Source organism: Empedobacter sp. UBA6745, assembly GCF_002453775.1.
Lineage (GTDB): Bacteria > Bacteroidota > Bacteroidia > Flavobacteriales > Weeksellaceae > Empedobacter > Empedobacter falsenii_C.
Map to the genome: position 1 here is coordinate 57,672 of NZ_DKHL01000007.1, position 57,671 is coordinate 115,342.

General features: G+C 32.6%; 58 protein-coding genes and 1 tRNA gene (2 of these 59 cut by a window edge). 29 read left to right on the top strand and 30 right to left on the bottom strand.

What is annotated here, in order from left to right; genetic code table 11:
* The 5 genes from B4H69_RS02690 to B4H69_RS02710 all read left to right on the top strand — a co-directional run.
* A protein-coding gene (locus B4H69_RS02690; protein WP_038332655.1) for an ABC-F family ATP-binding cassette domain-containing protein crosses the window boundary here: on the top strand, positions 1–571 show its 3' end. It extends 1,052 nt beyond the left edge of the window; 571 of the gene's 1,623 nt are visible here — the last part of the coding sequence; its start codon lies beyond the left edge, outside the window; its stop codon occupies positions 569–571.
* Positions 572–730: 159 nt separating this feature from the next.
* Positions 731–1,426, top strand: a complete 696-nt coding sequence (locus B4H69_RS02695) for a sensor histidine kinase (protein ID WP_280062093.1) — start codon at positions 731–733, stop codon at positions 1,424–1,426.
* 31 nt (positions 1,427–1,457) lie between these two features.
* Positions 1,458–2,117 carry a LytR/AlgR family response regulator transcription factor gene (locus B4H69_RS02700; RefSeq protein ID WP_280049631.1) on the top strand — a complete coding sequence of 220 codons (660 nt, stop codon included), beginning with the start codon at positions 1,458–1,460 and terminating at the stop codon, positions 2,115–2,117.
* Between the two features lie 98 nt (positions 2,118–2,215).
* A complete protein-coding gene (locus tag B4H69_RS02705) occupies positions 2,216–4,492 on the top strand; it encodes a cation:proton antiporter (protein WP_280062095.1) in 2,277 nt (758 codons plus the stop codon).
* 30 nt (positions 4,493–4,522) lie between these two features.
* On the top strand, positions 4,523–4,987 hold the full coding sequence (locus B4H69_RS02710) for a hypothetical protein (RefSeq protein WP_291092636.1): 465 nt from the start codon (positions 4,523–4,525) through the stop codon (positions 4,985–4,987).
* A gap of 202 nt (positions 4,988–5,189) precedes the next feature.
* Here B4H69_RS02710 and gyrB read toward each other — a convergent pair whose 3' ends face one another.
* The 3 genes from gyrB to B4H69_RS02725 all read right to left on the bottom strand — a co-directional run bounded on the left by gyrB (position 5,190) and on the right by B4H69_RS02725 (position 8,401).
* Positions 5,190–7,133, bottom strand: coding sequence for a DNA topoisomerase (ATP-hydrolyzing) subunit B (gene gyrB, locus B4H69_RS02715; RefSeq protein ID WP_038332647.1), 1,944 nt, complete (start codon positions 7,131–7,133; stop codon positions 5,190–5,192).
* 188 nt (positions 7,134–7,321) lie between these two features.
* The gene (gene rsmG, locus B4H69_RS02720; protein WP_280062133.1) at positions 7,322–7,948 is read right to left on the bottom strand and encodes a 16S rRNA (guanine(527)-N(7))-methyltransferase RsmG; all 627 of its coding nucleotides are present in this window, start codon (positions 7,946–7,948) and stop codon (positions 7,322–7,324) included.
* Between the two features lie 6 nt (positions 7,949–7,954).
* Complete coding sequence (locus B4H69_RS02725) at positions 7,955–8,401, bottom strand: GAF domain-containing protein (RefSeq protein WP_038332644.1); 447 nt, start codon at positions 8,399–8,401, stop codon at positions 7,955–7,957.
* A 95-nt stretch (positions 8,402–8,496) separates the two neighbouring features.
* Here B4H69_RS02725 and xrtF point away from each other — a divergent pair, with 95 nt between their 5' ends.
* Both xrtF and B4H69_RS02735 read left to right on the top strand, forming a co-directional pair.
* Positions 8,497–9,039, top strand: coding sequence for an exosortase family protein XrtF (xrtF, locus tag B4H69_RS02730; protein WP_180905205.1), 543 nt, complete (start codon positions 8,497–8,499; stop codon positions 9,037–9,039).
* Entirely contained in the window at positions 9,029–9,475 is a 447-nt protein-coding gene (locus B4H69_RS02735; protein ID WP_180905206.1) for an exosortase F system-associated membrane protein, read from the top strand. Before xrtF ends, B4H69_RS02735 begins: the two co-directional genes overlap by 11 nt.
* A gap of 36 nt (positions 9,476–9,511) precedes the next feature.
* On the opposite strand, the gene B4H69_RS02740 is transcribed toward B4H69_RS02735, so the two are convergent.
* From B4H69_RS02740 to B4H69_RS02750, 3 genes are read right to left on the bottom strand one after another with little or no spacing between them, the layout of a single operon-like run.
* Positions 9,512–9,829: a hypothetical protein gene (locus tag B4H69_RS02740; protein ID WP_038332637.1), complete on the bottom strand. Its 318-nt coding sequence runs from the start codon at positions 9,827–9,829 to the stop codon at positions 9,512–9,514.
* A gap of 12 nt (positions 9,830–9,841) precedes the next feature.
* Positions 9,842–10,591, bottom strand: a complete 750-nt coding sequence (rlmB, locus tag B4H69_RS02745) for a 23S rRNA (guanosine(2251)-2'-O)-methyltransferase RlmB (RefSeq protein WP_038332636.1) — start codon at positions 10,589–10,591, stop codon at positions 9,842–9,844.
* Positions 10,592–10,620: 29 nt separating this feature from the next.
* Complete coding sequence (locus B4H69_RS02750; RefSeq protein WP_038332632.1) at positions 10,621–10,884, bottom strand: hypothetical protein; 264 nt, start codon at positions 10,882–10,884, stop codon at positions 10,621–10,623.
* A 42-nt stretch (positions 10,885–10,926) separates the two neighbouring features.
* On the opposite strand from B4H69_RS02750, the gene B4H69_RS02755 reads away from it, so the two are divergent.
* From B4H69_RS02755 to B4H69_RS02765, 3 genes are all read left to right on the top strand, one after another.
* Positions 10,927–11,721: a thymidylate synthase gene (locus tag B4H69_RS02755; RefSeq protein WP_291092640.1), complete on the top strand. Its 795-nt coding sequence runs from the start codon at positions 10,927–10,929 to the stop codon at positions 11,719–11,721.
* Between the two features lie 88 nt (positions 11,722–11,809).
* A complete protein-coding gene (locus B4H69_RS02760) occupies positions 11,810–14,344 on the top strand; it encodes a M1 family metallopeptidase (RefSeq protein WP_291092642.1) in 2,535 nt (844 codons plus the stop codon).
* A 67-nt stretch (positions 14,345–14,411) separates the two neighbouring features.
* Complete coding sequence (locus B4H69_RS02765) at positions 14,412–14,909, top strand: dihydrofolate reductase (RefSeq protein ID WP_291092645.1); 498 nt, start codon at positions 14,412–14,414, stop codon at positions 14,907–14,909.
* A gap of 67 nt (positions 14,910–14,976) precedes the next feature.
* Here B4H69_RS02765 and B4H69_RS02770 read toward each other — a convergent pair whose 3' ends face one another.
* From B4H69_RS02770 to B4H69_RS02795, 6 genes are all read right to left on the bottom strand, one after another.
* Positions 14,977–16,311: an MFS transporter gene (locus B4H69_RS02770; RefSeq protein WP_038332622.1), complete on the bottom strand. Its 1,335-nt coding sequence runs from the start codon at positions 16,309–16,311 to the stop codon at positions 14,977–14,979.
* 18 nt (positions 16,312–16,329) lie between these two features.
* Positions 16,330–16,962: a bifunctional nuclease family protein gene (locus B4H69_RS02775; protein ID WP_038332620.1), complete on the bottom strand. Its 633-nt coding sequence runs from the start codon at positions 16,960–16,962 to the stop codon at positions 16,330–16,332.
* 108 nt (positions 16,963–17,070) lie between these two features.
* Positions 17,071–18,027, bottom strand: a complete 957-nt coding sequence (locus B4H69_RS02780; protein ID WP_038332619.1) for an electron transfer flavoprotein subunit alpha/FixB family protein — start codon at positions 18,025–18,027, stop codon at positions 17,071–17,073.
* A gap of 26 nt (positions 18,028–18,053) precedes the next feature.
* On the bottom strand, positions 18,054–18,800 hold the full coding sequence (locus B4H69_RS02785; RefSeq protein ID WP_038332616.1) for an electron transfer flavoprotein subunit beta/FixA family protein: 747 nt from the start codon (positions 18,798–18,800) through the stop codon (positions 18,054–18,056).
* A 68-nt stretch (positions 18,801–18,868) separates the two neighbouring features.
* Positions 18,869–19,702: a twin-arginine translocase subunit TatC gene (gene tatC, locus B4H69_RS02790; RefSeq protein WP_280062104.1), complete on the bottom strand. Its 834-nt coding sequence runs from the start codon at positions 19,700–19,702 to the stop codon at positions 18,869–18,871.
* Positions 19,703–19,706: 4 nt separating this feature from the next.
* On the bottom strand, positions 19,707–20,672 hold the full coding sequence (locus B4H69_RS02795) for a KpsF/GutQ family sugar-phosphate isomerase (RefSeq protein ID WP_180905210.1): 966 nt from the start codon (positions 20,670–20,672) through the stop codon (positions 19,707–19,709).
* A 164-nt stretch (positions 20,673–20,836) separates the two neighbouring features.
* On the opposite strand from B4H69_RS02795, the gene recQ reads away from it, so the two are divergent.
* From recQ to B4H69_RS02820, 5 genes are all read left to right on the top strand, one after another.
* Positions 20,837–23,038, top strand: a complete 2,202-nt coding sequence (gene recQ, locus B4H69_RS02800) for a DNA helicase RecQ (protein ID WP_280045219.1) — start codon at positions 20,837–20,839, stop codon at positions 23,036–23,038.
* 66 nt (positions 23,039–23,104) lie between these two features.
* Complete coding sequence (gene gpmI / locus B4H69_RS02805; protein WP_280045218.1) at positions 23,105–24,640, top strand: 2,3-bisphosphoglycerate-independent phosphoglycerate mutase; 1,536 nt, start codon at positions 23,105–23,107, stop codon at positions 24,638–24,640.
* Between the two features lie 28 nt (positions 24,641–24,668).
* The gene (locus B4H69_RS02810) at positions 24,669–25,091 is read left to right on the top strand and encodes a BT0820 family HAD-type phosphatase (protein ID WP_280045217.1); all 423 of its coding nucleotides are present in this window, start codon (positions 24,669–24,671) and stop codon (positions 25,089–25,091) included.
* The gene (gene map / locus B4H69_RS02815; RefSeq protein ID WP_038332603.1) at positions 25,088–25,897 is read left to right on the top strand and encodes a type I methionyl aminopeptidase; all 810 of its coding nucleotides are present in this window, start codon (positions 25,088–25,090) and stop codon (positions 25,895–25,897) included. The genes B4H69_RS02810 and map overlap by 4 nt, the downstream gene beginning before the upstream one ends.
* Positions 25,898–25,906: 9 nt before the next feature.
* Positions 25,907–26,683, top strand: coding sequence for a class I SAM-dependent methyltransferase (locus B4H69_RS02820; protein WP_180905213.1), 777 nt, complete (start codon positions 25,907–25,909; stop codon positions 26,681–26,683).
* Positions 26,684–26,719: 36 nt separating this feature from the next.
* Here B4H69_RS02820 and B4H69_RS02825 read toward each other — a convergent pair whose 3' ends face one another.
* The 5 genes from B4H69_RS02825 to B4H69_RS02845 form a co-directional block, all read right to left on the bottom strand.
* Positions 26,720–27,742, bottom strand: a complete 1,023-nt coding sequence (locus tag B4H69_RS02825) for a hypothetical protein (RefSeq protein ID WP_180905214.1) — start codon at positions 27,740–27,742, stop codon at positions 26,720–26,722.
* 3 nt (positions 27,743–27,745) lie between these two features.
* Positions 27,746–28,558, bottom strand: coding sequence for a carboxypeptidase-like regulatory domain-containing protein (locus B4H69_RS02830; protein WP_180905215.1), 813 nt, complete (start codon positions 28,556–28,558; stop codon positions 27,746–27,748).
* Positions 28,559–28,562: 4 nt separating this feature from the next.
* Positions 28,563–29,669 (bottom strand): TlpA family protein disulfide reductase, encoded by a 1,107-nt coding sequence (locus tag B4H69_RS02835; protein WP_180905216.1) that lies wholly within the window; start codon positions 29,667–29,669, stop codon positions 28,563–28,565.
* 138 nt (positions 29,670–29,807) lie between these two features.
* Positions 29,808–32,645: a DNA polymerase I gene (gene polA, locus B4H69_RS02840; RefSeq protein ID WP_180905217.1), complete on the bottom strand. Its 2,838-nt coding sequence runs from the start codon at positions 32,643–32,645 to the stop codon at positions 29,808–29,810.
* A 75-nt stretch (positions 32,646–32,720) separates the two neighbouring features.
* Entirely contained in the window at positions 32,721–33,053 is a 333-nt protein-coding gene (locus B4H69_RS02845; protein ID WP_180905218.1) for a 2Fe-2S iron-sulfur cluster-binding protein, read from the bottom strand.
* Between the two features lie 142 nt (positions 33,054–33,195).
* Here B4H69_RS02845 and B4H69_RS02850 point away from each other — a divergent pair, with 142 nt between their 5' ends.
* Positions 33,196–33,987 (top strand): TIGR00266 family protein, encoded by a 792-nt coding sequence (locus B4H69_RS02850; RefSeq protein WP_180905219.1) that lies wholly within the window; start codon positions 33,196–33,198, stop codon positions 33,985–33,987.
* 109 nt (positions 33,988–34,096) lie between these two features.
* A complete protein-coding gene (locus tag B4H69_RS02855) occupies positions 34,097–35,542 on the top strand; it encodes a DUF5723 family protein (RefSeq protein WP_180905220.1) in 1,446 nt (481 codons plus the stop codon).
* 60 nt (positions 35,543–35,602) lie between these two features.
* Here B4H69_RS02855 and B4H69_RS02860 read toward each other — a convergent pair whose 3' ends face one another.
* Positions 35,603–36,655 (bottom strand): NAD(P)/FAD-dependent oxidoreductase, encoded by a 1,053-nt coding sequence (locus B4H69_RS02860; protein WP_180905221.1) that lies wholly within the window; start codon positions 36,653–36,655, stop codon positions 35,603–35,605.
* Between the two features lie 159 nt (positions 36,656–36,814).
* On the bottom strand, positions 36,815–37,165 hold the full coding sequence (locus tag B4H69_RS02865) for a winged helix-turn-helix transcriptional regulator (protein WP_180905222.1): 351 nt from the start codon (positions 37,163–37,165) through the stop codon (positions 36,815–36,817).
* Between the two features lie 96 nt (positions 37,166–37,261).
* Between B4H69_RS02865 and B4H69_RS02870 the strand changes: the two genes are divergently transcribed.
* Positions 37,262–37,576, top strand: a complete 315-nt coding sequence (locus tag B4H69_RS02870) for an antibiotic biosynthesis monooxygenase (RefSeq protein ID WP_280045216.1) — start codon at positions 37,262–37,264, stop codon at positions 37,574–37,576.
* A gap of 40 nt (positions 37,577–37,616) precedes the next feature.
* Here the strand turns inward: B4H69_RS02870 and B4H69_RS02875 are convergent.
* Positions 37,617–37,690, bottom strand: a tRNA-Met gene (locus B4H69_RS02875).
* Positions 37,691–37,893: 203 nt separating this feature from the next.
* The gene (locus tag B4H69_RS02880; protein WP_280045215.1) at positions 37,894–39,075 is read right to left on the bottom strand and encodes a pyridoxal phosphate-dependent aminotransferase; all 1,182 of its coding nucleotides are present in this window, start codon (positions 39,073–39,075) and stop codon (positions 37,894–37,896) included.
* Between the two features lie 112 nt (positions 39,076–39,187).
* Between B4H69_RS02880 and tpx the strand changes: the two genes are divergently transcribed.
* Complete coding sequence (gene tpx / locus B4H69_RS02885; protein WP_221854500.1) at positions 39,188–39,688, top strand: thiol peroxidase; 501 nt, start codon at positions 39,188–39,190, stop codon at positions 39,686–39,688.
* 56 nt (positions 39,689–39,744) lie between these two features.
* On the opposite strand, the gene B4H69_RS02890 is transcribed toward tpx, so the two are convergent.
* Positions 39,745–40,635, bottom strand: coding sequence for a 3-hydroxybutyryl-CoA dehydrogenase (locus B4H69_RS02890; RefSeq protein WP_280045212.1), 891 nt, complete (start codon positions 40,633–40,635; stop codon positions 39,745–39,747).
* A gap of 198 nt (positions 40,636–40,833) precedes the next feature.
* On the bottom strand, positions 40,834–41,838 hold the full coding sequence (locus B4H69_RS02895; protein WP_114997742.1) for a Gfo/Idh/MocA family protein: 1,005 nt from the start codon (positions 41,836–41,838) through the stop codon (positions 40,834–40,836).
* A gap of 71 nt (positions 41,839–41,909) precedes the next feature.
* Here B4H69_RS02895 and B4H69_RS02900 point away from each other — a divergent pair, with 71 nt between their 5' ends.
* Positions 41,910–42,557 carry a protein-L-isoaspartate(D-aspartate) O-methyltransferase gene (locus B4H69_RS02900; RefSeq protein ID WP_038332579.1) on the top strand — a complete coding sequence of 216 codons (648 nt, stop codon included), beginning with the start codon at positions 41,910–41,912 and terminating at the stop codon, positions 42,555–42,557.
* A 48-nt stretch (positions 42,558–42,605) separates the two neighbouring features.
* On the opposite strand, the gene B4H69_RS02905 is transcribed toward B4H69_RS02900, so the two are convergent.
* The 3 genes from B4H69_RS02905 to B4H69_RS02915 all read right to left on the bottom strand — a co-directional run bounded on the left by B4H69_RS02905 (position 42,606) and on the right by B4H69_RS02915 (position 45,047).
* Positions 42,606–43,034, bottom strand: coding sequence for a PepSY-like domain-containing protein (locus tag B4H69_RS02905; protein WP_219034883.1), 429 nt, complete (start codon positions 43,032–43,034; stop codon positions 42,606–42,608).
* Positions 43,035–43,099: 65 nt separating this feature from the next.
* Positions 43,100–44,374 carry a sensor histidine kinase gene (locus B4H69_RS02910; protein WP_221854498.1) on the bottom strand — a complete coding sequence of 425 codons (1,275 nt, stop codon included), beginning with the start codon at positions 44,372–44,374 and terminating at the stop codon, positions 43,100–43,102.
* 1 nt (position 44,375) lies between these two features.
* Positions 44,376–45,047 carry a response regulator transcription factor gene (locus B4H69_RS02915; protein WP_221854497.1) on the bottom strand — a complete coding sequence of 224 codons (672 nt, stop codon included), beginning with the start codon at positions 45,045–45,047 and terminating at the stop codon, positions 44,376–44,378.
* A 93-nt stretch (positions 45,048–45,140) separates the two neighbouring features.
* Here B4H69_RS02915 and B4H69_RS02920 point away from each other — a divergent pair, with 93 nt between their 5' ends.
* Positions 45,141–46,157 carry a threonine aldolase family protein gene (locus B4H69_RS02920; protein ID WP_280036984.1) on the top strand — a complete coding sequence of 339 codons (1,017 nt, stop codon included), beginning with the start codon at positions 45,141–45,143 and terminating at the stop codon, positions 46,155–46,157.
* A gap of 38 nt (positions 46,158–46,195) precedes the next feature.
* Here the strand turns inward: B4H69_RS02920 and B4H69_RS02925 are convergent, their stop codons facing one another.
* Both B4H69_RS02925 and B4H69_RS02930 read right to left on the bottom strand, forming a co-directional pair.
* Complete coding sequence (locus B4H69_RS02925; protein ID WP_286475725.1) at positions 46,196–46,705, bottom strand: hypothetical protein; 510 nt, start codon at positions 46,703–46,705, stop codon at positions 46,196–46,198.
* Between the two features lie 89 nt (positions 46,706–46,794).
* Positions 46,795–47,970, bottom strand: a complete 1,176-nt coding sequence (locus tag B4H69_RS02930) for a trans-sulfuration enzyme family protein (protein ID WP_280049430.1) — start codon at positions 47,968–47,970, stop codon at positions 46,795–46,797.
* A gap of 243 nt (positions 47,971–48,213) precedes the next feature.
* Here B4H69_RS02930 and B4H69_RS02935 point away from each other — a divergent pair, with 243 nt between their 5' ends.
* Entirely contained in the window at positions 48,214–49,356 is a 1,143-nt protein-coding gene (locus B4H69_RS02935) for a DEAD/DEAH box helicase (protein WP_286475726.1), read from the top strand.
* Between the two features lie 70 nt (positions 49,357–49,426).
* Here the strand turns inward: B4H69_RS02935 and aspA are convergent, their stop codons facing one another.
* On the bottom strand, positions 49,427–50,824 hold the full coding sequence (gene aspA / locus B4H69_RS02940; protein ID WP_286475745.1) for an aspartate ammonia-lyase: 1,398 nt from the start codon (positions 50,822–50,824) through the stop codon (positions 49,427–49,429).
* 108 nt (positions 50,825–50,932) lie between these two features.
* On the opposite strand from aspA, the gene B4H69_RS02945 reads away from it, so the two are divergent.
* Together B4H69_RS02945 and B4H69_RS02950 are read left to right on the top strand one after the other, a co-directional pair.
* Complete coding sequence (locus B4H69_RS02945; protein WP_180905236.1) at positions 50,933–52,141, top strand: acyltransferase family protein; 1,209 nt, start codon at positions 50,933–50,935, stop codon at positions 52,139–52,141.
* Positions 52,142–52,159: 18 nt separating this feature from the next.
* Positions 52,160–52,726 (top strand): hypothetical protein, encoded by a 567-nt coding sequence (locus B4H69_RS02950; RefSeq protein WP_038332561.1) that lies wholly within the window; start codon positions 52,160–52,162, stop codon positions 52,724–52,726.
* Positions 52,727–52,756: 30 nt separating this feature from the next.
* On the opposite strand, the gene B4H69_RS02955 is transcribed toward B4H69_RS02950, so the two are convergent.
* Positions 52,757–53,416, bottom strand: a complete 660-nt coding sequence (locus B4H69_RS02955) for a helix-turn-helix domain-containing protein (RefSeq protein ID WP_038332559.1) — start codon at positions 53,414–53,416, stop codon at positions 52,757–52,759.
* 93 nt (positions 53,417–53,509) lie between these two features.
* On the opposite strand from B4H69_RS02955, the gene B4H69_RS02960 reads away from it, so the two are divergent.
* The 5 genes from B4H69_RS02960 to B4H69_RS02980 all read left to right on the top strand — a co-directional run.
* Positions 53,510–53,902, top strand: a complete 393-nt coding sequence (locus tag B4H69_RS02960; protein WP_038332747.1) for a hypothetical protein — start codon at positions 53,510–53,512, stop codon at positions 53,900–53,902.
* A 12-nt stretch (positions 53,903–53,914) separates the two neighbouring features.
* The gene (locus B4H69_RS02965; RefSeq protein ID WP_280045197.1) at positions 53,915–54,619 is read left to right on the top strand and encodes a PspA/IM30 family protein; all 705 of its coding nucleotides are present in this window, start codon (positions 53,915–53,917) and stop codon (positions 54,617–54,619) included.
* Positions 54,620–54,690: 71 nt separating this feature from the next.
* Positions 54,691–54,885 carry a DUF4177 domain-containing protein gene (locus B4H69_RS02970; RefSeq protein WP_280045196.1) on the top strand — a complete coding sequence of 65 codons (195 nt, stop codon included), beginning with the start codon at positions 54,691–54,693 and terminating at the stop codon, positions 54,883–54,885.
* 19 nt (positions 54,886–54,904) lie between these two features.
* Complete coding sequence (locus B4H69_RS02975; protein WP_280045195.1) at positions 54,905–55,597, top strand: OB-fold-containig protein; 693 nt, start codon at positions 54,905–54,907, stop codon at positions 55,595–55,597.
* A gap of 102 nt (positions 55,598–55,699) precedes the next feature.
* Positions 55,700–57,671, top strand: partial view of a flotillin family protein gene (locus B4H69_RS02980; protein ID WP_280045194.1) — the 5' portion only. 113 nt of this gene lie beyond the right edge of the window; 1,972 of the gene's 2,085 nt are visible here — the first part of the coding sequence; its start codon is at positions 55,700–55,702; its stop codon lies beyond the right edge, outside the window.

Genomic DNA, 57,671 nt, shown 5'->3' on the forward strand with positions numbered 1-57,671 from the left:
CTCTCGCAACTCGAAAGCGGTTTCTCAATTTTTTGAGATTCTTTCAGGAAAAGCTCAGCCAGATTCTGGAGATTTTACTTGGGGAATTACAACAACACAAGCATATTTACCTTTAGATAATACAGATTTCTTCAAAGAAGATATCAACTTGGTTGATTGGTTACGTCAATATACAGAATCAGATGATGAACGTCACGAAGAATTTATGCGTGGTTTCTTAGGAAAAATGTTATTCTCAGGAGACGAAGCACTTAAAAAATCTTCTGTTTTATCAGGAGGTGAAAAAATGCGTTGTATGTTCTCTCGTATGATGTTATTACGCGCAAACGTATTATTGTTAGACGAACCAACAGGTCACTTAGACTTAGAATCGATTACAGCATTAAATAACTCTTTGGTTAATTTCAAAGGAACAATTTTAATGGGTTCTCATGACCACGAATTGATTCAAACAACTTGTAACCGTATTATCGAGTTAACTCCAAATGGAATCATCGATCGTTATATGACATATGATGAATTCTTAGATGATCCAAAAGTAAAAGAATTAAAAGCAAAATATTACGCTTAATAATTTCTTTCACAATATTTCTAAAAATCCAGAAGGTTCTACTTTCTGGATTTTTTTATTCACAAAATATTCTATCTTTGAGTTAGAATTTTTCGCATGATTCAACTTCCTACCATATTACTTTATCTCATTATTGCTTTGATTATTTTTCTAATCATTATGATTACATATTTAATCCATTCATTAAAATCTGAGAAAAAAATAAGCCAAGAACAAACGCAACGTTTAGACAATTTATCAACAAAAGTTGATGAGTTAAAATTAGAATCTTACGAAGCGAAACTGAATCCTCATTTATTCAAAAATATACTTAATTCTATTCAATCAAATGCGTATCAAACCTATTATACGATTGATAAATTGGCAAATGTGTTGGATTATATTCTGTACGAAAGCAAAGACAATTTTGTGACGATAAAAGATGAAATAGATTTCACTAAAAACTTTATTGAAATTAATAAAGTAAAAGTTTCGCCTTTGTTTGATTTTCAAGTTAAAACAAAAATTGATGAAACTTCACCTTATTATCAAGAAAAAATTATCTTACCTTTATTAAGTATTGATTTTATTGAAAATGCTTTCAAACACACCGATTTCCAACAAGCCAATTCATTTATAAAAATTTTGCTTGAACTGAATAATAAATCATTTCAAATTCAGGTAATGAATAAAATCTCTCCAAAAAATAGTTTGAAAAAAGAAACTGGTGGACATGGAAGTCAATCCTTAGAACATCGCTTGAAAATGGTTTACGGCGACGATTTTTCACTTTCTAAAACTATTGAACAAGATATTTTTGTAGCCAACTTAAAAATAAATCTACATGAGTTTTATACTAAAATGCATACTAATTGACGACGAAATTCTTGGGTTAAAGTACCTAAAAATGTTGTGTGAACAAATGGAGGATATAGAAGTTGTGAAAGCTTATGTTGATCCTGAATTATTCATTAACGAAATTGAAAATTTAGATTTTGACTTTTGTATTTTAGACATCGAAATGCCTAAAATAAATGGTTTACAAATCGCTAATTTATTAAAAGAAAAACCGTTTATTTTTTCTACTGCTTATAAGGAATATGCTGTTGACGCTTTTGATTTAGATGCGACAGATTATATTCAAAAACCAATCAAAAAAGAGCGTTTACAACAAGCTGTTGACAAAGTAAAAAAACGTTTGCAAAATAGTTTTTCGACACCAAATAATTTTGTGCAATTAAACTCGGATAAAGGAAAAATTTTGTTGCAGTTTAATCAAATTTTGTACATTACAACTTCTACCGTTGACAGCCGTGATAAAGTGGTTTATTATCAAGATTTATCATTCTTGATTTTGAAAAATATCACACTCGATGCATTGTCAGAAATGTTACCCGAAAAAGATTTTGTCCGCATCAATAAACGAGAAATAATCAGCTTACATCACATCAAATATTTCCACTCAGACAACGTTACTTTAGATGTTTTATCAAAAGAAAATAAAGAAATCAATTTGGTATTAAGCGAAGTTTACAAAGCTAATTTTATTGCTCAAATTTCAATTTGATTACAAAAAAAATCCATTTCATTACATTTTACTCGAGTTTAAAAAATATTGATATTTTTCTGTAAATTAATTTCTGACTTTTGTTGAAAATTAACGCCATGAAAAAATCGACAAGAAATTCAATTTTTTATATCGTAACCATTCTACTTTGTTCAATCATGATGTATTTTATTGTGATAAGAGCAGAAGAAATGGAAGCAGGAAAACATGTTGTACAAGCTGCAAACGGAAGCAATTACTTCAATGATTTCATCAACAGTATTACGCATAATATTGGACATCCGCTTGCTATTTTATTAGCACAAATTGTGACCATTATATTTACCGCAAGGGTTTTTGGATGGATTTTTAATAAAATTGGACAACCAACTGTAATTGGAGAAATTATTGCAGGTATTTTCCTTGGTCCTTCTTTTATAGGAATGCATTTCCCAGAATTTTTCGGAGATCTTTTTCCAAAAGAATCGTTAGGAAACTTAGAATTTATCAGTCAAATCGGTTTGATCCTATTCATGTATGTTATCGGGATGGAATTAGACCTGAAAGTGCTAAAGAAAAATGCACAAGACGCCATAGTTATCAGTCATGCAAGTATCATTATTCCATTTACACTTGGTTTGGCTTTGGCTGGATTAATTTATATGGAATTCGCACCAGAAGGAATTAACTTTTTATCATTTGCCCTTTTTATCGGTATTTCGATGAGTATTACAGCTTTTCCCGTTTTGGCTCGTATTGTACAAGAACGCGGAATTAGTAAAACTCGCTTAGGTTCTATTGTAATTACTTGCGCTGCTGCCGACGATATCACAGCTTGGTGTTTATTAGCTGCGGTTATCGCCATCGTAAAAGCCGGTTCATTCATCAGTTCAATCTACGTGATTTTACTGGCAATTATTTACGTTATCGCAATGGTTCGTTTCGTTCGCCCTTTTCTAAAGCGCATTGCAGACGTACATTCGAGCAAAACAACGCTTACAAAACCTATCATAGGAATCTTTTTCTTGGTCTTAATTATTTCTTCATATTTAAGCGAAATCATTGGAATTCATGCATTATTTGGAGCTTTTTTAGCTGGAACAATTATGCCTGAAAATGTAAAATTCAGAAACTTATTTATCGAAAAAATAGAAGATGTTTCATTGGTTTTATTACTTCCTTTGTTCTTCGTTTTCACAGGTTTAAGAACACAAATTGGATTGTTAGATACGCCACATTTATGGCAAACAGCAGGATTGATTATTTTGGTAGCTGTAACTGGAAAATTTGTTGGAAGTGCAGTCGCCGCAAAGTTTGTAGGACAAAATTGGAAAGATAGTTTGACCATCGGTGCTTTGATGAATACACGAGGTTTGATGGAATTAGTCGTGTTAAACATTGGATATGATTTAGGAGTTTTAACACCAGAAGTTTTCGCTATGATGGTGATAATGGCTTTGGTCACAACTTTTATGACAGGTCCAGCTTTGGATTTAATCAATTGGATTTTCCGCAAACAAAAAACAGAAAATGAACTTTCTGAAATTAGTCAAAGTCAGAAATATAAAATTTTAATTGATTTTCAAACACCCGAAAAAGGTGCTGAATTATTGCGAATAGCTAATAGCTTTATCAAAAAACAAGACGAAAATTCACTTGTTTCTGCAATTCATGTGATGAAAAGTAGCGAAGTGCAACATTTCAATCTTGAGGATAGAGAAGCAGAAATTTTCGAACCGATTATTGAGGTTTCCGAAGAGTTGCATCAAGATGTAACAACCATGTTCAAAGTGTCTACAGATATGGTTTTCGACACCGTTGATGTTGCGCAAAAAGGTGATTACGATTTGATGTTAATGGGTGTAAGAAATTCTATTTATTCAGGTTCGTTGTTAGGAAATATTTTAGGATTTACGACAAAAATTATCGATCCAGATATTTTGATTGGTCAAGTTACTGGAAAAGAAAACATGTTTGATCATTCAATTTTCAACGAAAGAACGAAACAATTATTGAACAAATCAACAGTTCCTGTTGGAATTGTTTTGGACAAAAATTTTACTAAAGCAGAAAAAGTTTTTCTACCTCTTTTCGGGAATAAAGATGCCGATTTACTGAAATATGCTCAACGATTAATCTCGAATAGCGAATCGCAAATTATTATTGTAGATGTAAGCGGTTACACAAAACGTCATTCAGAAGTAAAAGAAATTATTCGTAGTATCGAAAATATTGCTCCAAATCATATTAGTCTTTCGTACAAACAACAACTGGATAAAGAGTTTTTGGATGAAATGGATTTGATGATGATTAGTATGGAAAGTTGGAAAAACCTTATCGAAACAAAAAGCATTTGGATTTCCAATGTTCCAACAACTTTGATTATTTCGGAGTAGAATATATATTTGTTGAAAATTTAACTAAACATGAAAAAAATAGTTATCATTTTCTTTATAATTATATCATCAAATTTAATTGCACAAAAAACTGAAGCATATAATAGTTTTATTAAAGAATTAAAAAAGGATTCTAAAATCGATAAGAATGATAAAACTGTTTACAATCTTCTCAACAACTTTTATGACGAGATGCTACAATCTGACGCAGGTGGTATAAAGCCTGAAACACTTAAGAAAATTACCGATTTTTATGCGAATAAAGATTCAAAGAACAAACAAATTTTGGATATGTTTATAGCATATCAAAATAATATAAGTGATGCTGTTGCTAATGGAAGTATACCTGATTCAAAATTTCAATTAGAGTTAATAAATGATTTACAAGAAGAAATTAAAAACACCTATAGTGACATTCCTGTTATTGTATTAATTTATAATATTGAAGCTTTAAGCTTAGATAACCAATCAAAAGAATCTGCAAATTTAATTTAATCAAGTCTTAAAAGTTTTCCAAATTCTATACCTTTAAAAGTCTATAAATACTTATCATCAAAAGATGAGAAAATAAAAAATGACTTAGTTAAAAATCATTCTGAGCATTGGATGGTTCAACAATTTGGGATAAAATAAAATACAACAAAAAAAATCCAGCTGAAAAGCTGGATTTTTTGTTATTATAAATTTCTAAAACTGATTAAACATCAATTTTTGCATAATGTGCATTCTTCTCGATAAATTCACGACGAGGCGGTACATCATCACCCATCAACATAGAGAACACGCGATCTGCTTCTGTAGCATTGTCAATCGTTACTTTACGCAACGTTCTGTGCTCTGGATTAAGAGTTGTATCCCATAATTGCTCTGCGTTCATTTCCCCAAGACCTTTGTATCGTTGAATTGTAACTCCTTTACCAGAACCATCTGTAGAAAATTCTGCAGTTAAACGTTCACGATCTTTTTCATCCCAAGCATATTCTGCTTTCGCTCCTTTTTTGATTAAATATAAAGGTGGCGTTGCAATATAAATATGTCCTTGCTCAATCAATTCTTTCATGTAACGGAAGAAGAATGTCAAAATTAATGTCGCGATGTGAGAACCGTCGACATCGGCATCGGTCATAATCACAACTTTATGATAACGCAATTTCGAAATATTAAGCGCTTTCGAATCTTCTTCAGTTCCAATTGTTACACCTAAAGCTGTATATATATTTTTAATCTCTTCGTTATCCAAAACTTTGTGCGCCATCGCTTTTTCAACATTTAAGATTTTACCACGTAATGGTAAAATTGCTTGAAAATGACGATCACGACCTTGTTTTGCCGTTCCTCCGGCAGAATCTCCCTCGACTAAGAATAACTCAGACTCTTCTGGTTTACGAGAAGAACAATCCGCTAATTTTCCTGGCAATCCACTTCCTCCCATTGGGTTTTTGCGTTGTACCATTTCACGAGCTTTCTTCGCTGCCTGACGAGCTTTTGCTGCTAAAATTACTTTATCAACAATTTGTTTTGCTTCTGTTGGATTTTCTTCTAAGAAATTCGTTAACATTTCTGCTACGATTTTATCAACCGCAGGAGAAACTTCAGAGTTTCCTAATTTCGTTTTCGTTTGTCCTTCAAATTGAGGCTCCATTACTTTTACCGAAATTACCGCTGTTAATCCTTCACGGAAATCATCACCAACGATTTCAACTTTTTCTTTTGCAAGATTAAAGTTTTCTTCTGCATATTTTTTCAATGTACGTGTCAACGCACGACGGAAACCAGATAAATGTGTTCCACCTTCATGTGTATTGATATTATTTACATACGAATGTACATTTTCGTTATACGATGTATTGTATCGCATTGCAACCTCAACTGGAATTCCATCACGTTCTCCTTCCATAAAGATTACTTTGTCCATGATAGATTCGCGGCTACCATCAATAAACTCAACAAATTCTTTTAATCCTTCTTCAGAATGAAAAGTTTCTGTAACAGGATTTCCTTCAGCATCTTTTTCGCGTTCATCAACCAATACAATATTGATTCCTTTGTTCAAGAAAGCTAACTCACGCAAACGATTTGCTAAAGTAGAATAGTTATATGTTTGTACTTCTTGGAAAATTGTATCATCTGGCGTAAAAGTTACTGTTGTACCACTTTTATCAGTCGTTCCAACTTCTTTTACATCGTACAAAGGTTTCCCTTTCGAATATTCCTGAATATATTGTTTTCCGTTCTTGAAAACTTCTGCCGATAAATGGTTAGAAAGTGCATTAACACACGAAACTCCAACACCGTGCAAACCTCCAGAAACTTTGTACGTATCTTTATCAAACTTACCACCTGCACCAATTTTCGTCATTACAACTTCTAATGCAGATTTTCCTTCTTTTTTATGTAAGTCGACAGGAATACCACGTCCGTTATCTTCGACACGAATCGAGTTTCCTTCTAAAATTGTTACCTTGATTGTATCACAGTATCCTGCTAAAGCTTCATCAATAGAGTTATCAACAACCTCGTAAACTAAATGGTGTAATCCTCTAACTCCGACGTCTCCAATGTACATCGATGGACGAAGACGTACGTGCTCCATTCCTTCTAACGCTTGGATATTATCCGCCGTATATGTGTTATTACTCATAATATGTCTCTAACTTTTTAAAACAAACAAATATAGTCAATTTTGACGAGAAAACCTCTTAAAAAGAACTTAAAGTATTGGATAAAATAACGTTTTAAAGATTCATTTTTTGGATTAATTCAATAATTGTTAAAATAAAAAACCGAAATCGAATTGACTTCGGTTTTCAAGTATATAATTTCTATAAACTAAATATCTTTCTTTTCTAAGTAAACGACTTTTTTCGTTTCGAAAAAATCTTCGTCAAAAAAGTTTTGAATATCAAATAAAACTGCATTCGGAAAACCTGCTAATTCTTCTGTCAAATCGCCTCCTTTTAGGTACAACAAACCATTTGGAAAAGGATTAATCCCTTCTTTTTTGAATTTTCCACGAATCCATTCCGCAAATCTTGGCATCGCAGTTACCGCACGAGAAACAACAAAATCGTATTTATCTGTTAACTCTTCGGCACGCTTTTGTTCCGCTTTTACATTCGTCAAACCTAAACCATCAGCCACACCTTTTACAACCTTGATTTTTTTCCCGATAGAATCTACCAAATGAAACTGAACATTCGGAAACAAAATTGCCAACGGAATTCCTGGTAAACCTCCTCCAGTTCCTACATCAAGAACAGAAGAACCGTCTGTAAACTCCATCACTTTTGCAATCGCTAACGAATGTAAAATATGATTCGTATAAATTTCGTCGATATCTTTTCGAGAAACAACATTGATTTGATCGTTCCATTCTTTGTACAAATCACCAACTTTCGAAAATTGCTCAATTTGTTTTTCCGTTAAGTCAGGAAAATATTTTAAAATTAAATCAATCATTGCTTAAATAATTTCTGAAACTCGCTGACAAACGTAATCTAACAACTTTGTATCGTCTTCTGTAAACGGATTAATTTTGTGCGAATCGATATCAATTTGACCAATATTTTCTCCATTTTTGAAAATTGGAACAACAATTTCAGCTTTCGTTTCTATTGAACAAGCCAAATAATTATCTTGTGCATAAACGTCTGGCACAACAAAAGTTTCGTTAGATTCTGCCACTTGCCCACAAATTCCTTTACCATAAGGAATTATTGTATGATCGGTAGCTGCACCAACATAAGGTCCAAGTTTTAGTTCATTTTTATCTCCATTCTTGAAATAAAATCCCACCCAATTATAGTATTCAACTTCGTCACTCAACAATTGACAAATCTTTTGTAATCTATCTTCCGTAGAAATTGCGCTATCAATTATGACATCCACGCGTTTATGTAAATCTTGCATTTTGTTACTTCTAAAAAAGCAAATTTATTGATTAATCATAACTTAATCAAAAGTTGACGTTTTTCATTTATATTTGTTCAAGATTTTTTAACCAAATGAAAGAATTTAAACCTTTATTGTTATTCCTTGCACGTTTTTTAGGAACTTACATTATTTTAAGTTTAGCTTATAAATTGTATTTGGATCAATATTTACCGCACAATACCCCTGATCCATTTACAAAATTAACATCTGATGTAACAGCTTTTGGTTTGAACAAATGTGGTTTTTTTACTTTTTCTAATATTGCAGAAAACCAACCTTGGATGCGTTTGGTAATGGACGGACAAGTCGCGTCTATTGTAAATGAAGGTTGTAATGCGATTTCTATTTTGATAATTTTCATAGCGTTTATCGTTGCTTTTTACACGAATTTCAAACAAACTTTTTTGTTTATTTTGTCTGGTTTAGCAATTCTTTTTGTGATGAATATTTCGAGAATTATGTTGTTAAATTATATTTTTAGATACCACGCAGAATATGGTAAAATGGCGCACGATTATCTATTCCCTGCAATTATTTATGGTTCAATCGTGATTCTTTGGATTGTTTGGATCAAATTTTTTGTAACAAAATACAATAAGCAAAATGCTAAATAAATATTTACGTTATGCAATTGCAGTTTTACTTGTTTTTGGATTGATATTAGTCCGAAAATTTGAAGATGTTTTATTTTATGATCCTTTCATAAAATACTTTCATTTTGTTGGTCATTCAAAATTCCCAGAAATTGATTTACCAAAATTGAGCGCTAGTTTGACAGTTCGTTATCTTATCAATACATTATTAACTGTATTAATTATTTGGTTTATTTTCTGGAAAAAAATTTACGTTAAATTCTCTATCATTATCATGATTATTGGATTAATCGTTCTTTTACCAATCTATAATTATTTGATTTCGACACAATTTTCATCAGGCGAAATGATTTTCTTTTATGTGAGAAGATTTCTCATTCAGCCTATGTTTTTATTGATTTTAGTTCCTTGTTTTTATTACCAAGAAATACAATATAAAAAAACGGTCGAAAATTAATTTTCGACCGTTTTTTTATTTTATCTAATTTATATTTTACAATAAACCTGATTCATCTTTTTCTTGTTGTGCATCCAATTTTGCTTGCTCTTTTGCAGCAGCTTCTTGTGCTTTTTGTTCTGCAACTTTACGTTTTTCTTCGTTTGCAATCTCTGCATTTGCTTTATTCACCGCTTTGTATTTATAAAGCCAGCCTAAAAATCCTCCCAAAATAAATCCGATACCAGCACCTCCAGTAATTCCTACCAAAAATTCTTTATCCGAAAATAATCTCGAAATATCCAAATTCGTAAAATAATACATTGCAATACTAATCGCAATCAACAAAAATCCAATAAAAGTAGAATAGGTCATCGTTATATGTTTTTAAAATAAATCTTGTAACATTCTTTGGCGAACAGCTTCGTACAAAATCGCTCCAGCCGCAACCGAAACATTCAATGAAGCAGTTTGTCCAGCCATAGGCAATTTAATAATTTTATCCGAAATTTTAATAATAGAATCCGAAACACCATCTTCCTCACTTCCCATCACAATAGCTGCAGGAACAGAGAAATCTGCATCATAAATAAATTCTGCTGATTTTTCAGAAGCACTAAAAATTGAGATTCCAGCCGATTGTAAATATTTAATAACATTCACTAAATTTCCTTCTTTACAAACCGGAATATTATACAACGCCCCTGTCGAAGTTTTGATCGCATCTGCATTTACAGAAGCCGAACCTTTTGCTGGAATAATAATCGCGTCAACACCAACACATTCTGCTGTACGAGCGATCGCACCAAAATTACGAACATCAGAAACACGATCTAAAATCAAAATAAAAGGCGTTTTTCCTTGTTCCCAAATTTGAGGTAATACATTTTCGATTGAATCAAATTCGATTGGAGAAACGAATGCGTAAACACCTTGATGATTTTTTCCAGTAAAACGATTTAGTTTTTCTAAAGGCACATAACTTACAGGAATTTCATATTCAGTGATTAATTTTCTCAATTCTGAAAAAATTTCTCCTTGTAAACCTTTTTGAATAAAAATTTTGTCGATTGTTTTCCCTGCTTCAATCGCTTCTATTACTGGTCTTAAACCAAAAATTCCTGCTTCGTTTTTCATAAGTGCAAAGATAAAAAAATTATACGTAACTATTTACCAATCCTTCTTCTCAATTGTTGCAAATAATTTGGAAAGCTCATATACAACATGCAACCAATGACAATTAGCGAAATCATTGAGATTAAATTTAGTTTGAGATGAATGATTTTTGACACAAAAACAACCACCAAAACAACATTAAATAAGGTTTGAAAATAAAAATGTTGCGCAATTTTTCGTCCAAAATCTGATTTGCTATATGAAGCAAAAAACATAAAAAGCACTAAAATTGTAAGAATTAAACTAATTTTCATTCTAAAAAATTTACTAAATTTGAAAGGTTAAATATACTCAAAATGCAACAATATCACGATTTATGTAAAAAGGTTTTGGCAGAAGGCGCTTTTAAAGAAGACAGAACAGGAACGGGAACGAAAAGTATTTTTGGTTACCAAATGCGTTTCGATTTGTCGGAAGGCTTCCCTTTGGTGACGACTAAAAAATTACATTTAAAATCGATTATCTACGAATTGTTGTGGTTTTTGAAAGGTGATACAAATATCAAATATTTAACAGATAACGGCGTTAGAATTTGGAACGAATGGGCCGATCAAAATGGTGATTTAGGTCCTGTTTATGGACATCAATGGCGTTCATGGGGAAAACCAAATGGAGAAGTTGTTGACCAAATTAAAGTTGCGATTGATCAAATAAAAAATAATCCAGATTCGCGTAGAATAATAGTTTCTGCTTGGAATGTTGGTGAATTAGATCAAATGGCTTTAGCGCCTTGTCACGCATTTTTTCAGTTTTATGTGAATGATGGAAAATTATCGTTGCAATTGTACCAACGTAGTGCAGATATTTTCTTAGGTGTTCCATTCAATATTGCGTCGTACGCATTATTACAGATGATGGTTGCGCAAGTTTGTGAGTTAGAAGTTGGCAATTTTGTTCATACGTTTGGAGATGCGCACATTTACAAAAATCATTTCGAACAAGTTGAATTACAATTAACGCGCGAACCTTTTCCATTACCAACAATGAAAATCAATCCGAATGTAAAAGACATTTTTGATTTTACATACGAAGATTTCGAATTAGAAAATTATCAAGCTCATCCGCATATAAAAGGAATTGTAGCGGTTTAATCATAAAATACACTTAAAGTCTCCAAATTGGAGGCTTTTTTTGTAACTTTTCGAAAAAATTATCAACCAATAGAAATAAAATTTTACAATGAAAAAACGCATTCTTTGGCTTTCATCAGCCTTTATTATATCAAGTCTTACTTATGCGCAAGTAATGACGCCACCACCGAGTTACAACGAAAACCAAACGAATAAATTAGATATTTATCGTGCGGAAGCAGAACGAATCAACAATCTTGTTCATACCAAATTAGATCTTAAATTTGATTATGCAAAAGAGCACGTTTTAGGTGAAGCTTGGATTACGTTGAAACCACATTTTTATGCAACAAACAAAGTTACATTAGACGCAAAAGCAATGTTGATTAGCGAAGTTGCTTTGGTAAATGGTGCAACAAAAAGGAAATTAAATTATAAATATGATGATTTACAATTAGTCATCGATTTGGATAAAGAATACAAAAAAGATCAAGAATATACACTTTACATCAAGTATACAGCGCGTCCAAACGAAGTAAAACAAGAAGGAAGTGCGGCCATAAACGATGCAAAAGGTGTTTATTTTATCAATGCAAAAGGTGAACGACCAAATTATCCAACTCAAATTTGGACACAAGGCGAAACTGAATCTTCTTCTTGTTGGTTCCCGACAATTGATAAAACGAATCAAAAAACTTCACAAGAAATCACGTTAACATATCCTGATAAATATGTTTCATTATCAAATGGAACAATGAAATCTTCGAAGAAAAATTCGGACGGAACAAAAACTGATTATTGGAAATTTGATAAAAAACATGCGCCATATTTATTCTTTTTCGGGATTGGAGATTACGCAGTCATCAATGATAAATGGAAAAATATCAATGTTGATTATTACGTAGAACCAGAATATAAAGATGTTGCAAAGCAAATTTTTGGTAATACACCAGAAATGATTCAGTTCTTTTCTGATAGATTAAACTATCCTTATCCTTGGGATAAATATGCACAAATGACGGCTCGCGAATATGTTTCTGGAGCTATGGAAAATACAACAGCTTCTTTATTTCATGATGGTGTTCAGCAAAAAGCTGGTCAATTAGTCGATGAAAACACTGCTGAATATGTTATTGCGCACGAATTATTTCACCATTGGTTTGGAGATTTAGTTACGGCTGAAAGTTGGGGAAATTTAACAGTGAATGAATCGTTTGCTAATTATTCTGAATATTTATGGTTTGAATATAAATACGGAAAAGAGAAAGCGGATGAGCATCGTTACAACGAAATGTTTGGTTATAAACAAGGCGATGGACCAACGAAAAATTTGGTTCGAGTTCATTACAATTCTCGCGAAGACATGTTTGATGGTGTTTCGTACAACAAAGGTGGAATTATCTTACATATGTTGAGAAACTTCTTAGGAGATGATGCTTTCTTCAAAGGTTTGAACAAATATTTGAAAGATAATGAATACGGAAAAGCTGAATCTGCTCAATTACGATTGGCTTTGGAAGAAGTTTCTGGTCGTGACTTAAATTGGTTTTTCAATCAATGGTATTACGAAAATGGTCATCCAAAATTAACAGTTGTTTCAGATTATTCTTCAGCAAATAAAAAAATAAAAGTTGTTGTTCGTCAAGATGCTTCAAAATTATTTGAATTTCCTTTTGCGATTGATATTGTCGAAAATGGAAAAACAACGCGTCAACAAGTTTGGGTTCCAAAACAAGCCGAAACTGTTTTCGAATTTGCAGCAAACCAAAAACCTGATGTCGTTATTCCAAATGCGGATCAAGTTTTATTAGCAGATATCGACGATAAAAAACCTGTTGAAGATTTTATTGCGCAATACAAAGCTGGAAAAGGAAATTACACGACACGTTTATTAGCGATTGAAGCAATGGCAAATGCGCAAGCAACTAATCCAAAAGCGGCTGATGCCTTGGTTAATGCTTTAGATGATTCATTTGATGGATTAAGAATTTATGCGATTCATAAATTGGACACAAAATCAAAAACGATTGTTGATAAAGCTTCATCAAAATTAAAACAATTGGCTTCTAATAATCCTAAAACATTGGTTCAAGCGGCTGCTTTAAGTGCTTTGAATGATGCCAATATTTATGATGTAGCAATTTTCGAGAAAGCTTCAAAAAGCCCTTCATTTAGTGTTCAAGGAGCCTCGTTAACTGGAATCTTAAAAAATAATCCTTCAAAAATTAATGATTTAACAACTAATCTTGATAATGAAGTGATTAAAGGTTCACCAGATTTAGCAATGGCATTAGTTCCGACTTGGATCAAAAATAATCAATTGGATAAAGCTGCTTTAATTTCGGAATCTGCTGCGATGTATGAATTCGTAAAATTCCAAGATCCAGAAAAAGGAAAAATTGCTGAACAAGCTTTCAATTGGATTATGAACAATGACACACCAGATGCAACGGCTGAAATTGCTAAAACATATTCGCGTTATTATCCATATTTGAAAGAACAAAATCCACAAGCAGGACAAGCTGTGAAAATGATGGCTGAAAAAGCATTGCAAGTAAAAACGAATGCTGCAAAAACAATTAAATCAGCAACTATTGCAAAACAAGTGGAGCAATTACAAGATGCTATAAATAAAATGAAATAATTCACTAAAATTATTATATTTGTTAAGCTATCCTTGCAAGAGGATAGCTTTTTTTACCTTATAACTTATGATAAACATTGTAGTAGCAAAAGCAAGCAACAACGTAATTGGTGCAAAAAATGATTTGATTTGGCATTTACCAAATGATCTGAAACATTTCAAAAGTATAACTTCTGGGCATCCTATTATTATGGGACGAAAAACGTTCGAATCATTGGGTAGACCTTTACCAAATCGTACCAATATTGTTGTGACAAGAGATCAGAATTGGAATACAGAAGGTATCGAAATTGCGTCTTCTTTACCAAAAGCAATAGAAGTTGCGAAAAAAATTGACGATGATATTTACATTATCGGTGGTGGAAATATTTACAAACAAGCGATGGAATTTACTGATATTTTGTACATCACAGAAGTTCATCACGAATTTGATGGAGACACTTATTTCCCAGAAATAGACTTGGACGAATGGGAAGAAGTAGAACGAGAAGATTTCAAAAAAGATGAAAAACATCCATATGCTTACTCGTTTGTGACGTATAAAAGAGCAGATAAAGAAAATTAGAAAACTTACGAGCATAAAAAAAGCAAGAACCAAAATTCTTGCTTTTATATTTTATTAATTTAACAACTTAGTGCTTAACACCTTGTACTTCGTCTGGATTGTGTTTGTATTTGAATACAATTGCGAACAATACCGTAACGACTAATGCGTAACCTGCAAAGATGAACCAAGAATGTCTCCATCCTTCTAATTGTAATGTCAAATCAGTTTGACTATACACTAAATGATTCACGATATATTGCGCAATTAACATTCCGATAGTTGCTCCAAAACCGTTTGTCATCATCATGAAAACTCCTTGTGCAGAAGAGCGAATTTCTTCGTTTGTTTCTTTGTCTACATATAATGAACCTGATACGTTGAAGAAATCGAAAGCGATTCCGTAAACAATCATTGATAAGATAAACATCCAAACGCCAGATCCTGGATCTCCTAATCCAAATAATCCGAAACGTAAGACCCAACCTACCATTGCCATCAACATTACTATTTTGATTCCGAATCGTTTTAACACGAAAGGAATTAATAAAATACACAATGTTTCTGAAACTTGAGATAACGAAATTAAGGCATTTGCATTACTTGCTCCCCACGTATTGGCATATTCTGGAATATCTTTAAACGTTGTGATAAATGGATTTGCATAACCATTTGTAATTTGCAACGAGACACCCAAAAGCATCGAAAAGATAAAGAAAACTGCCATTTTTCTATCCTTGAATAATGCAAAAGCTTTTAAACCAAATGCATCAGAAATAGATTGCTTTTCAGAACTTTTGTTAACTGGACAATTAGGTAATAAGAAGCTGTATAAAAATAATACAACACCTAAAACTCCTGATACAAAGAACTGATAGTAATTGGATTGAAAACTTACGAATGTTGGATCACTTGAAAAGTTAAATCCAAAAACACCATCTTTAAAGCCAGAAAAATTAACAAATAACATGGCTACAATAAAACCTACTGTTCCAAACGTTCTGATTGGAGGAAAGGATTTGATTGTGTCTAAATTATTTTGTTTTAAAATTGTGTAGGCTGTTGAGTTAGAAAGGGCGATTGTTGGCATAAAGAACGCCACACTAACCGAATAAAGTGCGAAGATTGTTGTGAAATCTACATTGTCTCCAGCTGTCATTCCGTAATAACCTGCTGCAAACATAAAAATCGCAGCTAATAAATGATTCAATCCCAACAAACGTTGTACAGGAATCCATCTATCCGCTACAATACCCATTATTGCGGGCATAAAAATCGACACAATACCTTGCATCGCGTAAAAAAGACCAATTTTTGGACCTAAGCCAACTGATCCTAAGTAATTTCCCATAGAGGTTAGGTATGCTCCCCATACCGCAAACTCAAGGAAACTCATGATTGTAAGTCTAAGCTTTACAGACATAATTATTTGAAATAGTTATTAGTTTCCCATGTTATCGATTTGATCACGAAGGCGAGCTGCCAATTCGTAATCTTCATTCTTCACAGCTTTTTCCATCTCAGTTTCAAGTTCAGATTTTGTCCAACCTTCATATTCGTTGATATCAGACAAATCATTTTCCAAACCAGCCAAGATATCCAAATCATCTTCAAAGTTATTTGCTGCGCGACGTATATTTTCTTCTTCTTCAATAACGTCCAAATGAATTCCAGCTTTTTCTACAACATTATCATAGGCATAGATAGGTGCATTGAAACGAACAGCCAACGCAATTGCATCAGAAGTTCTCGAATCAATTTCGGCACGTTGTCCATCATCATTCACAAAAACAATATTCGAATAGAAAACGCCATCCTCTAATTTATAAATATAAATAGAATCTACATTCAATTGAAATTCTTTTCCTAATGAAATAAACAAATCGTGTGTTAATGGACGAGGTGGATTAATATCTTTCTCTAAAGCTAATGCGATTGATTGCGCTTCGAAGCTCCCAATAATAATAGGTAACTTTCTTCCTCCTACATTTTCCTCAAGAATCAACGCATATGCGCCAGTCTGAGTTTGACTGTAAGAAATTCCTTTAATATTTAATCTAATTAAATTGTCCATTTGGGTGTAAATCTATGAAAAACTGATGAATATTTAATCTTTTTTTAATGAATAAAAAAAATCCGAACCACCTAAATGATTCGGATTGAATTTATAATCTTAAAATGATTAAGCTTGACCTTTATATTTTTTTAACTCTTCAGTTAATTTAGGAACAATCTCAAAGGCATCTCCTACGATTCCGTAATCTGCTGCTTTGAAAAAAGGCGCTTCTGGATCATTGTTGATGACAACAATTGTTTTAGATCCGTTAACTCCAGCTAAGTGCTGAATAGCTCCTGAAATACCAACTGCGATATATAAATTTGGCGCAATTGCTTTTCCTGTTTGTCCTACGTGCTCAGCATGAGGTCTCCAACCGATATCAGCAACTGGTTTAGATGACGCTGTAGCAGCTCCTAAAACTTTTGCTAAATCTTCGATCATTCCCCAGTTTTCAGGACCTTTCATTCCACGACCTGCAGAAACAACAATATCCGCTTCTTTCAAATCGATTTTATCAGAAGAAGCCATTTCTGTTGAAACAACTTTTACTTTAGCATCTGCATCAGAAACTGATACTGAAGCTGATTCTTCTGAACCTGAAACTGCATTTTCTTTTGCTCCGAATGCGTTTTGTAAAACTGTAACTACAACCTTTCCTGAAACTGCAACAGTTTCAATTCCTTTTCCAGAGAATGCTTTACGCGCAACTGTGAATGGAGAAACTGCTGTTGGAGCTTTTTCTACATTTGTTACTAAAGATGCTCCTGTTTTGTATGCTAAAACTGGTGCTACAGTCGCTCCTTCGTTTGTTGATGGTAAAACCACAACATCTCCTTGAGCAACTTCAGCCAAAGCTTTTGCGTAAGAGTTCGCATCAAATTTTGCTAAAGCTGCATTCTCAACTTTAACTACTTTAGATGCTCCATATTTATATAATTCGTCAGCAGCAGCATTTCCAAAAACGATTGCTGTAACAGTATCTCCAGCAACATCAGCTGTAGCTTTTGCGTAAGAAACTGCCTCTAATCCTGCTTTTTTATATTTTCCGTCGTGTGACTCTGCGTATACAAAAATTGCCATTTTTTAATTTCTTTTTAGGTGAATAATTAGATTACTTTAGCTTCTTCGTGTAATAATCTTACCAATTCTGCTACATTGTCTTTGTCGATTAATGTTACATTACCTCTTTCAGCAGGTTTTACATAACCAACAACTTCAACTTTAGTTTCTGTTGCTTCTGGTGCAACAACTGTGATTTGTTTTGTACGCGCTTGCATAATTCCACGCATGTTAGGAATTCTTAATGCAGCTTCGTCAACCAATCCTTTTTGTCCTGCGATAACAGCTGGTAAAGCAACTTCTACAGTTTCTTTTCCTCCGTCAATTTCGCGAACAGCTTTTGCAGAAGAACCTTCTACATCAAGACCGATACATCCGTTTACAAAACCATAATCTAACATTGCTGCAACTAATCCTGGTACAGAACCACCATTATAATCAATTGATTCTTTTCCTGTCAATACTAAATCGAAACCACCATCTTTAGCAGCTTTTGCGATTTGTGTAGCAACAAAGAAATCATCGCGAGCATCAGCATCAATACGAATTCCATCATTCGCACCAATTGCTAAAGCTTTACGCATAACTGGATCTACAGTTGCATCTCCAACAGTTAAAATTGTAACAGTAGCGCCTTGTTTTTCTTGTAACTCTACTGCTTTGTTTAAACTAAATTCATCGTGCGGGTTAATAACGAACTGAACGCCATTTTTGTCAAATGATTTTCCGTCAGCTGTGAAGTTGATTTTTGCTGTAGTATCTGGTACACTACTAATACAAACTAATATCTTCATAATTTTGTGTTTACTTTTTCTTTTATGTAAAAATAACTAATTTATTTTATTATGCAAGCATAACATTGTTAATTCTTTACTAAGTCGTTACTTTTCGCTTTCAATTGTTTTTTATAAACTGAATTTGAAACCAATACACTTAGTTCGTACAATAACCAAAGAGGAATTGTAACTAAAACCATACTGTATACATCGTTTGGAGTAATCGCTGCTGCAATCACTAATACAACGATAAATGCGTGTTTACGGTATTCTTTCAAGAATTTTGGTGTTAAGATTCCAATACTCGTTAAGAAGTAAACGAAAACTGGCATCAAAAACATAACTCCCATCGATAATAATAATTGAACAAATAAATCGATATAACTTGGCAATGTCCATGTATTTCCTACACCAAAAGGATCGTAAGTAAATAAGAATTGCGTACATAATGGTAGCAGCATATAGTAGCTAAATAGTACTCCTGTCACAAAGAAAAACGAAACAGCAAAGATGGTAAATCCTGCATACTTTCGTTCAGCTTCTTTTAAGGCTGGTTTTACAAATCGCCAAATTTCAAAAATAATATAAGGAATTGCGATAATTACGCCACACACAATTACTGCAAAAAACTGTGAAGTAATCTGTCCTGATGGATTAAGATTGGTCAATTCTTTCGAAATGTCAAATGATTCAGTATAAATTTTTCCGAAACCTGTTAATTCACCAAATTGATTAAAAATATCAAACGTAGGAAAAGTTGATTTTAGTGGAGCCATAATTACATGTTCCACCAATTCGTCCCAATAAATAGCGACTGCAATAGATGTAATCACAATTGATAAAATAGAACGAACCAAATGTCCTCTCAACTCACCAATATGAGCCAAAAATGACATACTCGATTTTGTATTATCTGCCATACGCTTATTCGATTCCTTCGTTTAAAATTGAGTGAATATCCAAAATTCCATAATAATGATTTTCTTCATCAACCACCACCAATTGTCCAATACTGTTGTGACGAAGAATCGCTAAAGCTTCTCTTGCTTTTTCAGTTTTTTGAATTGTTTTCGGATTCATTGAAGCAATATTTTTCGCTGTTAAATGCGCAAAAGTTTCATTATTTAATAACATTCGGCGCAAATCTCCGTCTGTTATCACACCAACAATTTTATCATGATCAATCACAACTGTAATTCCATGACGACCTGATGTTAATGAATTAATCACTTCTGTAATCGAAGAATCTGGATGTACAAAAGGTTTTCTTTCTGGATCGACAATATTTTCAACTGTCCACAATAATCGTTTCCCTAATGCTCCACCTGGATGATATTTTGCAAAATCGTTTTGTGTAAATGCTCTCAATTTCATCAAAGCAACTGCCAAAGCATCACCCATTACTAATTGAGCTGTTGTAGAAGTTGTTGGTGCCAAATTTACTGGACAAGCTTCTTTATCAATATTAACATCCAAAACAATGTCTGAATTTTTTGCTAATTCTGATTTCAAATTTGATGTCAATCCAATCAAAACCGAAGCATATTGTTTAAGAATCGGAGCCAAGTAAGTAATCTCTGGCGTATTTCCACTTTTCGAGATGCAAATCACTACATCTTCTGGTCTTACAAGACCCAAATCGCCATGAATGGCTTCCGTCGCATGCAAAAATTGACTTGGAGTTCCGGTAGAATTTAACGTTGCTACAATTTTATTTGCAATATGTGCACTCTTTCCTACTCCAACAACTACCAACTTTCCTTTCGTGTTATATATCGCATTTACCGCATCAACAAAAGACTCGCTAATACGAGAAGCTATTGCTTCCAGCGCTTGAATTTCTTCTCGAAAAACACCTTGCGCTATTTGTATTAATTCTGAATTTCCCACAATAAAATTTCTATTGTCTATTTTTAAAATTTTTCGTACTTTTACTCTCCTTTTTTATTTACACTCAATTATATATAAATCATATAAAATTTATGTGTATATTTAAGAGTTATCAAATATAGGAACTATTTAATTTATAATATTAATTTTAGTCTTTTGTGTAGATGGAAGCCACTTCGAAAAACTTAACATCTTACCTAAAAAAATATTTTGGTTTCGACCAATTTAAAGGACAGCAGCACGAAATCATTACAAGCTTACTAAATAAAGAAGATGTATTTGTTTTGATGCCAACTGGAGGAGGTAAGTCTTTATGTTATCAATTACCGGCATTAATGTCAGATGGAGTTGCGATTATTGTATCCCCTTTAATCGCGCTGATGAAGAATCAAGTAGACGCTATACGTGGAATTTCTGAAAATGATGGAATTGCCCACGTATTAAACTCATCTTTAAATAAGTCAGAAACAAAAACAGTTATGACAGATATTAAAGATGGAGTAACTAAAATGTTGTACGTTGCGCCCGAATCTTTGACAAAAGAAGAATACATCGATTTCTTTAAATCGGTGAAAATTTCTTTTTTTGCGATTGATGAAGCGCACTGTATTTCTGAATGGGGACACGATTTTCGACCAGAATATCGTAATCTAAAAGCGATTATCAACAAAATTGGTGATGCGCCAATTATTGCTTTAACAGCAACAGCAACACCAAAAGTACAAGAAGATATTCAGAAAACTTTGGGAATGCAAAGCGCCAAAGTTTTTAAAGATTCTTTTAATCGTACGAATTTATTTTACGAAATCCGTCCAAAGGTTGATCAAGACAAACAAATCATCAAATTTATCAAACAAAACGATGGTAAATCTGGTGTGATTTATTGCTTGAGTCGAAAAAAAGTTGAAGAAATTACCCAACTTTTACAAGTAAACGGAATCAACGCTATTCCTTACCATGCAGGTTTAGACGCCAAAACACGTAGTAAACATCAAGATATGTTTTTGATGGAAGATGCAAGTGTCGTGGTCGCTACAATTGCTTTCGGAATGGGAATTGACAAGCCTGATGTACGTTTTGTGATGCATTACGATATGCCAAAATCGTTAGAAAGTTATTACCAAGAAACTGGTCGTGCAGGTCGCGACGGCGGTGAAGGTATTTGTATTGCTTTCTATGATTATAAAGATATCGAAAAGTTAGAAAAATTCTTAGCAAGTAAACCTGTTGCAGAACGCGAAGTTGGAATGCAATTACTTTCTGAGGTTGTGGCGTATGCCGAAACTTCGATGTCGCGTCGTAAATTTTTGTTACATTATTTTGGAGAAGAATTTGACGACAAAAACGGTGAAGGTGCAAATATGGACGACAATATGCGCAATCCTAAAAAAATGATTGAAGCAAAAGATGATGCCGTAATTGCCTTAAATGTTGTTCAGAAAACAAATCAAAAATTAAAATTAAATGATGTTGTAAATGTTATCGTTGGTAAAGAAACTTCGATTACAAAATCATATAATTTGAGCTCTGAAGATTTCTTCGGAATTGGAAAAGCAAAAGAAGATTATTATTGGAAATCTATTTTACGTCAATTAATTGTTCGTAATTTATTAGAGAAAGAAATCGAATCGTATGGTGTTTTAAAAATTACCAAAGCAGGAAAAGATTTCATTAGTAAACCAACTTCTTTTGAAATTGCCGAAGATATTGATTTCAAAAAATTATTATCAGAAGGTAGTTTTGATAAAGAAGAAACGTCTTCTGCTCCTATTGCTTTTGATGATGTTTTGTTGAAACAATTGAAAGATTTACGTAAAAAAATCTCTAAAAAACATCAAATTCCACCTTTTGCAGTTTTCCAAGATTCGAGTTTAGATGATATGACAATGCAATATCCAACAACCGTTAAGGAGTTAACAAATGTGTTTGGAGTTGGAGAAGGAAAAGCTCAAAAATTTGGGAAAGAATTTGTAGATTTTATTGCGCAATATGTAAAAGACAACGACATTATTCGCCCAGAAGATATGGTGATTAAACAAGTTGCGGATAAATCGAGTCACAAAGTTTATATCATTCAATCGACAGACAGAAAGTTAAATCTTGAAGATGTTGCGGAAGCAAAAAATATGACGATGAGCGATTTGCTTTCAGAAATGGAAAGTATCGTTTATCAAGGAACAAAATTGAATATCAATTATTACATTGACGAAGTTTTGGACGAAGACCAACAAGAGGAAATTTATGAATTCTTAATGGACGCAGATTCTGACTCAATGTCATCATTGTTAGATGAATTTGGTGACGATTATGATGAAGAAGAATTACGTTTGATGCGTATCAAATTCATCAGTGAAGTCGCAAATTAAACCATACAAAAAATAAACTTTCAGCCCAAGGAATGCTTATCTTTGGGCTTAATTATTACAAGAAAAATGAACAATAAAGCAATATTAATGATTTTGGACGGATGGGGAATTGGACCAAACCCTGCTGTTTCTGCAATCGCGCAAGCAAATACACCTTTTATAGATAGCTGTTTCGAAAAATTTCCACATTCTACGTTGGATACGTTTGGTTTAGCCGTTGGTTTACCAGAAGGACAAATGGGGAATTCGGAAGTTGGACATATGAATTTAGGTGCTGGACGCGTGGTTTTCCAAAACTTAGTTCGAATCAATATGGCAGTTGAAAACGGAACATTACAAAACGAACCAATCTTAAAAGATGCTTTTCAATATGCTTTAGAGAATAACAAAAAAGTACATTTCATCGGTTTAGTTTCTGATGGTGGTGTACACTCGCATATCAATCATTTGAAAGGTTTGTTGGATGCAGCAAATCAATCAGGTTTGCAACAAAATGTTTTTGTACATGCTTTCACAGATGGTCGTGATACCGATCCAAAATCTGGTGAAGGATTTATCACAGAATTGATGAATCACATGACAAAATCAACAGGAGAAATTGCTTCGATAACTGGTCGTTATTATGCAATGGATCGTGATAAACGTTGGGAACGTGTGAAATTAGCATACGATGCAATGGTAAATGCAGTTGGTGAAACAACAACAAATCCATTAGAAGCAATTCGTGCATCTTATAATGAAGGCGTGACAGATGAATTCATCAAACCGATTATTGTAACGGATGAAAATGGTCAGCCAAAAGCTAAAATCGAGAATGATGATGTCGTGATTTGTTTCAATTTCAGAACTGATCGTGGACGTGAAATTACAGAAGTTTTAACACAACATGATTTCCCAGAATTTGGAATGCATAAATTAAATCTAAAATATATCACATTAACAGAATATGATGCTACATATACTGGAGTTGCGGTAATTTTTGATGAGAAAAACATTGTGAATACATTAGGAGAAGTTATTGCAAATGCTGGTCGCAAGCAAATTCGTATTGCTGAAACTGAAAAATATCCGCACGTAACATTTTTCTTCAATGGTGGTCGCGAAGAGCCTTTCGTTGGTGAATCTCGTATTTTATGTGCTTCGCCAAGAGATGTTGCGACTTACGATTTGAAACCAGAAATGGCAGCTTACGATATTACAAATGCTATTGTTCCTGAAATTGAAAAAGAATCAGCTGATTTTATTTGTTTAAATTTCGCAAACACGGATATGGTTGGTCATACAGGTGTAATGTCTGCGGCGATAAAAGCTGCTGAAGTGGTAGATTCTTGTGCAGAAAAAATTGTAAATGCGGCTTTAGAACATGGCTACAATGTGGTGATTTTGGCCGATCACGGAAATTCAGATTTTATGATGAATGAAGACGGATCTCCTAATACGCAACACACAACGAACCCTGTTCCATTTATTTTGGCTCAGAAAGATATCGAATGGAATGTTGAGCATGGTAAACTTGGAGATATTGCGCCAACTATCTTAACTTTGATGGGAATTGAAATTCCAACCGAAATGACTGGAAATATTATTGTTCAGAAAAAATAACCTAAATAACTTTAAAATACTTACAAACATGATTAATAAAATTATTGCTGTTGACTTTGATGGAACTGTAGTAGATGATAAATATCCAGAAATTGGAAAAGCTAAAATCTTCGCTTTCGAAACATTGAAACAATTACAAAATGATGGATATCGCCTTACTTTATGGACTTATCGTAGTGGTAAATATTTAGACGAAGCAGTTGAGTTTTGTAAACAAAACGGTATTGAGTTTTATGCCATCAACAATAGTTTTGACGGAGAAGATTTTGACAAAAATACACAAAGTCGAAAAATAAATGCCGATATCTTTATCGACGACAGAAATTTAGGAGGTTTCCCAGGTTGGAGTGACGTTTATCAAATCATTACAAAAAAGATTGAATTAAGTGTTCACGCAAACGGACAAAAAGCTCCTGAGAAGAAAAAGAAAAGAGGATTTTTCGGATTATGATACATTTAAAAAGTAAAGAAGAATTAGAACTAATGTACCTAAGTGCTCAATTGGTTTCAAAAACCTTGGGTATGTTAGCCAAAGAAGTAGTGCCTGGTGTTACAACCAATCATTTAGATAAATTAGGAGGCGAATTTATTCGCGACAATGGTGGATATCCTGCGTTTTTAGGAATGTACGATTTCCCTAAAAACCTTTGTATCTCTCCAAATCAACAAGTTGTTCATGGAATTCCAAACGACGAACCGCTTAACGAAGGAGATATTGTTTCGGTAGATTGTGGTGTTTATATGAATGATTTTTATGGTGATCATGCTTATACATTTGCAGTTGGTGAAGTAGATGCTGAAACCGAAAAATTATTACGCATTACGAAAGAATCGATGTTCAAAGGAATTGAACAAATGAAAAAAGGTAATCGTGTAGGTGATATCGGTTTTGCAATTCAACAATATTGTGAAAAAGAAGGTTACGGAATCGTTCGTGAATTAGTTGGACACGGATTAGGTCGTAAAATGCACGAAGAACCACAAGTTCCGAATTATGGACGTCGTGGATCTGGTAAAAAAATTGAAGAAGGAATGGTGTTAGCTATCGAACCAATGGTAAATATGGGAACTGAAAAAGTTTTCTTTCATCCAGATGGTTGGACAGTTACAACGCGCGATGATAAATATTCGGCTCACTTCGAACATGATGTTTGTGTGGTAGATGGCGAACCAAAATTATTGTCAACTTATCAGTTTATTTACGATGCGTTAGGTATCGAATCTGATGAAGAAAAACCATTTTTATTCAAACCCTAAAAAACTTTTGTGAAAAAGCTTTTAAAAAAAATCATGAATATTCTACCTCGTCCATTGTTGATTCAAGGTAGTTATATCGTTCGTCCAGTTTTAGTTTGGTTTATGAAAGGTAATCGTTTTGTAGATCCAATTGATGGACAAGGTTATTACAGTTTGTTGCCTTATGGTTACGAAAAACAGCGTGATAATGTACTTTCACCTGGAACTTTTTCGTTAGAAAGACATCGTTTGATGTGGTTGTACCTAAAAAATGAAACGTCTTTTTTTACCGAAAAAGCAAAAGTTTTGCATATTGCGCCAGAACAATCTTTTATCAAGCGTTTTCGTGCGATGAAGAACTTAGAATACATCACAAGTGATATCGAATCGCCTTTGGCAGATGTAAAAGCAGATATTTGCGATTTACCTTTTGGTGATGATACATTTGACATTGTTTTTTGTAATCACGTTTTGGAACATATTCCTGACGATCACAAAGCGATGAGCGAATTATTTCGTGTCATGAAACCTGGAGGTTGGGGAATTTTGCAAGTTCCGATTTCATATCAACGAGATGTGACGTACGAAGATCCAACGGTTACAACAAAAGAAGAACGTAAAGAAAAATTTGGACAATATGATCACGTTCGTGTTTATGGTTTAGATTATTACAAACGTTTGGAAGACGTAGGTTTTATCGTCGAAAAAGTAGATTACACAAAACAAATTCCTTCGGAAGATGTTCAAAAATATTGTTTAGAAAAAGGTGAAATTTTACCTGTGGTTCGTAAACCAAAAGCTGAATAAAATATAAAATCCAAGAAATAATTTTCTTGGATTTTTTTATTTAAAACTTCTACGAATATCCATTTTCTCATTCACCGATTTATTAAATTCAGCGAAAGGTTGCGTACTGAAATCTTTAACTTCAAGGTTCATTTTTACATTAACATTATGATTACTTCCATCACCTCCTTTGTAATCTGTACTCCAATTGCGCATTAATTCTTTCAAAATATATTTCCCTTGATAAGGTCTATATCTGTAATAGGTATTAACAAAATTCACAGTTTGTTGACTCTTTTTTATTTCAATTCCTTCTGCATCTACTTTATATTCTACAATAGCAAAAGAATCCTTTGCCACCAAAAACCGATGAAACGAATTATTATCCAAATAAAATTCATACATCAACTCATCTCCATATTTTGTTAAGTTGACTTTTGAAGGTTTATATTTTTTATAATATTTCAGATAATCATTTACGAATTCTTTCAAAGAAACCATACCTAAAATGGGTAATAAATTTATTTTATATCCATAATTTGGCTCATTAATTATTCGTTCTTTAACCTGATTATTAGATTTTATACTCAAATTATCTTTCTTAAAACGAAGCTGCAAATCTAAATCAATGAAATCTCTTTTCGTAGAATCTACAATTTCATCAATTATAAAATTTACTTTATAAAAATGTTGTTCTGTATTGAAGTTTTTATCATAATTATCAATCACTTTCTGCAAAATATCTTCTGCTTTTAGGTTTGTGACAAAAGCTTCTTTTAGCTCAACTTCAGATACTTTTTCGAGTTTGATACTGAGTTCAGATTTTAGTTCTGAAACTTTAATTATTGCATCTTGATAATCTTTTTTCGAAACAATTAATTCATCTGTTTGCAAAACATTACTCAAATCAATAATCGCTTTTCCTTGCTGATCCGAAACAAAATTCTTCGTCGAATTCTTGAAATAAATATCCGCATCATCTAACGGTAAATTATCCGACAAATCTGCGATTGTTATATTTACAATTTGTGCGTTCACCGAAACTGCAAATAATACAAAAAGGTAAAATAGTTTAGTCATATGTTATTTAATTTTTAATAGTAATTCTACATTGATATAAGGAGATATTTTTAAAGGCATTTTATCCCATTCTTTATAATTTCGTCGTAAATATCCGTTTCTTCCAAGAAATCCTGCGCTCAACCAAACTGCTTCTTCCAATTCATTGTAAATTTCGACTGCAACATAAAAAGTTCCATTCACCATAATATTCTTATCTTTTAAATGTATTGTGTATACATTATTAGTTAAATCTTCTTCATTAATCTCGAACATCAAGTCTTGTTTCGAAATAATATTATTTGGATGCCCATCTTTTTCATCATAAATAGTTAACCTAAAAGCAGTGCGTTCGTACTTTGGTAATTTCGTAAATTCAATATTTACTTTATCTATCTTAGCAATATTTCGTGCGTTAAGCCTTACAGCAACTTCTCTAATCCGATTTTCATCTGTTACAGGAAGAAAATCTACATGAATAGTAGCGCCAGAATTTCCTGTATTTACTTTTTTTGTGAATTTAGAAACAATCGCAACTTCATTCAGTTGAATAATTTGAGGAATTAAAAAAATTTTAAAATTGTCACGTTCAATCTCATCAAGATTAATCTTTCTTAATTCAAAACCTTGTGCGTCTACAATAATCTGTTTTGTATGTTCTGTCTTCTGAAAAGAAAAATTTCCTACACTATCTGTAATAGTTAAATAATTATTATCATCAGCAAAAATTGATATATAAGACAATCCTTCATTCGTTTCTTTGGATAATATTTTTCCTTGAATAATTTGCGCATTTACCGAAATAGCAAAAAGTATAAAAAGATAGAATATTCTCATTAGCTTATTTTTCTAAATTATTATTCAAAAACTTTTCTAATTCACTTGTTGAAATATCTCTAAAAATAATTTTCCCATTTTGGTCAACTAAAAAATTGGTTGGAAAAGATGTTATTTGATTTTTTGAGGTGAATTCTCTGTTTTCGTCTAATAAATTAACCCAAGGCAATTCATACTTTTTAATTGTATTTTTCCAATTCGGAATATATTTTGTCGCTTCAGCTGAAATTGCAACAATCTCAAAACCTTTTGAATTATATTTTTGATAAACTTCTTTCAAATCTGGAAAAGAAACTAAACAAGGCTTGCATGAATGAAACCAAAAATCGATTAATGTATATTTTGTTTTATAATTTATCTGAGCAGATTTTCCTGATTGATCCTTTAAATTTTTAATTTCAGGAAAAGTTCTCCCTTGCCCAAATATTTTATTTTCTTCAATATTACTGATCAATTTCTTAAATGGAAAAGATTGTTTTACAGAAGCATCAAACTGATTTAAGATATTTTCGTAAGGATATTCTTTATAACGTTCATACTTTTCAACAATTTTCCAAAAAGCAATAACAGAACCCGGATTAGACTTCACATATTTATCCAATAACTCAATTTCATGCATCCAAACTTTATTGTACCATTTATTTATCGAATCGTTTACCTCTTTGGGAAATTCAAATTTATATTTCAAAAACATTTGACCATAATATTCATTAAAAGCATCTTCTTCTATTTTATAATCTTTGAAAAATTCATTGTACTTCACTTTCTCTGGTAAATCATTCAGTATTTCACTTCTAAAATCATTTAAATTCAGATTCAAATTTTTATTTTTTAAAAAGAATGTTCGAGAAAGTTGAAACACATTTTCTTCCTCTTGATAGCTTAAAGTATAGGGATAATAAAAAGTCGTTTTATCTATATGAAAAGTATTTTTATCTGCTGTATTTTCAATAGAATCATATACAGGATTTTCGTAATATGCTCTTATATATTGAGGTAATAATTCTAAAACGGTATTTTCGGGTAACTCTTCTACCTTAACTGTAACATTGATTTTTTGCGCATTCACACAAATTGCAAAAAAGATAAATAAGTAAACTAGTTTTTTCATATAGTTTTAAAATGATTTACGATAAAGATATATTTTAAAACTGTTAAGAATTTGTGAATCATGAAGTTTTAAATATATTTTAACAAAAAAACGCCACTCTTCGAGTGGCGTTTATAAAATATTGTAACAGTTAAAATTTTAGTGCGCTTCTAACCAATTTGCTCCTACTCCGACTTCTGCAATTAACGGAACATCCATTTGCATTGCCGCTTCCATAGTCGATTTGATTAATTCAGAAACTTTTTCTACCTCATCTTTTGGAGCATCAAAAATTAACTCATCATGTACTTGCAAAATCATTTTGGTTTGATAATTTTTCTTCAATTCTTTCTGAATTTGAATCATTGCCATTTTAACGATATCTGCCGCAGTTCCCTGTATTGGCGCATTCACTGCATTTCGCTCTGCATGCGAACGAACAACTGCATTTCTCGAATTGATATCTTTCAAATAACGACGACGCCCCATCAACGTTTCTACAAAACCTTGATCACGAGCAATCTCAACTTGTTTTTCGATATATGCTTTCAACGTTGGATACGTTTCGTAATAGGCATCAATCAATGCTTTGGCTTCTTTACGCGAAATATTCGCCTGATCTGCCAGACCGAAAGCCGAAACACCATAAATAATTCCGAAATTCACCGTTTTTGCCTGACTTCTTTGTTCACGCGTCACCTCATCCAACGCCACATTAAAAACTTTTGCGGCAGTAGAAGCGTGAATATCTTCTCCATGTTTGAAAGCCTCTACCATTGCAGGATCTTGTGACATTTGCGCAATCAAACGCAATTCAATTTGCGAATAATCGGCAGAAATAATCACATGATTTTCATCTCGCGCAACAAAGGCTTTACGAATCTGCTGTCCAGCTTCCGAACGAATCGGAATGTTTTGTAAATTCGGATTTACAGAAGACAAACGTCCCGTTGCAGCAACCGTTTGCGCATAAGTTGTATGCACACGACCAGTTTTTGAATTCACCAATTCTGGCAATGCATCAATATAAGTCGATTTTAATTTTTGTAATTGGCGATACTCTAAAATATCATTGATAATTGGATGTTTATCTTTCAGTTTTGATAAAATTTCTTCTCCTGTTGCGTATTGTCCAGTTTTGGTTTTCTTCGCTTTTGGATCTAATTGTAATTTATCAAATAAGATTTCTCCCAATTGTTTTGGCGAATTAAGATTGAATTCTTCTCCAGCATCTACCTGAATTTTTGCTTCTAATTCTCTTAATTTAGCTTCGTGTTTTACCGAAAGTTCTTTCAAGAACGGAACATCCAAATTAACACCTTCCAATTCCATATCAGCTAAAACCTGCATCAATGGCATTTCAAGATCAGTAAATAATTTGTGTGTATTTGCTTTGATTAATTCAGGCTCAAAAAGATTTTTCAACTGATTTGTAATATCAGAATCTTCCACGCCATATTCGGTTTGCTCCATTAACGGAACATCGCGGAAATTCTTTTGATTTTTTCCTTTTTTACCAATCAAACTTTCAATTGAAACGGGTTGATAACTCAAATATGTTTCCGACAATACATCCATATTGTGACGCATATCTGGATTAATCAAATAATGAGCAATCATCGTATCAAAATTTTGACCTAAAACAACAATGTCATATTTGTTTAAAACTTTGATATCATATTTTAAATTCTGACCAATTTTAGAAATTGATTCATCTTCAAAAAATGGTTTAAACTCGTTGATAATTGCTTTTGTTTCTTCGAAATCAGTTGAAAAAGGCACATAATATCCTTTTCCTTTTTCCCAAGAAAATGAAATTCCAACCAATTCAGCTTCTAAAGCGTCCAAAGAAGTTGTTTCAGTATCGAACGTCACTTCTTTTTGTTTTAGAATATTTCGTAATAAAATTTCACGACCTTTTTTTGTATCGATTAATTGATATAAATGATTCGTTATTGAAATATCTGTAAACGCAGAATTTTGAGGAATAATCTCTTCATCTGACGTAAAATCAAACAAAGATTGTTGAGCTGTTTGCACTTGATTCGAAGAAATCTGACTTGCCGCAGAAATTTCTTCTTGCGCTTCTTTGATAATTCCAGAAGCATCCAAACCATAAATTCTGTAAACCGTTTCTAACATTCTACGGAACTCTAACTCCGTGAAAAGTTCAGTTACTTTTTCAATATCTGGTGGACAAACCGTTAAATCTTCTTCATCAAATTCAACTGGAGCATCTGTAATAATCGTTGCTAATTTTTTTGATAAAATTCCAAGTTCTTTATTTTCTTCAATCTTTTCTTTGGCTTTACCTTTCAGCTTATCTGTATTCGCTAAAAGTCCTTCCATCGAACCAAATTCTTTCAAATATTTACTTGCCGTTTTCGCTCCAACACCTGGTAATCCTGGAATATTATCGACAGCGTCACCCATCATTCCAAGATAATCTATCACTTGAATTGGATCATGGATTTCAAACTTTTCTTTGACTTCTTCGATTCCCCAAATCTCCACACCTTTTCCATTTGCAGCAGGACGATACATCTTGATTTTGTCCGTTACCAATTGCGCAAAATCCTTATCAGGCGTTACCATATAGGTTGTATAACCAGCTTTTTCGGCTTTTTGAGCCAAAGTTCCAATCACATCATCTGCTTCATAACCTTCGGCAAAAAGCACTGGAATTTTTAACGCGCGTAAAATATCTTGAATATAAGGAACACCTTGACGAATCGCTTCTGGTGTTTCATCACGATTTGCTTTATATTCAGGAAAATCTACCGTACGAACTGTTGCTTGACCAACATCAAAAACAACTGCTAAATGCGTTGGTTGTTCACGGCGAATAACATCAAACAAGGAATTTGTAAATCCCATAATTGCCGATGTATTGAACCCTTTTGAATTGATTCGTGGATTTTTGATAAATGCATAATATCCTCTAAAAATTAAGGCATAAGCATCTAACAAAAAAAGTCTTTTATCTAATTGATTCATATAATTTTCGTTATGCGAAAAGCGATGAGCGTAAAGCGAAAATTCTCACAAATCGCTAACCGCAATACGTTTATTTTAATATTCTGGCGCTAATTCAACAACCAATCCATCCATTTCATCCGAAAGATGTAACTGACAACCTAAACGAGAATTATCTTTCACATTAAAAGCCTCTGCTAACATTGCATCTTCATCAGGCGTCATTTCTGGTAATTGAATTTCTGGTGTCAACACATAACATTGACAAGAGGCACACATCGCCATTCCACCACAAATACCAATGGTTCCTTCTGGTGCTAATTCGTATGCACGCACAAGCTCCATGATATTCATATTCATATCAGTAGGTGCGTCAACTTCGTGCGAAACACCTTCTCTATCTATAATTGTAATTTTAATATCTGCCATAATACTTTTTCAAGTTACACAAAAATACGGATTGTTTACTTTCAAAAAAAGAATATGCCTCATTGGTTCATATTTAATACTAATTTTAAATAAGAACTGTTACGAATCACGAATTTTGTCTACTAATTGGTAAAATTAAAAAATGAATGCACACGAAATAGATTATAAAATTTACGGAGAAGAAATGCAATTTGTCGAAATTGAATTAGATCCACAAGAAACTGTTGTAGCAGAAGCAGGAAGTTTTATGATGATGGATGATGGTATAAAAATGGAAACGATTTTTGGCGATGGTTCTCAACAAAGCGGTGGACTTTTCGGAAAATTATTAAATGCTGGAAAACGAATGTTAACAGGTGAAGGTTTGTTTATGACTTCGTACACGAATTACGGACAAGGCAAAAAGAAAGCTTCTTTTGCTGCTCCATATCCAGGAAAAATTGTTCCGATTGATTTACCAGAAGTGAACGGAAAATTTATTTGTCAGAAAGATGCTTTTCTTTGTGCTGCAAAAGGAGTTTCGGTTGGAATTGAATTTAATCGAAAATTAGGCACTGGACTTTTTGGAGGAGAAGGTTTCATTATGCAAAAATTAGAAGGCGACGGAATGGCTTTTATTCATGCTGGTGGAACATTGCATCGTCGAGTTTTACAAGCTGGCGAAGTCTTAAAAGTTGATACAGGTTGCATTGTTGGTTTCGAACAATCTGTTCATTACGACATCGAATTTATAGGCGGAATTAAAAATACATTTTTCGGAGGAGAAGGTGTTTTCTTTGCTACTTTGAGAGGTCCAGGAGTTGTGTATATTCAATCTTTACCTTTTAGCCGATTGGCTGATCGCATTATTGCTCATGCACCTTCTGCAGGCGGTTCTTCACAAGGTGAAGGTTCTATTTTAGGAGGTTTAGGAAGATTAATTGATGGCGATTAAAATTTAATTTTATAAAAAAGAGTTTCAAATTGATACTCTTTTATTTTTATACGGAAAACCGTAATTTATTTCGATTGATTTTTCTTATTTTTAATAAAAATTTCATCATTTGAAAAAACTTCTATTAACCGTTATTTTTTGTTCAGGATTTACTTTTGGACAAAATATTTTATCTTTTAGTAATGATCAATATAGCGGGATTAACGGTAGTGTTTTTTCTCCGACAACTTCATATTTTAACCCGAACAAATGGGATGTTAATATTATTTCTGAAGATATTTTATTCAGAAATGATTACGCTTACATATCCGATCAAAACGTATTAGGTTTAATAAAAGGTGAAACAAAATCAGCAAATATAAAAGCTGGAATAAGAGGTGAAACGCATTCTAATATATTAGATTTCGCAACTAGAAATACGATTTCTTATCATTTGGAAAATGATCTTATGGGACCTTCCGTTTCTTTTAAAAAGAAAATTAATAATCAAACTTATCGCCTTGGTATTTTCACCCGACTTCGTACACAAGGTTCTATTAAAGATTTAGATAATTATTTTCGTTTTAGTAATCAGAATGAAATAGAACCAAAAAATTATATGTTTGAACCTACAAAGACAAATGCAATGAATTGGGCTGAATTAGGCTTAAATGTTGCGACAAATTTGTATACAACTAATACTTCTGAAGTTATTATTGGGGCAAATATTAAATATCTTATGGGTTTAGATGGCGCGTATATCAAGAGTAAAAACACGATAAAATTAGAAGCTGAACCAACTATAACAAGTACAATCGACAATCCTGATGCAAATATTTATGCGTCAAATTATGATATAAAAGCAGGATATTCTACCAATTATGATTTTGATCGAGATAAATATGTTTTACGAAATAGAGGAAATGGAGTTGGAATAGATTTAGGAATTTCTTTTGTGAACAGAAGAACGAATGATGAATTATATGATTTCAAATTTTCGGCAAATTTATTAGATGTTGGATTAGTAAAATTCAGAGGCGATAACCATCATTTCTACAATCCTTCGCAAAGAGTTCAACTTCGTAATAATCCAAATTTAGATGGAGTTGAATTTGAAAGTGTTGATCAATATTTAGGACTTTTAAGCAAAGAAGTTTATGGAGATGAAACAAAATCTAAAACGGGAAATAATTTTTCGATGGGTTTACCAACAAGTTTACATCTTAATCTGAGTAAAAAAATTATCGAAAATCATTACTTAAATTTCAATTGGATGCAACGAATTCCAGTTTTTGAAAATAGTTTGAAACGTATCAATGTGCTACAAACTTCTTATACTATCCAAAAAGATGGATTTGGAATTGGACCTTCCCTTTCTATCTATGATTATGAAAATATAACATTTGGTGGATATGTAAGAATTGGCCCTCTAATTTTGGGCAGTGATAATGCAATTCCAATCGTTTTTAAACAGAAAAAATTAACTTCTGCGAACTTTTATTTTGGATTAAAATTTTACCCTTTTTGGGATAATGAAGCTAAGAGACGAAGTAGAGAACCTTGTGAATGTGAATAAAAAAACCTTTTACGCAAAACGTAAAAGGTTTAAAAAATATTTCTATTTATTTTGTTAAAATTAGTCAATAGCTTTGACAACCGCTTTTTCAGCTTCTTTTCTTGTCCCGTCGAAACCATCAACACCAGAAACTGTTGTGTATTTCAAGACAAATTTTTTCCCAGGATTCATTCTATTGTAAACAGACTGACACATTAAAGTTGCTTCGTGAAAACCACATAAAATCAACTTCAATTTTCCTGGATAAGTATTTACGTCACCAATTGCATAAATCCCTTCAATATTTGTTTGATAATCTAATGCATTATTTACTTTGATGGCATTTTTCTCAATTTCCAATCCCCAATTTGCAATAGGACCTAATTTTGGAGAAAGACCAAACAATGGAATAAAATAATCTGTTTCAAGTTCAAAAGTTTCTTCACCTTTTTCGATTACCAAACTTTCTACTTTTCCTTCACCTTTGATTCCAGTAATTTCAGCAGGAGTAACCAAATTAATTTTTCCTGCTTTTTTCAATTCAATTACTTTATCAACAGAATCCAACGCTCCACGAAACTCATTTCTTCTGTGTACTAACGTGACTTCCGCAGCTACATCAGCCAAGAAAATAGACCAATCTAAAGCAGAATCTCCACCACCAGCAATTACGATTTTTTTATCACGGAACAATTCAGGATTTTTCACAAAATACTCTACTCCGTTTTCTTCGTATGCTTCGATGTTTTCGATAATTGGTTTACGAGGCTCAAAAGATCCAAGACCACCCGCAATCGCAACTGCTTTTCCTTGTACTTGCGTTCCTTTATTAGTTGTTACAATAAAAGTTCCGTCTTCTTGCTTATCGATTGTTGCAGCTTGTTCGTTTAATGTAAAACCTGGCTCAAATTGTTTGATTTGCTCCATCAAATTATCAATCAATTCACCTGCACCAACAGAAGGATAACCAGGAATATCAAAAATTGGTTTTTTGGGATACAATTCTGTCAATTGCCCTCCAGGCTGAGGAAGAGCATCAATAATATGACATCTCATTTTTAATAAACCTGCTTCGAAAACGGCAAAAAGACCAGTTGGCCCAGCTCCGATTATAACTATATCTGTTTGAATCATTTTTTTGAATTTTATTTAGAACGTTACTAAATTGAATGCAAATTTAATGAATTTGAACAGATTAATCGATGATTATCATCAGAAGTCCAATAATATTTATTGATAATAAAAAAGATAGGATTGATATCAAGCTCATCAAAATTCATTCAACTTTTAAGCTTAATCTTTAATAATTAAATTTCGATGTTCAACTCCCCAGCTAGATAAAAGACTTATAACATTCGTTAATTTTTTTCCATGATCAGTCAGCTTGTACTCAATTGTAATTGGTCTTGTACTTATAATTTCTCTGGTAACAAGTTTATTTATCTCTAACTCTTTTAGCTCTTTGCTCAACATTTTGTTAGATATTCCTTCAAGATCTTTTAATATTTCAGAAAATCTTCTTTTTTTATTGTAGCATATAGATGCTAAAACTGGTATTTTCCATTTCCCACTCAACACATACATCGCATCATTCACGGACTTTACATGAGAAAAACATTCGTCTTTTGAAAAAACTTTATCCATAAGTTACTTTGTTTACTTTTTGTTACTGTATATTATCTATACTTAGTTACAAAAATAAACAAGGATATTGTAGGTTTGCCTAAAAAGTAACAATAAATGGAGAAATTTACATTAATCATAAAATTTGAAACAGAGGAAAAAAACAAGGACAGATTTTTACAAGAATTGATCAATCTATTTCATCAACTCTACAAAAATGAAGAAAACTTTGTGAAAGCTAGCATTCATCAAAATGAACATAACAAAAATGAAATTCTAGTTTATGAAGTTTGGAAAAATATTTCTTTTGAAGATTTTATAACTATTCAATTAAAAAAGCAATACGCTTTAGAATGGGAAAAATTATTAGTTGAAATGGACATAAAAAGAGAACCAAAAGTATATTCTACTCTGGCTAATTTCAATTCATAAAAAAAGACAAATTCAATAATGAATTTGTCTTTTGAAGTTGTAGCGAAGAGCAGAATCGAACTGCCGACCTCAGGGTTATGAATCCTGCGCTCTAACCATCTGAGCTACCTCGCCTTGTTTTTAGTGGTGCAAATATAAGAGGTTATTTTCGATTAAAACAAATCTTTTTTGAAATATTTTCAATAAAAAGTCGCTTAAATAGGCTAATCAATTGAATTTCATTAAAATTAAAATCACATTTTTTTGAAGAAAATATTATCCACAAAAAAATCCTCAAGCAAAACTTGAGGATTTTGATATTTTATCTGCTTTTCTACTTACGCTAAAGCATTTTTGATACGTGTCATTGCTTCTTTCAACTCTTCTACAGACGCCGCATACGAAATACGAATACAATTTTTAGATCCGAAAGCCGAACCTGAAACAACCGCAACTTGCGCATGCTCTAATAAATATAAAGCCAAATCATCTGCATTGTTAATTGTAACACCATTGTACGTATTTCCGAAAGTTGCCGTAACATCTGGGAACAAATAGAAAGCTCCTTTTGGTTCGTTCACTTTGAACGTTGGAATTTCTCTTGCCCAACCCAACATCAATTCACGACGTTCTGCAAACGCATCAACCATGTATTGAACTGAACTTGGATCTGCTTCTAAAGCCGTAATTGCTGCACGTTGCGCAATAGATGTTGCTCCCGAAGTCACTTGCCCTTGTAATGTTTCGCATGCTTTTGCTAACCAAGCTGGCGCTCCAATGAAACCGATTCTCCAACCTGTCATCGCGAAAGCTTTTGCTAAACCATTTACAGTTACCGTTTGGTTATAAACTTCTGGGAAAGATGCTATCGAAACATTTTTTTCTCCGTAAACAATGTGCTCATAAATCTCGTCCGAAATAATAATTACATCTGGATATTTAGCTAAAACAGTCGCTAAACCTTGCAATTCTTCTCTTGTATAAACAGATCCTGATGGATTACAAGGAGATGAATAAATAATTGCACGCGTTTTATCTGTAATTGCAGCCTCTAATTGTGCTGGTGTAATTTTGAAATCAGCTTCTAAAGTTCCTTCCACAAAAACTGGCGTTCCTCCTGATAATTCTACGATATCTGAATAAGAAACCCAATAAGGTGTTGGAATAATTACTTCAGTTCCTTCGTCTACAATTGCTTGTAAAACATTATAAATAGATTGTTTTGCTCCTGTAGAAACAACAACTTGATTTGCTGTATATTCAATATTGTTATCACGTTTAAACTTCTTACAAATCGTTTCCTTCAAATCTGCATACCCTGCAATTGGAGGATATCCTGAATAATTATCGTCGATAGCTTTTTTAGCTGCCTCCTTGATAAAATCTGGTGTATTGAAATCTGGTTCTCCAATACTTAAACTAATCACATCGATTCCCTGTGATTTTAATTCTCTTGCTTTCGCAGACATTGCAATAGTTGCAGATGGTTTCAAATTCTGTAAACGCTTTGAAAGTTGCATAATATTTGTGTGTTATTTGTAATGTAACAATTTATTATTGCGAAGATACTTTTTTCTCCGTAGAATTTTGTTACTTTTAATCATTAAAAATCTAAGAATAAAATAAAAAATTATGGCTGAAATTACATTCAAAGGAAATCCTATTCATACAGGCGGAGATTTACCAACAGTTGGTGAAAAAGCCCCAAGTTTTGCTTTAACAGCAGGCGATTTAAGCGACAAAACATTGGCTGATTATGCTGGAAAAAATGTTGTTTTAAATATTTTCCCAAGTGTTGACACTGGTGTTTGTGCGCAATCTGTACGAACTTTCAACAAAGAAGTTTCTTCTGCTGCAAATACAGTTGTGTTATGTATTTCGAAAGATTTACCTTTCGCTTTATCTCGTTTTTGTGCTGCCGAAGGTTTGGATAATGTAGTGACTTTATCTGATTTCAAAAATGAAGAGTTTGCAAATGCTTATGGCGTAAAAATGGTTGATGGACCATTAAATGGATTATTTTCTCGCGCAGTTGTGGTGATTAATCCAAATGGAGAAGTTGCTTACACAGAGCAAGTTCCTGAAATTGGACAAGAACCAGATTACACACACGCTTTAGCAGCAATTAAGTAATCAAAATAGTCAAAACAAAAAGNNCTTTTTGTTTTGACTATTTTGTGTAAAATAAATTACTTTGCAAACTGAGCAGCTAATTTTTCTGCTTTCTTCGATTCAGAATAATCATAGAATCCTTCTCCAGATTTCACTCCTTTTTTACCTGCTGTTACCATGTTTACTAACAATGGACAAGGCGCGTATTTAGGATTTTTGAAACCATCGTACAATACTTCTAAGATTGATAAACAAACATCTAAACCAATAAAATCAGCTAATTGTAATGGTCCCATTGGATGAGCCATACCTAATTTCATTACTTCGTCAATTTCTTTTACGCCCGCAACACCTTCGTATAAAGAATAAATTGCTTCATTAATCATTGGCATTAAAATACGATTGGCGATAAAACCAGGATAATCGTTCACTTCAACCGGAACTTTCCCTAATTTTTCTGACATTTCCATAATCGCTTTCGTTACTTCAACTGTTGTATCGTAACCACGAATAATTTCGACCAATTTCATCATCGGAACTGGATTCATAAAATGCATTCCAATCACTTGTTTTGGACGACTTGTAACAGACGCAATCTTTGTAATCGAAATAGATGACGTATTTGACGCTAAAATTGCATTTGCAGGCGCAGCTTCATCAATTTGTTTGAAGATTTTCAATTTCAAATCTAAATTTTCTGTTGCAGCTTCTACAACTAAATCAGCATTTTTCACCGCTTCTGCAGTATCTGTAAATGTTGTAATATTATTTAAAGTTGCTGTTTTATCAGCTTCTGTAATTTTTTCTTTGGCGATCATGCGCTCCAAATTTCCAGCGATTGTTTTCAATCCACGCTCCAAACTATCTTGAGAAACGTCAACCAAATTCACTGCAAATCCTGATTGTGCGAAAACGTGAGCAATTCCGTTACCCATCGTTCCAGCTCCAATAACTGTAATGTTTTTCATCTTTTTGTATGTTTGTTTTTATTATTTATTTTTTTTCGAGATTCGAAGTTCGAAATGAGTTTTGCGAAATTTGATTTTTCAGAATGAGAAGCTGAAATGAATTCAGCTTGACAAATTTTCGTCATTCTGAACTTGTTTCAAAATCACATCATATTCATGCGTTTAGCGAAATTCGAACTTCTAAAATCTAACATCGATTTATTCTTTCTCGATTGTTTGATTTTTGATGACTTGCTGTTCTTTTTCAAAATAAGCAATAATCTCCAATGCAACTTTCAATGCATTTCGTCCATCTTGTAACGAAACTTTAATTGGTGAATTATTCACAATAGAATCTGCAAAGCTTTCTAATTCATCCAAAATTGCATTATTTGGTAAAATTTCTGGATGTTCAAAACAAATTTCTCTACGATCTCCTTTATCGTTTTCCAAAATCATCGCAAATTCACTTGGATTTTCTGGCGCTTTGTGCATTTTAATAATTTCAGTCTTTTTCGTCAAGAAATCAATTGAAATATACGCATTTCGTTGAAAAACACGCATTTTTCGCATATTTTTCATTGACATTCTACTTGTCGAAACATTCACCACACAACCATTTTCAAACTCAATTCGAGCATTTGCAATATCAGGTGTATCACTAATTACCGAAACTCCAGACGAATGAATTGATTTAATTTCTGATTTTACAATCGATAAAATCACATCTAAATCATGAATCATCAAATCTAAAACTACAGGAACATCTGTACCGCGCGGATTAAATTCTGCCAAACGATGCGTTTCAATAAACAATGGTTCTTCGATAAAAGGTGCAGCCGCTGTAAATGCAGGATTAAAACGCTCTACGTGTCCAACTTGCGCTTTCAAACCTTTTTCATTTGTCAATTTCAACAAATGATCTGCCTCTTCTAAGGTATGCGTAACTGGTTTTTCGATGAAAAAATGTTTATTTTTTTCGATCACTTTCAATGCCACTTCATAATGTGATAACGTTGGTGTCACAATATCGACAACATCAACAGCATCAATTAATTCGTCCATCGAACTAAAATATTTATACCCAAATTCAGCTTCAACTTTTTTTCCATTTTCTTCAAAAGAATCAAAGAAGCCAATTAATTCGTATCTTTCCGATTGATTTAATAACTTTAAATGGATTTTTCCAAGGTGCCCAGCACCGATCACTCCTACTTTTAACATTTGGTAGATTTTGCCGTTAAAATTAATGAGAATAAGTTGTATTTAATGCATTTTTGTAAAAATTTTGGAATATGTCTGTAGACGATTTTAAACACAGAGGACGACGCAAAATGTTGGTTGATTTGTTGCGCTCGAAAGGAATTGAAGATGAAAACGTATTGGAAGCTATTAATTTAGTGCCACGACATTTATTTTTAGACAGCGCATTTACGGAATTCGCATATCGCGACGAAGCTTTTCCGATTGCTGCTGGACAAACAATTTCGCATCCGTTTACAGTTGCTTTTCAGACACAATTATTAGACATTCAGCCTAATGAAAAAGTCTTAGAAATCGGAACTGGTTCTGGTTATCAAACAGCTGTTTTGGTTGCTTTAGGTGTTGAAGTTTTTACGATTGAAAGACAAAAAGATTTGTTTGATTTCTCGAAAATCATGTTGAAAAAAATCAATTTCGAGCCACGTTATCAAACGTATGGAGATGGCTACAAAGGTTTACCTTCTTTTGCTCCTTTTGATAAAATTATTGTAACAGCTGGTGCGCCAGAAATTCCAGAAGAATTAAAAAAACAATTGAATATTGGAGGAATAATGGTGATTCCAGTTGGTGAACAATCACAACGAATGATTGTCATTATGAGATTATCAGAAGATCAATTTGAACATTACGAATTTGGTGATTTCAAATTTGTGCCAATGTTAGAAAGTCGAGATAAATAGAATAAAAAACTCCAACTAAAGTTTAGTTGGAGTTTTTTATTTTATTTATTAATCATCAATTTTCTTAAAATTCCCGTTTTTATCAAATTTTAATTCAAGTCCATTGTTCAATTTCACTTCAATTTCTTTTCGATCTCTTTCTATTTTTGTTATTGTAGTATTCGGAAAACTTCTTTTCACATAATTCGAAATTTTAGCTGGAATAAATCCTGTTGGAATAGCATTTCGTTTTCCATCGACTTCTTTCCAAGCTCCGTCTCCATCAAATTCTACTTTTGTTCCATTTGCCAAATACACTTTATATTCTTTCGAAAAATAATCGTCGTCCAACATCACAGAACCAACTTGTTTTGCACCAAAATATTTGTTGATAAATTGCTGTCCCATTTTTGGAACTTGGTTATATTTTATCGCTTTATCTTGAGCAAAAGAAATCAACGTTGCACTTAACATGATAACACTTAAAAACTTTTTCATTTTGTTTGATTTTATAATTATTAAGACAAAGTTGCAAAGTGAATTAGGAAAGATTTGGGAATAATTTATTTTTTCAAAATAAATTGATGAAAAGGAAACTCATAATTGTAACGTAACGTCAAATTTTGTTGATTTTTGATAATCGTGTCCACAATCGAAAGCCCCAAGCCATTATTTCCATCACTTGTTCCTTGTTTATAAAAACGACTAAAAATAAGATTCGAATCCAATGTTGCGTTTTTCCCTGTATTCGAAATTATAAATTGATTTGAATCACTTTCTATCTTAATAATTTTCTCATCATTATTATGTTTGATCGCATTTCGAATCAAATTTGAAATTAAAATTCGCGCTAAATCGATATTAAAATCAAGAATAAAATCTGCCTTAAAATTCGTTTCTAATTTAATTTCTTCTGCTTCTAAAATTTCTTCATAATCTTCGATCAAATCTTTTGTCAAAGCTGTAAAATTAACTTCAACATTATTTTTGTATTGATTATTCTCGATTCGAGATAACATTAACAACGATTTATTAAGATTCACCATTCGCCAAAGTGTTTGCTTGGTTTCTACCAAACTCATCACCTCTTTTTCTTTTAAATCTGAATTTTCTATTAGCAAATCAAGTTTGTTTAGCGCAATTGTCAAAGGTGTTTGCAATTCGTGGGAAGCATTTTCGATGAACAATTTTTGTGAATTAAAAACCTCATCATTTCGATTAATCATTCGCTCAATTTCTTTTTGCAAATAAGAAAATTCTTTCACATTCGTTTCGACAAGTTTTGGTTTTTCGTTATTTCCTACTTCATATTTTCTTAATTGAGAAATAATTTGCCCAAAAGGTTTGAAGGCTTTTTTCAATCCAAAATGATTAATCAATAAAATACTAATCAAAATAAAAACATACAACGCAATCAAAGAAATCGATAAATCATAAATCAATTCATCTTCTTCGACTGTTGAGGTTCTTATTTCTAATGAATACGGATGATTTTCTTTGTCATAAAAACCAGTTCTCAATATACGATAAGGTTCCATATCATCATCGTATCCCATGTAAACCAACTCATTCGAAAAGTGATTTCTTTCATCATATTTACTTGGATCAACTTTGGAAATTTTGAATTGACTTAATCCAAATTCGGTTGTATTTAATAAATTCGGATCGCGATAAGCTTCTCGAATAATTTCAATTTTTTGATTCTTTAATCCGTCATCTACATTGTCATAAACTTCATCCAAAATCAAGGAATGAAAAAGAAATGCCCAAATCGCAATAACGATAAGCAACCAAAATGTGAGGTAACGAAATGTATAATTTTTTAGTGATATTTTCATGTTAAATCAACTTATAACCAATCCCATAAACCGCTTGTAAATCGGCTTCAGAATTTGCTTCTTTCATTTTTTTTCTTAGATTTTTTATTTGCGAATAAATAAAATCTAAATTATCAGATAGCTCAATATGATCTCCCCAAACACTTTCTGCTAAAGTTGTTTTCTGAAAAACACGTTCGGGTCTCAACATAAAATAATACAGCAAATCATATTCCTTTCTGTTTAATTTCAGTTCGATATTATTTACTTTTACCAAACGATCTTCGGGAAAAATTTGAATATTTTTATAACTCAAAACATCCTCTCCTTTTTGTAGATTTTTGCGCAAAGCAACTTTAATTCGAGCCAATAATTCAGCAAAATGAAATGGTTTCGCTAAATAATCATCCGCGCCAACCAATAATCCTTCTACTTTATCATCAACCGAATCTTTCGCCGACAAAATAATCACCGAAGTTTCTTTATGAAGATTCTTCAATTCCTTCAACAAAGACATTCCATCACCGTCTGGTAACATCATATCCAATAAAATGCAATCATAATCGAACGAAATTATTTTATCCAAAGCTTGTTGATAATTATCCGCAGTTTCGACAATCATCTTTTCTTTTTCTAAAAACTCAACAATCGTTTCTTGCAATTTTATTTCATCTTCTACGACTAAAATCTTCATAATTCAGTTTAAATAATTGGTAAAAATAGATAGTAAAATAGGAAAGAATTAGGAAAACTCCTACTTTTATTCTCAAAATTTAAGATTTCAATTTTGAAAAAATATAGCTTTAAAAATGATTATAGCGAAGGTGCTCACCCAGCAATTTTGCAACGATTAATCGATACAAATTTAGAACAAACAATTGGTTACGGCGAAGACGAATTTTGCAATGAAGCAAGAGAGTTCATCAAAAAAAGACTGAAAAAAGATTCAGCAATTCATTTTGTTTCTGGTGGAACACAAGCCAATTTAATTGTAATTTCTTCTATTCTAAAACCACACGAATCTGTAGTTGCAGCCGAAAGCGGGCATATTGCCGTTCACGAAACGGGCGCGATAGAAGCAACAGGACATAAAATAAATACCATTGCGACGGATAATGGAAAAATAACTCCTGAGCAAATTTCGATTATTCTTGCCACACATACGGACGAGCATATGGTAAAGCCAAAATTGGTTTATATTTCTAATTCTACGGAAGTTGGAAGTGTTTATTCAAAAAAGGAATTGCAAAAGCTTTATCATTTTTGCCAAGAAAATAATTTATACCTTTTTGTTGATGGCGCACGTTTAGCTTCTGCTTTAACTTCTTCTAAATGTGATTTAAACTTAGAAGATATGGCAAATTTTGCAGATGTTTTTTACATTGGTGGAACTAAAAATGGTGCACTTTTAGGTGAAGCAATTGTGATAAATAATTTAAAATTGGACGAAGATTTTCGTTATCATATTAAGCAAAAAGGCGGAATGTTAGCGAAAGGACGTTTGATAGGAATTCAATTTTCGGAAATGTTTCGAGATGATTTATTTTTCGAGATGGGAAAACACGCCAATCAAATGGGAGAAAAATTAGCAAATGCTATTTCAGCAAAAGGTCACAACTTTTTGACAGAACCATCTTCCAATCAAATTTTCCCTATTTTACCAAATTCAATTATCGAAAAACTACAACAAGATTTTGAGTTTTATATTTGGCAAAAAATTGATGAACAAAATTCTGCAATTAGATTAGTCACTTCTTGGACAACACCAGAGGAACAAGTAGAAAATTTTATCAAATCAATATAAAAAATAAAAGGATCCATAAATTATTGGATCCTTTTATTTTAATAATAATCTTTCACATTTTTCAAACGCTCTTTCGCGCGTTTATATTCTGCTTTTCTGATTTCTTTTTTACGTTTCATCAAATTTTTATCGTGAGAATAATTACGTTCTATTCGCTTGATATCTCTTTCGTATTCGTCTTCTAAACGCTCTAATCGATCATCAATTCGGTCTTTGTAATAATCGTCACGATGAGAATTTGACCATTTATAACGTTGATTATCGTTTAAGATTTTATCAATATCACGTTGTAAATTGTAAGAAATCTCTCTTTTTCTTCTACCTTTTTCGTAACCAGATAAATTACGATCTCTTCCAACTCTTTCGAAATCTTTACTTGCTTGTTTTTTTAAAGCAATTATTTTATTTTTTTGACTTGATGATATTCCGTAATAATCAGATCTTTCAATTAAAACATCGACATTTCTATTATTTCCATCATTTGGTCTATTTTGCGCATAACTTGACATTGTAAACAACGCAAAACCAAAAATTAAAAACTTCTTCATATTCTAAACTTTCGTTTAGAATAAGCAAAGTCCGTGCTGAAATGAATAAATTATTAAAATTTATATTTAATCAACAACTAATCAATTAATTAAACCTTAGTTTTTTCTAACGCTTGCAAAATATCTTCGATAATATCCACTTTATCCTCCAAACCGACCGATAAACGAATAGAACCTGGCCTAATTCCCAAATCTGCACGTTCTGCATCTGATAATTTTGCGTGAGTTGTAGTTGCTGGATGCGTTGCAATCGATCTCGAATCTCCTAAATTAGACGTATATAAAATCATTTCTAATGCATCAATAAATCTGAAAGCACGTTCTTTTCCTCCTTTCACTTCAAATGTTACGATTCCACCCCCGCCTTTCATTTGTTTTTTCGCCAACTCATATTGCGGATGCGATGGTAAAAATGGATATTTCACATCTGCAATTTCAGCATGATTTTCCAAAGCTTCTGCCAACGCCAACGCATTTTCGCAATGACGATCCATACGAAGTGGCAACGTTTCTAAACTTTTAGAAATTGTCCACGCATTAAAAGCCGACATCGCCGGACCTGTATGACGAATAAAAAACATCATTTCATTGATTAATTCTTCTTTTCCTACAACTACTCCACCCAAAACTCGACCTTGTCCGTCCATATATTTTGTTGCAGAATGAATAGATAAATCAAATCCAAATTGCAAAGGTTGTTGTAAATATGGCGTTGCGAAACAATTGTCAATTGCAAAAATAACATTCGGATGTTTTTCTTTCAATTTTGCCAAAGCTTCTAAATCAAATAATTCTAATCCAGGATTTGAAGGCGATTCTAAGAAAACAATTTTTGTATTTGATTGAATTGCTTTTTCCCAATCCTCGATATTTGGCGTTTCTACATATGTATAAGTTACGCCCCAACGCGGAAATAATTGCGTAATTAATTGATGTGTAGAACCAAAAATTGCACGACTCGATACAATATGATCTCCACTTTTTATATACGAAGCAAAAGATGCAAAAACAGCAGCCATTCCCGAAGCAAAAGCTAAACCTGCATCTGCTTTTTCCAAAGCACAAACGCGATTAATAAACTCTGTTGTATTTGGATTTGCATAACGTGAATAAACCATACCTTGCTCTTCTTCTGCAAAAATTGCACGTCCTTGCTCTGCGCTATCAAAAATAAAACTTGATGTTAAATATAATGGAACCGAATGCTCGCGAGTAGCAGATCTTGGCGCTTGCTCACGAATTATCTTAGACTGATCTTTTTTCATAAGAATCAAAGTTAACGATAGTTTTATTAAGCAAAAAGCTTTTAATAAAGTTTTAAACAGAAATTATTTCTGTTTTCAATCGTTGTTTCGATAATTTGACTGTTTCTAAAAAGATTTTTAGAAATATTTCAGAAACGATTTTAAAACTTTCATTTTCATCACGATTAAAAATGATTAAACGAGTAATTATTCCTAAAATATCATTCAAATTTAATCTCTACCTTTGCAGTCTTATATCAATTTATGTCATTCGAAAATTTAGGATTATCACCATATTTATCAAAAGCAATTACAAAACTTGGATTTTTAAAACCTTTTGAAATTCAGACCGAAACAATTCCATCTATTTTAAAAGGAAAAGATGTGATGGGAATTGCAAAAACTGGTTCTGGAAAAACCTTGTGTTTTGTTGCGCCTTTGCTACAAAAAATTCAACATCAATCGTACGAAAAATCTCGTAACATAAAAGCGTTAATTTTAGTTCCAACACGTGAACTAGCAGTTCAGATTGAACAAACTTTTGCAGGATTGCGAACTGCTTTACGCCGTGAGGTACAAACGCAAGCGGTGTATGGAGGAACTTCGATTAATCCACAGATGAAAAATTTGTATGGAACAGAAATTTTGATTGCAACTCCTGGTCGTTTATTGGATTTAATGGATCATAATGCGTTATCATTGGATCAATTGCAATATTTGGTGATTGACGAAGCAGACAAAATGTTCCAATTAGGATTTGGAGATGAAATGAACCGAATTTTGAAAAGTGTTCCGAAAAAGAAACAATCGATTCTTTTTTCTGCGACTTTGAATGATAAAATTGATGAAATAAAATCTACATTAAGTATTGATCCAATTGTTGTTGAAATCAAAAAACAAGAAATTGATTTGGAACAAATCGAACAAGTTGCTTATAAAGTTGATGCCGAAACAAAAGGTCCTTTTTTAAGATATTTAATTAAATCTGAAAACTTAGAACAAGTTTTGGTTTTTGTTTCTTCGACACGAACTGCAGATAATTTAGTAGAAAAATTAAAAAAGAATAAAATCTCTGCAATGGCGATTCACAGTAAAAAATCCCAAGGCGCTAGAATGGATAATTTGGAAGATTTTAAACTAGGTGATATTAAAGTTTTGGTTGCAACTGATTTGATTGGACGCGGAATTCATATCGAAGGTTTACCAACTGTTATTAATTATGAATTACCTCGTTCACCTTTAGATTATGTACACCGAATTGGGCGTACAGGTCGTGCAAATGCAAATGGAAAAGCAATTAGTTTGATTACGGAAGAAGATTTACATCATTTCAAAATCATTCAGAAAAAAATGGGTAAAAAAGTTGATTTACTTCCAACTGATGATGTGAATTTACACGGATTCTAAGAAATACGAAACTCGAATTACGAAGTTAGAAACTCAACAACTCTAACTTCGTATTTCTAATTTTTTACTTCTATATATGTGGTCCAAGCATATTTTTAGGATCAAGGATTTCGTCCAAACGTTCTTTCGACAACAAACCGTGATCTAAAACCAATTGATAAACACTTCCACCAGTCTCTAAAGCTTCTTTCGCTATTTTTGTACTTGCTTTATAACCAATATAAGGATTTAGCGCCGTCACAATTCCAATACTATTTTGAACTTCATTTTTCAAATGTTCTGCATTCGCTGTAATTCCATCTACACATTCAACACGTAGCGTATTCATCGCATTTGTTAAATATTGAATCGATTCCATAATCGAAAAACCAATAATCGGCTCCATCACATTCAACTGTAATTGTCCAGCTTCTGCAGCCATTGTTATTGATAAATCATTTCCAATTACTTTAAAACAAACTTGATTCACTACTTCTGGAATTACTGGATTTACTTTCCCTGGCATAATCGAAGATCCCGGTTGTTTTGGAGGTAAATTAATCTCAAACAAACCTGTTCTCGGACCTGAAGTCAACAGACGTAAATCATTACAAATTTTAGACAACTTCACACAAAGACGTTTCAGAGCTGAAGAATAATCCACAAACGAACTTGTATCCGAAGTTGCTTCCACTAAATTATCAGCCAACGAAACATCTTCATTCATAATTTCAGCAATTTTAGTTGTACACAATTGCGCATAACCCGGAACAGCGTTCAATCCAGTTCCAATTGCAGTTGCCCCCATATTAATTACTAATAATTCAGCAGCAATTCGATTCAAATTATCAACTTCTTTATGCAACGTATTCGAAAATCCTTCAAACTCTTGACCAAGCGTCATTGGAACCGCATCTTGCAATTGCGTACGTCCCATTTTTATAACATTACCAAATTGTTTTCCTTTTTTATCAAACGCTTCATACAACGAAGTTAATGCATCAATCAAAGGCTTATTCATATTAAATAATGCTAATTTCAAGGCAGATGGATACGCATCATTCGTAGATTGCGAAAGGTTGACATGATCATTTGGCGAACAAAATTGATACTCACCTTTTTGTTTTCCTAAATGCTCCAAAGCAATATTTGCAATCACTTCATTGGCGTTCATATTTGTAGAAGTTCCTGCACCACCTTGTATCATATCGATCGGAAATTGCTCTGTATATTTACCAGCAATTAATTCATTTGAAGCAAAAGAAATCGCATCAAATAATTCTTTCGATAAAATTCCTAATTCATGATTAGCTTGTGCAGCCCCTAATTTCACAACACCAAGCGCCTTTACAAATTCGGGATAATGCGACAAATAATTATTGGAAATTTTGAAATTATTAATGGCGCGTTGCGTTTGCACACCATAATAAGCCGTTTCAGGAATTTGTAATTCTCCTAATAAATCAGACTCCGTTCTCATTTTATTTATTGTTTGTTATTGACAATTAAAGGTAAGGAATAATCTAGTATCTTTTTGAAAAGCATTTTGTCAAAAAATTCAAAAAATCTATATCTTTAAAACATTAACACAAAAGAGATGAAAGCAGCTCGTTATTATTCATTAGACGTTTTTCGTGGCGCAACTGTTGCGTTGATGATTTTGGTAAATAATCCAGGAAACTGGTCAGCTATGTTTGATCCTTTGGAACATGCAGATTGGCACGGATGCACACCAACAGATTTGGTTTTTCCATTCTTTTTGTTTGCTGTAGGAAATGCGATGGCTTTTGTGATTCCGAAATTGCAACAACAGCCTCAACAGATTTTTTGGCAAAAAGTAATAAAACGAACAATTTTAATTTTCGGAATTGGATTATTCATCAATTGGTGGCCATTTTTCAAGTGGGATAATAATGAACTAATTTTCAAAGCATGGAAAGATTCAGAAGAAAGCGGAATCCGAATTATGGGCGTTTTACAACGAATTGCAATTGCTTATTTTTTCGCTTCGGTTATTGCTTTTTATTTTAAACAAAAACAAGTTTTATTGATAAGTTGTGCGATTCTTCTACTTTATTGGGTTTTAACTTTCGGACTTGGAACTTCTGATCCTTATTCGTTAGAAGGTTTTATCGGAACTAAAATCGATAATCAATTGCTTGGTTTAGCGCATATTTACAAAGGAGAAGGTGTTCCGTTTGATCCAGAAGGAATTTTCAGTACAATTTCTACCATTCCACAAGTTTTATTTGGGTATTTGGTTGGTGACTATATTCAGAAACAAGGAAATATCAATTGGTTGAATCGTCCGTTACCAAAAACAGACAATCCGCAATATAAAATGTTAGCTGGTTTATTTGTTTTAGGAACAATTGCGTTGACAATTGGTTACATTTGGCAATGGGACTTTCCGTACAATAAAAAGATTTGGAGCAGCTCTTATGTTTTCAACACAACTGGTTTAGCAATTTTGACAATTGGCGCAATGATTTGGTTCATCGAAATTTTAGGAATCAAAAATGGTTTCATGAAATTCTTTGATGTTTTCGGAAAAAATCCTTTATTTATCTTTGTTTTGAGTGGATTATTACCTCGATTATTAGGTTTAATCAGAATTGAAGCTGGTTTAAACGACAAAGGAGAAGTCAAATTCATTTCACCATTGGGTTGGTTTTACGAAAACATTTGCGCAAAGATTCCTGGAATTCCAGAAATTGGTTCATTTGTTTATTCGCTAATTTTCTTAGCCTTCTTTTGGTGGTTAGCTTATTTATTAGATAAAAAGAAGATTTATATTAAAGTTTAAAAGTTTAAAATCTTAATTATGAAGTATTTTATTATTGGATTATTAAGTCTTTTCTATTTTTTCTCTTGCAATGAACAAAAAGAAATCAATGATATTATTGCGTCTTTTCCTCCTAATTACGTAGATTATAATATTCCTCCTGAATGTCAAGAAAACAATGGGTATTATAATAAAGATTCTGAAATTGTTTTAATTAATGAGAACGAATTTAATTCAATTATTAATCGTTTGAAAAAATTAAAATCTTCTAAAGAAATCAATGATTGTCCAAGTGATTTTAGCTTTTCCGTTGGAAAGGACAAATACTGTTCGTGCCTCTATGAAGAACGATTAATTTTTAAAAATGGACAATTACACGAAATTTCAGATACCTTATTATATGACATTAAATCTGCATTGACTTTTTATAATTCCAGACCGAAAGAATATTTAAAATACGATAATTTAATTCAAAAGTTCGGATTGCCTAAAAATTATAAGTATCAACAAGCTGGTGAGACTCTTATATCTTATGACCAAGATGGAAATAAAACAGTAGATTTTATTGATTTTAAAATGCGATTAGTTACTTTAAAAACAAAATAAAAACAAACCACAATCAATCGTATATTCTAGCTAAACTTTCTTATAAACCGCATAAAACTGATAAAAATGTTGAATATTCTCAACATCAAAAATGATTTGTTTCCATTGGTTTAATTCCAAAATCAATTGATTTTCGTGTTGAATAAACTTTCCAACAAAAATTTCATCATCATTCAAATACAAACCAAATTTATCATTGACCAAATGTAAATTTTCCACTTCCAAATGCTCAAAAAATAAAATAGACGATTCTTCTTCTGTAAAATCAATAGGAGAAGCGATACTCGAAGAATATTCTAACGCAATAAATTGATGCGAATTATAAATCGGAAAATAGATTGAAGGATAATTTTCTAAGTTCGAAAACAACTCTTTTTTTGCTTGAATAACTTCTCGAGATAAAAAAGGAATCGCGCTCAAATTTTTAACATTTCGCAACATATCAGCTTCCTCGAAATAGTTATCAAAGTGTAATATTTCGTTAACTGTTAAGTTTTTTTCGATCAAATGACTTATTGGAATGCTAAAATATTTAGCAATTTGAGAAATCGTTTCAATTTTTGGTTCTGCACGTTTTTCTTCGTAAGATGAAATATTTCCTCTACTAACTTCAAACAAATCAGCAAAAGCTTGTTGAGTTAAGTTCTTAACTTGTCTTAATTTCTTTATATTTTCACCTATTTTTGTCATTATTTAAAATTTTAACATTTTTATTTGCTAATTATTTTAGCAAATTGTTTAATTTTATGGAAACAAATTACAAAAAACACTAATAACAACAAAATGAATTATTTTTCGAAGATTGAAAATTTTATTCAAAACATCAATTACACCATCAGTTACAAAGACGAAAAAGAAGGTGTTTTTATGATTGAAAATTTATTGGATGGTGTTCAAAATCTGATTGTAGGAATTGCACCACCTGTTATCATTTTTGAGTTGTATTTATTTACAATTACAAATGATAATCTGGAAATGCTAAAAGCGTTGTTGATGAAAAATCGCGATATCATTCATGGTGCTTTTGCAATAACAGAAGACGGAAACAAAGTTATTTATCGTTACACACTTCAAATTGCGAATCTTGATCAAAACGAATTTGAAGCAACGTTAAACTCTTTGAGCTTATTGATGAGCGAATATTCTGCTCAATTAATCGAATTTTCTAAACAATAAAACAATATCACTATGAATATTTTCAAACGTATTTTTAGAATTGGACAAGCGGAAATACATTCGGTTGTCGAAAAAATGGAAGACCCAATTAAAATGACTGAACAAGGAATTCGCGAAATGCGCGATGATCTTAATCAATCATTAGAAGCTTATGCAAAAGTAAAAGCAATGGCAATTCGTTCGCAAAATAGTGTAGACAAAAAGAAAGAAGAAGCGGCAGATTACGAGCGAAAAGCAATTCTTTTGTTAGAAAAAGCTGGACGAAGCGAAATTACAGTTGAACAAGCCGAAAGTTTAGCGAAAGAAGCTTTGGGCTTAAAGAACCAATTGTTAGAAGAAATTACTGAATTAGAAAATCAAGTAATTACTCATGAAAAATCTGCAAATGAAGTGCATAAAAATGTCGAAGTTCTAAAATTCAACATTAATAAATGGGAAAATGAATTGACAACGTTAAAAGCACGTGTAAAAGTTGCCGACGCCACAAAACAAGTGAACAAACAAATGGCAAAAATTGATGCGAATAGCACCATTAGTATGTTAGAACGCATGAAAGCCAAAGTAGAAGAAGACGAAGCGCTTGCGCAAGCTTACGGAAGTTTAGCGGATAATTCGAAAACGGCTGATGATGAAATTAATGAAACCTTGAAAGGAGATTTGATTCAAAATGAATTAGAAGCTTTAAAGCTAAAAATTCAGTCAAAAAATCAAGAATAAATCACGCTTTATAGTGAGTTTTATTTCTTTTAAATTATATACATTGACTCATTTTTAAAATTGAATTCTATATGCCAAAATTTGAATACAAAACAATAGAAATAATGCCTAACGCTGGCTTATTTTCTATCAAAATAGATAAAACTTTTTTGGATGATTTACTAAATAAATATGGAAATGAAGGTTGGGAATTAATCACTTCCACTCCACTTTCTATTAATAGCACAACGAAAATTATTTATTACACATTCAGAAGAGCTATTTAACACTAAAAATTAACACTAAATGAGCGAAATTTTAGACCTTCTTTTCAATCCATTGGCCAATGGAATCATGACCATTTTGATGGGATTTTCTCTTATCTATTGGGTGTTCCAATTGTTAGCTGGTGACGGAATTGACCTTGGAACTGATTCAGATTTTCATATCGGAGACATCAATGATGTTGATGCGCACCACGAAATTGACGCCGATCACGATACTGATGCAGACGTGCATCACGAACCAGGTTTTTGGGCAAAATGTTTAGAATTTATCAATGTTGGTAAAGTTCCCTTAATGGTAATTATTACCTTGTTCAAATTTATCAGTTGGGTGATTACCATTATTTCTTCGATTGTTTTTGGATTAAGCAAATTAGGATTGTATTCTGTTTTAATTTTAATTCCAGTTTTTATTATCGCTTATTTTATGATGCATTGGATTACAAAACCACTCGTAAGAGTTTATGCAGAATTAGGCTATCACGGAGAAGAAGAAACAGATTTCATCGGAAGAGTCGGAAAATCGAAGTCTAAAATCACAGGTGATAAAATAGGTTCTGCTGAATTTCAAATCGAAAAAGATATTATTACGCTTAACATCAAAAGTCAAAATGGCGAAGAAATTAATTTTGGAGACACCATTATTATCACTGACGAATCGCCTTCAAATCATTATTATTTCGTCATCAAACACATTACTTTAAACAATATTTAACCTAATTATGACACTAATATTTCAACTTACTTCGTTTATTATCGAAGAAATTTTAACCTTAATCATTCACTAAATCAATCAAAAACTAATAAAAACTATCTCATGACAAATTTTATTCTTTTAGCAGTTGGTGTTATCGTTTTCATCTTTATTGCATTTATCGTCGTTTTAAGCGTTTTCTATAAAAAAGTTCCGCAAGGAAAAGCCATCGTTCGTACTGGTGTTGGAGGTTCGCAAGTTGCTTTCAACAAAGGAATGTATGTAATTCCTGTTTTTCATAAAATGGAAATTATGGACATTTCGATCAAAAAAATTGACATTGCTCGTCAACAACATGATGGATTAATTTGTAAAGACAACATTCGTGCAGATATCAAAGTTGCATTTTTTGTTCGCGTTAATAAATCGGTGAATGATGTAATCAATGTTGCACAAAACTTAGGAACAGAACGAGCATCAGAACCAGAAACATTGAAAAGTATTTTCGAAGCTAAATTCTCAGAAGCTTTAAAAACAGTTGGTAAAAAATTCGACTTTATCGAATTATACGAAGCTCGACGTGAATTTAGAGATGAAATTTTAAATATCATCGGAACAGATTTGAATGGATATATTTTAGATGACTGTGCGATTGATTATTTAGAGCAAACTGAATTACAATTTTTAAGTCCAGACAATATTTTAGATTCTGAAGGAATCAAAAAAATCACTGAATTAACGGCTCAACAAAATATGAACGCCAATTTAATTCGTCGTGAAGAAGAAAAAGTTATCAAAAAACAAAACGTTGAAGCGCGCGAAGCTATCTTAGAATTAGAACGTCAATTAGCAGAAAAAGAAGAGCGTCAACGCCGAGAAATCGAAAATATAAAAGCACGCGAAGAAGCAGAAATTGCAAAAGTTCGTGAAGAAGAACGTCTAAAAGCTGAATCTGTTCGCATCACAACAGAAGAGCAATTGGCGGTACAAGAAGAAAATAAATTGCGTCAAATTATTATCGCAGAAAAAAATAAAGTTCGTACTGATGCCATCGAAACAGAGCGTGTAGAAAAAGATCGTGCATTAGAGCAAACAGAACGTGAACGAATTGTGACTTTAGCGCAGATTGATAAAGAAAGATCAATCGAAGTTGAGAAGAAAAATATCCAAGGCGTTATCAAAGAACGTGTTCTTTTAGAAAAAGGCGTGATCGAAGAGCAACAAGGCGTGAAAGACGTTGAAGTTTACCGTGAAGTTGAACGTCAGAAACAAGCCGGAATTATTGCTGCATCGCAAGAAGCGGAAGAGCGTTTAATCGAAACTGTAAAAGCTGCGGAAGCATCTAAAATTGCAGCAGAACAAGAAGCTGCTCGTCAAGTTATCGAAGCTGATGCTCAAAAACAAGTTGCAGAACGTAAAGCACAAGAGTTATTAATTGATGCGGAAGCGAAAAAAGAAGCATCTGCAAAAGAAGCGGAAGCGCGTAAAATTATTGCAGAAGCACAAGCGAAAGAAGAAGCTGCAATTGGTTTATCTGAAGCAGAAGTAATGGTTGCGAAAGCAGAAGCGGAAGAAAAACAAGGAACTGTAGAAGCGTCTGTTATCGAGAAAAAAGCGGAAGCGTTGCGTAAAGAAGGTTTAGCGCAAGCGGAAGTTGTACGTGAAAAAGCGTTGGCAGAAGCGAAAGGAATCGAGGAAAAAGCAGAAGCAATGAAGAAATTGGACGGTGTTGGAAAAGAGCACGAAGAGTTCAAACTTCAATTACAAAAAGAAAAAGACATCGAATTGGCTCAAATAAACATTCAAAAAGATATTGCTGGAGCGCAAGCTGAGGTGTTATCAACTGCATTAAAATCTGCAAAAATTGATATTGTTGGTGGAGAAACGATGTTCTTCGAAAATATTGTCAAACAAGTTTCGAATGCAAAAGGTTTCGATCATTTAATCGACAATTCTAAACATGCAACAGATATCAAAAATGCGTTGATTGACGAAGATGGTGGAAGCGATTTAGCTGGAAAAGTGAGAAGTCTTGCCGATAAATATGGTATTTCGTCAAACGACATCAAAAACTTAACAATTACTGCTGCATTAA

Coding starts and splice junctions, on each gene's coding strand:
- B4H69_RS02695 (WP_280062093.1), top strand. CDS start 731: ATGATTACATATTTAATCCATTCATTAAAATCTGAGAAAAAAATAAGC.
- B4H69_RS02700 (WP_280049631.1), top strand. CDS start 1,458: ATGTTGTGTGAACAAATGGAGGATATAGAAGTTGTGAAAGCTTATGTT.
- B4H69_RS02705 (WP_280062095.1), top strand. CDS start 2,216: ATGAAAAAATCGACAAGAAATTCAATTTTTTATATCGTAACCATTCTA.
- B4H69_RS02710 (WP_291092636.1), top strand. CDS start 4,523: ATGAAAAAAATAGTTATCATTTTCTTTATAATTATATCATCAAATTTA.
- gyrB (WP_038332647.1), bottom strand. CDS start 7,133: ATGAGTAATAACACATATACGGCGGATAATATCCAAGCGTTAGAAGGA.
- B4H69_RS02725 (WP_038332644.1), bottom strand. CDS start 8,401: ATGCAAGATTTACATAAACGCGTGGATGTCATAATTGATAGCGCAATT.
- xrtF (WP_180905205.1), top strand. CDS start 8,497: ATGAAAGAATTTAAACCTTTATTGTTATTCCTTGCACGTTTTTTAGGA.
- B4H69_RS02735 (WP_180905206.1), top strand. CDS start 9,029: ATGCTAAATAAATATTTACGTTATGCAATTGCAGTTTTACTTGTTTTT.
- B4H69_RS02740 (WP_038332637.1), bottom strand. CDS start 9,829: ATGACCTATTCTACTTTTATTGGATTTTTGTTGATTGCGATTAGTATT.
- rlmB (WP_038332636.1), bottom strand. CDS start 10,591: ATGAAAAACGAAGCAGGAATTTTTGGTTTAAGACCAGTAATAGAAGCG.
- B4H69_RS02750 (WP_038332632.1), bottom strand. CDS start 10,884: ATGAAAATTAGTTTAATTCTTACAATTTTAGTGCTTTTTATGTTTTTT.
- B4H69_RS02755 (WP_291092640.1), top strand. CDS start 10,927: ATGCAACAATATCACGATTTATGTAAAAAGGTTTTGGCAGAAGGCGCT.
- B4H69_RS02760 (WP_291092642.1), top strand. CDS start 11,810: ATGAAAAAACGCATTCTTTGGCTTTCATCAGCCTTTATTATATCAAGT.
- B4H69_RS02765 (WP_291092645.1), top strand. CDS start 14,412: ATGATAAACATTGTAGTAGCAAAAGCAAGCAACAACGTAATTGGTGCA.
- B4H69_RS02770 (WP_038332622.1), bottom strand. CDS start 16,311: ATGTCTGTAAAGCTTAGACTTACAATCATGAGTTTCCTTGAGTTTGCG.
- B4H69_RS02775 (WP_038332620.1), bottom strand. CDS start 16,962: ATGGACAATTTAATTAGATTAAATATTAAAGGAATTTCTTACAGTCAA.
- B4H69_RS02780 (WP_038332619.1), bottom strand. CDS start 18,027: ATGGCAATTTTTGTATACGCAGAGTCACACGACGGAAAATATAAAAAA.
- B4H69_RS02785 (WP_038332616.1), bottom strand. CDS start 18,800: ATGAAGATATTAGTTTGTATTAGTAGTGTACCAGATACTACAGCAAAA.
- tatC (WP_280062104.1), bottom strand. CDS start 19,702: ATGGCAGATAATACAAAATCGAGTATGTCATTTTTGGCTCATATTGGT.
- recQ (WP_280045219.1), top strand. CDS start 20,837: ATGGAAGCCACTTCGAAAAACTTAACATCTTACCTAAAAAAATATTTT.
- gpmI (WP_280045218.1), top strand. CDS start 23,105: ATGAACAATAAAGCAATATTAATGATTTTGGACGGATGGGGAATTGGA.
- B4H69_RS02810 (WP_280045217.1), top strand. CDS start 24,669: ATGATTAATAAAATTATTGCTGTTGACTTTGATGGAACTGTAGTAGAT.
- map (WP_038332603.1), top strand. CDS start 25,088: ATGATACATTTAAAAAGTAAAGAAGAATTAGAACTAATGTACCTAAGT.
- B4H69_RS02825 (WP_180905214.1), bottom strand. CDS start 27,742: ATGACTAAACTATTTTACCTTTTTGTATTATTTGCAGTTTCGGTGAAC.
- B4H69_RS02830 (WP_180905215.1), bottom strand. CDS start 28,558: ATGAGAATATTCTATCTTTTTATACTTTTTGCTATTTCGGTAAATGCG.
- B4H69_RS02835 (WP_180905216.1), bottom strand. CDS start 29,669: ATGAAAAAACTAGTTTACTTATTTATCTTTTTTGCAATTTGTGTGAAT.
- polA (WP_180905217.1), bottom strand. CDS start 32,645: ATGAATCAATTAGATAAAAGACTTTTTTTGTTAGATGCTTATGCCTTA.
- B4H69_RS02845 (WP_180905218.1), bottom strand. CDS start 33,053: ATGGCAGATATTAAAATTACAATTATAGATAGAGAAGGTGTTTCGCAC.
- B4H69_RS02850 (WP_180905219.1), top strand. CDS start 33,196: ATGAATGCACACGAAATAGATTATAAAATTTACGGAGAAGAAATGCAA.
- B4H69_RS02860 (WP_180905221.1), bottom strand. CDS start 36,655: ATGATTCAAACAGATATAGTTATAATCGGAGCTGGGCCAACTGGTCTT.
- B4H69_RS02865 (WP_180905222.1), bottom strand. CDS start 37,165: ATGGATAAAGTTTTTTCAAAAGACGAATGTTTTTCTCATGTAAAGTCC.
- B4H69_RS02870 (WP_280045216.1), top strand. CDS start 37,262: ATGGAGAAATTTACATTAATCATAAAATTTGAAACAGAGGAAAAAAAC.
- B4H69_RS02880 (WP_280045215.1), bottom strand. CDS start 39,075: ATGCAACTTTCAAAGCGTTTACAGAATTTGAAACCATCTGCAACTATT.
- tpx (WP_221854500.1), top strand. CDS start 39,188: ATGGCTGAAATTACATTCAAAGGAAATCCTATTCATACAGGCGGAGAT.
- B4H69_RS02890 (WP_280045212.1), bottom strand. CDS start 40,635: ATGAAAAACATTACAGTTATTGGAGCTGGAACGATGGGTAACGGAATT.
- B4H69_RS02895 (WP_114997742.1), bottom strand. CDS start 41,838: ATGTTAAAAGTAGGAGTGATCGGTGCTGGGCACCTTGGAAAAATCCAT.
- B4H69_RS02900 (WP_038332579.1), top strand. CDS start 41,910: ATGTCTGTAGACGATTTTAAACACAGAGGACGACGCAAAATGTTGGTT.
- B4H69_RS02905 (WP_219034883.1), bottom strand. CDS start 43,034: ATGAAAAAGTTTTTAAGTGTTATCATGTTAAGTGCAACGTTGATTTCT.
- B4H69_RS02910 (WP_221854498.1), bottom strand. CDS start 44,374: ATGAAAATATCACTAAAAAATTATACATTTCGTTACCTCACATTTTGG.
- B4H69_RS02915 (WP_221854497.1), bottom strand. CDS start 45,047: ATGAAGATTTTAGTCGTAGAAGATGAAATAAAATTGCAAGAAACGATT.
- B4H69_RS02925 (WP_286475725.1), bottom strand. CDS start 46,705: ATGAAGAAGTTTTTAATTTTTGGTTTTGCGTTGTTTACAATGTCAAGT.
- B4H69_RS02930 (WP_280049430.1), bottom strand. CDS start 47,970: ATGAAAAAAGATCAGTCTAAGATAATTCGTGAGCAAGCGCCAAGATCT.
- B4H69_RS02935 (WP_286475726.1), top strand. CDS start 48,214: ATGTCATTCGAAAATTTAGGATTATCACCATATTTATCAAAAGCAATT.
- B4H69_RS02945 (WP_180905236.1), top strand. CDS start 50,933: ATGAAAGCAGCTCGTTATTATTCATTAGACGTTTTTCGTGGCGCAACT.
- B4H69_RS02950 (WP_038332561.1), top strand. CDS start 52,160: ATGAAGTATTTTATTATTGGATTATTAAGTCTTTTCTATTTTTTCTCT.
- B4H69_RS02955 (WP_038332559.1), bottom strand. CDS start 53,416: ATGACAAAAATAGGTGAAAATATAAAGAAATTAAGACAAGTTAAGAAC.
- B4H69_RS02960 (WP_038332747.1), top strand. CDS start 53,510: ATGAATTATTTTTCGAAGATTGAAAATTTTATTCAAAACATCAATTAC.
- B4H69_RS02965 (WP_280045197.1), top strand. CDS start 53,915: ATGAATATTTTCAAACGTATTTTTAGAATTGGACAAGCGGAAATACAT.
- B4H69_RS02970 (WP_280045196.1), top strand. CDS start 54,691: ATGCCAAAATTTGAATACAAAACAATAGAAATAATGCCTAACGCTGGC.
- B4H69_RS02975 (WP_280045195.1), top strand. CDS start 54,905: ATGAGCGAAATTTTAGACCTTCTTTTCAATCCATTGGCCAATGGAATC.